Consider the following 57,671-nt stretch of genomic DNA (forward strand, 5'->3'; position numbering starts at 1 on the left):
CGAGGTCACCGACCTGCACCGGCCGTATGTCGACGAGCTGACCCGGCCCAACCCGGACGACCCGACCGGGCAGTCGACCATGCGCCGGGTGCCCGAGGTGCTCGACTGCTGGTTCGAGTCCGGGTCGATGCCGTTCGCCCAGGTGCACTACCCGTTCGAGAACAAGGACTGGTTCGAGCACCACTACCCGGGCGACTTCATCGTCGAATACATCGGGCAGACCCGCGGCTGGTTCTACACCATGCATGTGCTGGCCACCGCGCTGTTCGACCGGCCGGCGTTCCGCAACTGCCTGAGCCACGGCATCCTGCAGGGCGCCGACGGCCGCAAGATGTCCAAGAGCCTGCGCAACTACCCGGACGTCTACGAGGTCTTCGACTCCTACGGCTCCGACGCGATGCGCTGGATGCTGATGTCCTCGCCGGTGCTGCGCGGCGGCGACATGCCGGTCACCGAGGTGGCGATCCGCGACTCGGTGCGCCAGGTGCTGCTCCCGGCCTGGAACGTCTGGTACTTCTTCAGCCTGTACGCCAACGCCGCAGGTCACGAGGCCCGCCTCCGGACGGACTCGACGCATCTGCTGGACCGCTACATCCTGGCGAAGACCAGTGAGCTGGTCTCGGACACCACCCGCCAGCTCGACGAATATGACATCTCGGGCGCGGCGGCGTCGGTGCGGGCCTACCTGGACGCGCTGACCAACTGGTACGTGCGCCGCTCGCGGGACCGCTTCTGGGCCGGCGACGCCGACGCGTTCGACACCCTCGCCACCGTCCTGGAAACCCTGTGCCGGGTGATGGCGCCGCTCGCGCCGCTGACCGCCGAGGAGATCTGGCGGGGCCTGACCGGGGAGCGGTCGGTGCACCTGACCGACTGGCCGGACGCCGGCGCGTTCCCCGCCGACCACGAGCTGGTCGCCTCCATGGACGCGATCCGCGAGGTGGCCTCGGCGGCGCTGTCGCTGCGCAAGGCCAGGGCGCTGCGGGTGCGGCTGCCGCTGGCCAGGCTGACGGTGGCCACCCCGGCCGCCGACGCGCTGCGGCCGTTCGCTGACCTGCTCGCCGACGAGGTCAACGTCAAGGACGTGCGGCTCAGTGCCGATCTGGCCGCGTACTCCCAGCAGATCTTGACCGTGGTCCCGCGGGCCCTCGGCCCGCGCCTGGGCAAGCAGGTGCAGTTGGTCATCAAGGCCGTCAAGGCCGGCGACTGGCAGCTCGTCGACGGCGCGCCCGTCGCCGCCGGCGTCACCCTGCGGGAGGGCGAATACGAGCTGAAGCTGGTCGCCGCCGACGCGGAGAACTCGGCGCCGCTGCCGGCCGGCCGCGGCGTGGTGCTGCTCGACACCGAGGTCACCCCGGAACTGGCGGCCGAGGGCCTGGCCCGCGACCTGATCCGGGTGGTGCAGCAGGCCCGCCGGGACGCCGGGCTGGACGTCTCGGACCGGATCGCCCTGCGGGTCGCGGCGCCGCCCGCGGTCGCGGCGGCCGTCGAGGTGCACCGGGACTTCGTCGCCGCGGAGACCCTGGCGACCTCGCTGAGCCTGGATGAGGCGGCGATCGGCTTCAGCGGCGAGGTCGGCGACGGCGAGACCGTGACGGTGGCGGTCACCCGCGCGGTGTGAATCCCGCCTCTTGCTCGGCATTTGCCGCATTGCGCGGCAAATGCCGAGCCGGCCGGGAGTAACTCGACGGGAGTTTTCCGGGCTGTTTCCGTTAACCTCACATCGCCCCACACACTTTCTTGTAGTCCCGCCCGGAGGAACACGTTGCCGCTGCTCTACTCGATCGGCAAGATCACTGTCGGTCCCGTGATGACACTCGGCTGGCGGCCGCGCGTCGAAGGTCTCGAGCACATCCCCAAGACCGGCGGCGCGATCTTCGCCGGCAACCATCTGTCGGTCGCCGACGAGCTGTTCCTCGGCGCCGTCGTGCCGCGGCACATCGCGTTCTGGGCCAAGTCCGAGTATTTCCGCGGCGGCGGCCTCAGAGCCAACATCACCAAGTTCGTGCTGGAGGGCCTCGGCGCGATCAAGGTTGAGCGCGGCGGCGGCCGCGCCGCACTGGCCGCCTTCGACGGCGCGATCCCGGTGCTCAAGGCCGGTGACATGGTCGCGGTCTACCCCGAGGGCACGCGCTCCCCGGACGGCCGGCTCTACCGCGGGCGTACGGGCGTGGCACGGCTCGCCGTCGCGGCGGGCGTGCCGATCATCCCGGTGGGCATGCTCGGCACGGAGAAGGTGCAGCCGATCGGGCAGCGCCTGCCCCGGCCCGGCCAGGGCAAGGTCACGATCAAGTTCGGCACGCCGATCCCCACGGTGGGCCGCAGCGACGACCGCACCGCGCTGCGCGAGCTGACCGACGAGGTCATGGCCGAGATCCAGAAGCTCACCGGCCAGGAGTACGTGCCCAGATACGCCCCGCCGCGCGGCGCGCCGCCGGCCGCCTAGCCCGCTCGGACCGCTTTGGCAGATCTTGGTAGCTTTTGGTCCCCCTGGGGGCCACTGGTTACCAAGATCTCAACGTGGTCCCTGGTTGGCTGCGGTCCTCCGAGCGGGCCCGGTCCTGAGAGCGGGCCCGGTCCTGAGAGCGGGCCCGGTCCTGAGAGCGGGCCGGGTCCTGCGAGCGGGTCCGGTCCTATGAGCGGTCCGGTCCTATGAGCGGGTCAGCACCACGCTGCGTAGGACGCCGGTGAGTTCCGCGCTTTCCGTAATGGAACGCCTGGTCAGCAGCACCGTGGCGAGGCTGCCGTGATCCGCCCAGGCGCAGACGACGACGGCCTTGCCGCCGGAGCGGCCGACCCCGCAGCGCTCGTGCACGCCGGTCTCGCCCAGGTCGAAGGTCTCGATGCTCTTGATCTTGTATTCGCTGGTCAGGTGGGCGAGTTCGGCCTCGACGTCGGACTCGGGGGTGAACCGCAACCCGGTCGTGCCGAAGACGGTGACCCGCTTGCCGTTCCCGTCCGCGTAGACGCCGGCGAACACCTCCCCCTGGACCAGGCTGGTCCCGCTCAACTGCTCGGACAGCTGCTCGACAGCACGACGGCTCGCGCCGTCGTCGCGCAGATCAAGATCGGCCACGGTCGCCGGCAGGGCGGCCGAGACCGGATACTGCCGGGCGGCGGGCCAGGCGAGATAGGCGGGTACGCCGCAGCAGCAGACGAAGCTGGCCAGCGTGAACAGGAACAGGTTGCGCCGCCAGCGTCGCTTCCGGCGTGGTGCGGGCGGCGGGCGCTTCCCCTCCGGCTGGTTGGTCCGGCCGTGGGGTGGCTGTGCTTGCCCCGGCGGGCTGTTCCGGCCCTGGGATGGCCTTGCCTGCGCCGGCCGGCCCGATGGCGCCCAGGCCGGCGGGGTGGGCCGGCCGGCCGGTGCCCAGGTCGGTGGGGCGGGTCGGCCGGACGGTGCCGAGGTTGGTGCGGGCCGGGCCGCGGCGGTTCGGCCCGGTGCGGCCGGCGGTGGCGCTGGTGGCCTCGGCTGAATCGGGAGGCGGTTGACCGGGGGCTGGGGCGGTTGGTTCGCGCGGTTCTTGCGACCCCAACGGCGGCGGCGTGGCGGGCTTCCGGCGGCACCCGCCGGTGCGACCGGCGGGGACGCGATCGGGGGCGGCCCGGCAGCCGCACCCGTACCGGCCGGCGGCGCAGGGGGCGCCGATCGCCCGGCGGTGGGCCAGGTGAAGGGCTTCGCCGCCTGGCCCTCAGGCTGCTGCTGGCCGCGCGGTTGGGGCGCCTCGGCTCGGGCCGGCGGCAGCGGTGCCGCCGCACGCGTCGGCTGCCGGGGTGATTCCGCACGCGTCGGCGGCAGGGGCGCGTCCATCCGGGTCGGTGGTAGCGGCGCCTCCATCCGCGTCGGTGGTAGCGGTGCGTCCATCCGGGTCGGTGGCATCGCATCCTGGATCCGGGTTGGCGGCATCGCCTCCGGGAACGGTAGCTCTGCCTGCCAGGGGGTGTCCTGATCGGCCCACGGATCCACTGCGGGAGTGGCCGACCAGTCCTCGCTGTCCGCCCACGGGTCGACCGGTGCTGTTGCCCCCGCCGCCGAGCCCGCGCTTGCCGTGCCTGCTGGCCCCGCGCTCGGCGTGCCTACCGCGCCTGCTGGCCCCGCGCTTGCCGTGCCTGCCGCGCCTGCTGGCCCCGCGCTTGCCGTGCCTGCCGCGCCTGCTGGCCCCGCGCTCGGCGTGCCTGCCGCGCCTGCCGGTCGGCGGCGCGACCACCAGGGGCGCTTCGGGACATGGGGCGGTACGGCCGCCGAGCCGCTCCAGCGGGCCGGAGGCTCAAGCTCGCCGCTATCCCGTGTCCCATCGGCCGCTGGACCACCGGCACCGGCCTCGGCGTCGACCTTGGCTTCGGCGTCGACCTTGGCCTCGGCGGAGGGAGCGGAAGGGGCCGACCCCGAGGCCGGCGCAGGCGCGCCCTCCTGCCCGGCAGGACTGGGTGCGACCGGCCCGGCAGGAGCGGGCGTCGAAGGCGCACCGTCCCCGTCGGCCGGGGCGCTCTCGACGCGGGTGGGGTCCGGCGCCGTCACTCTGTCGATCCGGGTGGGGTCCGGCGCTGCCGGCACCCCGGGTCCGTGGCCAGGTCCGTCGATCCGGGTGGGTGTGGCGTGCTCCGGGGCCCGGGCGGCCGGATTCTCCGGCTGCTTGTCGGCCATCCGTCGATCTCCTTCCGCTGCTCGCCCCGTGTCCGCGTGCCGCCCGGCTGCCGGGCTTCTTCCGCCAGGTTAGAGGCGGTCCGCCACCCCATCGACCGGCACGACGGCTCCGGTGAGGTGAGTGTCACTCGTGAAAAACGGACACCGGGGGCGATGTGTCGGACCTTACGGAGTCGTATGGTGACCCGGTGGTGAGCGCGAGATGAGGACGGCGGAGCGAAACGCGGTGTCCGTGACCGGCCGGCCGGATGGCCAGCCGATGCTGTTCGCGCACGGTTACGGCTGCGACCAGAACATGTGGCGCTTCGTCGCGCCCGCGTTCCTGGAGACCCATCGGGTCGTGCTCTTCGACCATGTCGGTGCCGGCCGGTCCGATCTGGGCGCCTACGACGAGCAGCGATATTCCACTCTCGACGGGTATGCCGACGACATCCTGGAGATCGTGCACGAGCTGGACCTGCGGGATGTCGTCTTCGTCGGCCATTCGGTCAGCGCGATGATCGGGGTGCTCGCCGCGAACCGCGAGCCCGACCGCTTCGCCAAGCTGGTGCTGGTCGGCCCGTCGCCGCGATACCTCAACGACGGTGATTACGTCGGTGGCTTCGACGCGAGCGACATCGAGGCGATGCTGGAGTCGCTGGACAGCAATTATCTGGGCTGGTCGAGCGCGATGGCCCCGGTCATCATGGGCAACCCGGAGCGGCCCGAGCTGGGCGCCGAGCTGACCAACAGCTTCTGCGCCACCGATCCGGAGATCGCCAAGAAGTTCGCCCGCGTGACGTTCCTCTCCGACAACCGCGTCGACCTGGGCGGATCCCGTACGCCGGCATTGATCCTGCAATGCGCCGACGACATCATCGCGCCGGCGGTCGTCGGCGATTATGTGCATCACAACCTTCCCGGGAGCACACTGGTGGCCATGAATGCGACCGGGCACTGTCCCAATCTCAGCGCGCCGGCCGAGACCATCGCCGCCATCAAGGCCTTTCTGTAGAGCGATGAATCAGACCGGCGGCGGGGGCCCGACGTGACGCAGGACCTGCGGGTTCCCTGGGAGGAAGAGCCCGGGGATCTCTACGAGAACGCGCCCTGCGGCTATCTGACCACGCTGCCGGACGGCACGATCGTCAAGGTCAACGAGACGTTCCTGGCCTGGACCGGCTACGCCCGCGGTGAGCTGGTCGGGCGGCGGCGGTTCCGGGACCTGCTCGGCACGGGCGACCAGATCTACCACGAGACCCACTACGCACCCCTGCTGAACATGCAGAACGACGTGCACGAGATGGCCTTCGAGCTGCTGCGCGCCGACGGCGAGCGGCTGCCCGTCCTGGTCAACTCCACCCTCGGCCGCGACCCGGAGGGGCTGCCGCGGGTCATCCGGATCATGATCTTGAATGCCACCGAGCGGCGCGGCTACGAGAAGGAGCTGCTGGCCGCCCGGCTGGCGGCCGAGACGTCCGAGCGGCGGGTCCGGGTGCTGCAGCGCATCGTGGCCGATCTCGCCGCCGCGCCGACCGAGGCCGAGGTGTCCGATGCCGTCATCCGTGCGCCCGGCCCGGCCTTCGGCGCCGACTCGGCGACCGTCTGGCTCGCCGACCGCGACCGCGATCAACTCGCGGCGGTGACCAGCACCGACTCCGTGAGCATGGCCCGGGACGACATTCCGCGTGGCTCGTCGCGGGCGATCGCGGAGGTGGCGCGGCGCGGTGATCTGCACGTGATCGGTTCGCTCGACGAGGCCGAGGAGCACTTTCCGGAGCTGGCCGTCACGATGCGCCGCACCGCCCGCGGCACGGTCGTGCTGCTGCCGCTGACCGCGGCGCCCGCCGACGATCCGGCCGCCGTCGAGGTGCTCGGCGTGCTCGGGTTCGACTTCGCCGAGCCGCGCCAGCTCAGCGACAGCGAGCTGGGTATGGTCCGCCTCCTCGGTCACCAGGCCGGTCAGGCCCTGGACCGGGCCCGGCTCTACGACGACGCCCGCCGGCGGGAGAGCCGGGCGATCTTCCTGGCCGGGACGACCCGGGCGCTGGAGGTGCTGCCCCGGCTCCGGCCGCGGGCCCACAAGCTCGTGGAGCGGATGGTTCCCGAGATCGCCGAGTGGGCCGCCGTACGGCTGCGGGTCGGTGAGGCCGGCGTGCTCGCCGACGCCGGTGGGCCGGCGCCCGACCCCGAGCGGCTGGCCGACCGGGTCGCGCAGGTGCTGCTGGACGGCACGGCGCAGTTCACCGACGCCGACGGGCTCGACGCCGAGTGCGCCGTACTGCCGCTCGTGGCCAACGGCCGGGTCTTCGGCACGCTCGCGCTGCGGATGCCGCCGGACCGGCGGACGGCCGCGGCCGAGGCGGGCTTCCTCACCGACCTGGCCGACCGGGCCGGGCTCGCGCTGGAGAACGCCCGCCTCTACGAGCAGGAGCGGACGATCGCCCGGACCCTGCAGCGCAGCCTGCTCGCCGGTGAGCTGCCCACGGACCCCCGGTTCGCGATGGAGACGCACTACCAGGCCGCCGCGCACGACCTCGAGGTCGGCGGCGACTGGTTCGACGCGTTCCTGATCACACCGGACCGGCTGGCCGTCGTCGTCGGCGACGTGGTCGGCCGCGGCATCGACGCGGCCACCACGATGGGCCAGCTGCGCAGCGCCATCCGCGCCCTGGCCTCGGCCGAGGCGGGTCCGGCCCGGTTGCTGGAACGCCTTGACCTGTTCGTCGAGCGGGTCGAGTCGGCCCGGATGGCCACGGTCGCGTACGCGGAGATCGACCTGGCGGCCCACGAGATGGTCTACGCCTGCGCCGGTCACCTGCCGCCGTTGCTCGCCGAGCCGGGTGGAGCGCCGCGTTATCTGCTCGGGGCCCGGTCCGGGGCGCTCGGCTCCCGGGCCGGCCGCCAGGCCAGGATCGAGCAGCGCATGCCGCTGCCGCCCGGCAGCCGGCTGCTGCTCTACACCGACGGTCTCATCGAGCGGCGCAACCGCCGCATCGACGCCGGCTTCGAGGTGCTGGCCCGCACGTACGCGGGCAAGCGCGACTCCCCGCTGCCGGGGCTGACCGTCGCGCTCGCCGACATGCTCGTCGGTCAGGACCACGCCGACGACGTCTGCCTGCTCTGCCTGGCCCTGGGCACCGAGCGGCGGCTGGAACGCACGATTGGCGCGGACCCGGTGCAGATCGCCCTGCTGCGCAAGGATCTGCGCGGCTGGCTGGTCGCCCACGCGGTCGACGAGGAGAGCGCCGAGGCGGTGCTGCTGGCCTGCTCGGAGGCGGTGGCTAACGCGATCGAGCACGGCTACCGCGACGATCCGCTGGGCGAGGTCGACATCGTCGCCACGGTGTCGCCGGAGGCCGTCGACGTCCGGGTCGCCGACCAGGGTGTCTGGGCCGAGCCCGAGGCCGGTGGCTCGCGCGGGCGTGGTCTGCAGCTCATTCGCAAGGTGATGGACGAGGTCGCGTTCGAGCACGGCGCCGGGACGACGGTGACGATGCGGCGGAGCCGCGGGCAGGCGCAGCGGTGACCGACCGGTGGGTGACCTTCGCCAGGCTGGGCGAGGCCGATCTGGTCCGGCTCGCGGGCGAGATCGATCTGGCCAACGCGCCGGAGATCGGCCGCGAGATCGTGCGCCGGACCGGCCGGGCCGCCGCCGTGGTGATCGACCTCACGGCCGTATCGTTCCTGGACAGCGCCGGTGTGCGGCTGCTCGACGCGCTGGTCGGCGACCTCGACGCGCAGAGCACGCCGGTCCGGCTGGTGGTGGGTGCGACCGGCGCCGCGCGGATGACGCTGCAGCTGTGCGCGTTCCGGGATGATCTCCTGGCCACCGACCTGGACCGGGCCGCGGCGGAGTTAGGCGGCTGAGCTTTACCCGCGGCGGAGAACCCATGTGAGCCCGTTATCTGAGCCGCGTACCCTGGTGCCCCATGAGCGTTAGTTCCGTCTTCCCGCAGCTCGAGCAGCTGCTGCCCAGGGTCAGCAAGCCGATCCAGTACGTGGGCGGCGAGCTCGGCGCCGTCGTCAAGGACTGGGACGCCACCACGGTGCGGTGGGCTCTGATGTATCCCGATGCGTACGAGGTCGGGCTGCCGAACCAGGGTGTGCAAATCCTGTACGAGGTGCTCAACGAGCAGCCCGACGTGCTGGCCGAGCGGACGTACGCGGTCTGGCCGGACCTCGAGGCGCTGATGAAGGAAGCCGGCGTCCCGCAGTTCACGGTCGACGCGCATCGCCCGGTGCACGCCTTCGACGTGCTGGGCCTCTCCTTCGCCACCGAGCTGGGCTACACCAACATGCTGTCGGCGCTCGACCTGGCGGGCATCCCACTGGAGTCCAAGGACCGCACGGTGGACCACCCGATCGTGCTCGCCGGCGGCCACGCCAGCTTCAACCCGGAGCCGATCGCCGACTTCATCGACGCCGCCGTGCTCGGCGACGGCGAGGAGGCGGTTCTTGAGATCACCGGCATCATCCGGGAGTGGAAGGCCGAGGGCTGCCCCGGCGGCCGCGACGAGCTGCTGCTGCGCCTGGCGCGCACCGAGAGCATCTACGTGCCGCGCTTCTATGACGTCGACTACCTGCCCGACGGCCGGATCCAGCGTGTCGTGCCCAACCGTCCGGACGTGCCGTTCCGGGTGCACAAGCGCACGACCATGGATCTCGACGCCTGGCCGTACCCGAAGAAGCCGCTGGTCCCGCTCGCCGAGACCGTCCACGAGCGGTATGCCGTGGAGATCTTCCGGGGTTGCACCCGGGGCTGCCGGTTCTGCCAGGCCGGCATGATCACCCGCCCGGTGCGGGAGCGCTCGATCACCACGGTCGGCCAGATGGTCAAGGAGGGCCTGGAGTTCTCCGGTTTCTCCGAGGTCGGCCTGCTCTCGCTGAGCAGCGCGGACCACTCCGAGATCGGCGACATGTGCTCCGGCCTGGCCGAGCAGTATGCCGACACCAACGTGTCGCTGTCGCTGCCCTCGACCCGGGTGGACGCCTTCAACATCGACCTGGCCCAGGAGTTGTCCCGCAACGGGCGGCGCACCGGCCTGACCTTCGCCCCCGAGGGTGGCTCCGAGCGGATCCGCAAGGTCATCAACAAGATGGTGACCGAGGAGGATCTGATCCGGACGGTCGTCACGGCATATTCGAACGGCTGGCGCAGCGTGAAGCTGTACTTCATGTGCGGCCTGCCCACCGAGACCGACGACGACGTGCTGCAGATCGGCCGGATGGCGCACGAGGTCATCAAGGCCGGGCGCATCGCCACCGGCACCAAGGACATCAAGTGCACGGTCTCCATCGGCGCGTTCGTGCCCAAGCCGCACACCCCGTTCCAGTGGGCGGCCATGGAGCGCCCGGAGGTCATCGACAACCGGCTCCGGATGCTCAAGCAGGAGATCAACAGCGACCGGTCGCTGGGCCGGGCCATCGGTTACCGCTACCACGACGGCGAGCCTTCGCTGATCGAGGGCCTGCTCTCGCGCGGTGACCGCCGGGTCGGTGCGGTGATCCGGCGAGCCTGGGACAAAGGCCAACGTTTCGACGGCTGGAGCGAGCACTTCTCGTACAGCCGCTGGGTCGAGGCCGCCGCCGAGACGCTGCCCGCCTTCGGGGTGGACCTGGACTGGTTCACCACCCGCGAGCGCGAGCAGCTCGAGGTGCTGCCCTGGGACCACCTGGACTCGGGCCTGGACAAGGACTGGCTCTGGAAGGACTGGCAGGACTCGACGACCGAGTTCGAGCAGGACGACTGCCGCTGGACCCCGTGCTTCGACTGCGGCGTCTGCCCGTCGATGGACACCGAGATCCAGATCGGCCCCACCGGCAAGAAGCTGCTCCCGCTGACGCCGACGAACGGCCTCCGCTCGCCCGCGCACACGCATTAGAAGGGCAAGAAGATCGCCAAGAACCAGCCCGTGGGTGGGCAAGCCCCGGTCGTGCAGCGCATCCGCCTTCGCTACGCGAAGCGCGGACCGCTGCGTTTCACCTCGCACCGGGACTTCGCCCGGGCCTTCGAGCGCGCGCTGCGCCGGGCCGCCGTGCCGATCGCCTACTCCCAGGGCTTCACCCCGCACCCCAAGATCTCGTACGCGAGTGCGGCGCCCACCGGTGTGGGCAGCGAGGCGGAATATCTGGAGATCGGGCTGCAGGCCGAGGTCGACCCGGCCGAGCTGCGCGCCGCGCTGGACGCCGCGCTCTCGCCCGGCATCGACATCCTCGACGCGGTGGTGGCCACCGAGGGCAGCCTCGCCGACCGGATCAACGCGTCCCGCTGGCTGGTGGAGCTGCCACAGGTCGAGCCGCAGGTCGCGGCCGACGCCGTCGCGGCGTTCCTGGCGGCCGAGGAGGTGCTGGTCGAGCGCATGACGAAGCAGGGCCGGCGGTCGTTCGACGCGCGGTCCGCAGTGACCGTCTTCGCTGTGACCAAGGAGTCTGGCGCACCTTCCGGGGCCGCGGCCGCACCGTGTGCGATAATCGACCTTGTCGTGCGGCAGGTGACTCCCGCCGTGCGACCCGATGACGTCCTTTCCGGCCTGCGTGTGGTGGCTGGCCTGGAGCCGCCGGTGCCCGCACGGGTTACCCGGCTGGCGCAGGGCACTCTCACGCCGCAGGGGGAGATCGTCGATCCGTTGGAAGCGGATCGCGAGGGCGCCACCATCGGAGGGCTCTGACCGTTCGGTCGGCGTCCACGTTGGCAGACTTCGGCAGCCCGTCCGACACGGTCGGGGCCGAAATACTTGCGGCGACCCTGCGTGGCAGCGCTTACCCGCGCCCGGGGCCGCCAGAACTGGAGAGCGCCCCATGCTCGATAACGAGCCACAGGGCGGTGAACGGGACGGAGTCACGACTCCTTCCGTCGATGCCGCCGAGAGCACCACTCCCGCGCGCCGTACGCGTGCCCCGAGACGTAAGGCGACGCCCGCTGCCGCACCGGCAGTGGACGCACCCGGCGTAGAGCCGGGCGCCGCCGACGAGGCGGCCGGCGCCGTCGACGCGGCGGTGGAGCAGGCCCCCGCGGCCCCGGTCCGCCGGCGTCGCAAGGCAGCCGCGCCCGCTGCCGCACCTGCGGCGGTCGAACCGGTCGCCGAGGACCCCGCCGTGGTGGCGGAGAGCCTGCCCACCGACGGTGAGCCGGTCGCGCCGGTGAAGGCCGTCCGCAGCCGCCGCAAGAAAGCGGTGCCACCTGCCGCGCCGGTCGAGCCGGTGGTGGAAGAGCCTGCCGCCGAGGAAGAGCCGGTTGTCGAAGAGCCGGTCGTCGAGGCCGTCGCCGCCGAGCCGGTCGTGGAGCCGGTCGTGGAGCCGGCCGCGCCGCTGATCGGCGTGCTGCCACTCGACGACGACCTGGTGGAGGAGACGCCGGCACCCCGCAGCAGGAGTCGTAGGGCCGCCTCCCTGCCGCCGGCGGTGCTGTTCATGCCGCCGGAGCCCGAGGCCGAGCCCGCGCCCCGCCGGGCCCGTCGTGGTGCCGTGGCGCCCGTCGCCGCGCCCGCCGACGAGATCATCGCCGACGAGCCGCCCGCCGAGGAGCCCGTCGAGCAGGAGGCCGCCGAGGCGCCGCGCCGGGTGACCCGCAGCCGTCGTCGCCGTGGTGCGGCCGCCGAGGAGCAGGCGGAGGTCACCGACGTCGTCGAGCCCGCGCTCGAGGAGGTCGACGAGACCGCCGACGACGTCGAGGACGGCGCCGAGGACGAGTTGGACGAGGACGGCAACAGCCGCCGTCGTCGCCGTCGCGGCCGTCGTGGCCGGGGTCGCGGCAAGGGCCCGCTGGACGAGGGCGACGACGCCGAGGCCGAGGCCGAGGGTGACGTGGAGACCAGCACCGAGGGTTCCGCGGACGCCGAGGCCGAGACCGAGGACGAGGAGGACGCCGAGGACGGCGACGGGGTCACCCGCCGCCGGCGCCGCCGGCGTCGCAAGGGTGCCGGCGACAACGAGACCGGCGGCATCGAGGACGGCGTGCACACCGTCGTCCGGGTCCGCGAGCCGCGCACCCGCGAGCGCTCCGACGAGGTCCAGGGCGTGTCCGGCTCGACCCGGCTGGAGGCCAAGCGCCAGCGCCGGCGGGACGGCCGCGAGCAGCGCCGCACCCGGCCGCCGATCCTGAGCGAGTCCGAGTTCCTGGCCCGCCGCGAGGCGGTCGACCGGGTCATGGTCGTGCGGCAGAAGCCCGACCGCACCCAGATCGCGGTGCTCGAGGACGGCGTCCTCGTGGAGCACTACGTCTCGCGCTCCACGTCCGGGACGATGGTCGGCAACGTCTACCTCGGCAAGGTGCAGAACGTGCTGCCGAGCATGGAGGCGGCCTTCGTCGACGTCGGCCGCGGCCGCAACGCCGTGCTCTACGCCGGCGAGGTCAACTGGGACGCCACCGGGCTGGAGGGCCGGGCCCGCTCGATCGAGCAGGCGCTGCGCTCCGGCGACTCGGTGCTGGTGCAGGTCACCAAGGACCCGATTGGGCACAAGGGCGCCCGGCTGAGCAGCCACATCGCGCTCTCCGGCCGGCACCTGGTCTACGTGCCGAACGGCAACGCCTCCGGGATCAGCCGCAAGCTGCCCGACAACGAGCGCAAGCGCCTGCGGGACGTGCTGAAGAAGCTGGTGCCGGACGGCGCCGGGGTCATCGTGCGGACGGCTGCCGAGGGTGCCAGCGAGGACGAGCTGGCCCGCGACGTCAAGCGGCTGCAGGCGCAGTGGGACGACATCCAGGCCCGGGCGGCCGAGGGGCACGCGCCGGCGGCGCTCTCCGAGGAGCCCGACCTGGTCATCCGGGTGGTCCGGGACCTGTTCAACGAGGACTTCCGCGAGGTGGTCATCCAGGGTGAGCAGGCCTACGGCGAGGTGGAGAGCTACCTCGAATCGGTCTCTCCCGAGCTGCTGGACAGGCTGCACCGCTACGTCGGGACGGCCGACATCTTCGCCGACAAGCGGATCGACGAGCAGATCCTCAAGGGCCTGGACCGCAAGGTCTTCCTGCCCTCGGGCGGTCACCTGGTCATCGACCGCACCGAGGCGATGACGGTGGTCGACGTCAACACCGGCAAGTACACCGGTGCGGGCGGCAACCTCGAGGAGACGGTCACCCGCAACAACCTGGAAGCGGCCGAGGAGATCGTCCGTCAGCTCCGGTTGCGCGACATCGGCGGCATCGTGGTGATCGACTTCATCGACATGGTGCTGGAGAACAACCGTGAGCTGGTGCTGCGCCGGCTGACCGAGTGCCTGGGCCGCGACCGGACCAAGCACCAGGTCACCGAGATCACCTCGCTGGGCCTGGTGCAGATGACCCGCAAGCGGATCGGCGCGGGCCTGCTGGAGGCGTTCACCGAGACCTGCGACCACTGCAAGGGCCGCGGTCTGATCATCCACACCGAGCCGGTGCCCGAGAAGCGGGTGCCGGGCGCGGCGACCCAGGTGAAGGCGGTCGCCGCGGCGGCCCGCACCGAGGCGCCGGTGCAGCAGCCGAGCACCAAGTCGCGCCGTCGGCGTGGCGGCGGCGAGCAGTCCTCGGCCGAGGTCGAGGCCGAGCCGGCCGTGGTGGAGGCCGCGCCGGCGGAAGCGGCTTCGGTGGAGGCTGCTCCAGTGCGGACGGCTGCCGTCGAGCCGGCCGTCCGCGACCGGACGACCGAGGACCCGGCCGCGGAAGTGGCGGGTCTGCCGGCCGGTCCGAGCGCCGGGTCGGGCATCGCCGCGCCGGCGGCGGGCTCGGGGATCGTGGCGCGTTCGGCGCCGGCGGCCGCGGCGGCCTCCGACGACGAGTACGACATCAGCGGCTACGACCTGTCCCGGTACGACTCCGGCACCAACGGCGCGGGCTATCCGGCCGAGCCGATGCGGCTGACCGGCTCGGACGACCCGGACGCGGCGGAGGACCCGGACGAGGTCGACGAGGACGGCGACGGCGAGGGCGAGGACGACGAGCCGGTGGGTGCCGGCGCGGGCGCCCGGCGTCGTTCGCGGCGCGGTGGCACCCGGCGGCGAACCCGCCCCTGAGTGGTGGCCGGGCGGCCTCGGCGGGGATCTCCCCGCTGGGCCGCCCGGCGCAGCCGCACTGAGCTATCTCGGCTACCCTCGTGCTGCCGTCCGGGGCCGACCTGCGAGGAGTGCCGATCTCGATGCGACGCCTGCTGTGCGCCACCGCCGTGAGCGGCGCCCTGCTGCTGCTCGGCGCCGGCTGCTCGTCCGACGACCAGGCCGGCACCACCGCGGCGCCGGCTCCGCTCGCCTCCGGCGCGTCCGCCCCGGCTGTCGGCGGCGCCACCACCAGCTCGGCCCCGGCTGCCGGGCCGGGCCCGGGTGATGTGGCCCTGGCGGGCAACAGCGACGCGATCTGCCAGCAGGCAGCGAAGACCGGCGCCGACGCGGCCGGGACCTTCGCCGAGGACCTGAAGCTGCGCATCGACGCCGAGTCGGCGCAGGACGCCGACCAGGTGGCCAAGGCCAAGGCCAAGACCACCCGGGACGTCGAGAACTACGCGTACGCGCTGACGGACATGTCGAAGCTGGCCTCGGAGCCCGCGCTCAAGGCGGCGCTGGCGGACATGGGCAAGCAGGTCGCGACGCTCAGGGGCGACGTGCTGAAGATGGACGCGGCCCTGCTCACGAAGCTGCGGGGCACCCTCGACAAGGCCTGCGGCAAGGGCTGATCGATCCCCGGTTTGGGTCCGGGGCGTGCGATGAAGTAGTCTTTCTAGCGGCGCATTTTCGTGCGCCTGTTCCGTGCGCGCTCCGGTTTCCTAGACGGGCGCGAGGATCTCAACATCCGCCAGCAGCTCAGTTCGCTGCGTAAGTCTCAGGGAGTCCGCGTCGATGTACGCGATCGTCAAGACCGGCGGCAAGCAGTACAAGGTTGCCGAGGGCGACGTGATCGAGGTCGAGAAGCTCGCGGGTGTGCCCGGCGACGCCCTGACCCTCGCCGCGGTGCTCCTCGTCGACGGTGACAACCTGGTGACCGATGCGGCCAAGCTTGCCAGCGTGACGGTGTCCGGCGAGATCGCCGAGCACACCAAGGGTCCGAAGATCCGGATCCACAAGTTCAAGAACAAGACCGGCTACCACAAGCGCCAGGGGCACCGTCAGCCGCTGACCCGCGTCAAGGTGACCGGCATCACGAGCGGGAAGTAGGGGCAGCCATGGCTCACAAAAAGGGTGCGTCCAGCTCCCGCAACGGCCGCGACTCCGCCGCCCAGCGGCTGGGCGTCAAGCGGTTCGGCGGCCAGCTGGTCAACGCGGGCGAGATCATCATCCGCCAGCGTGGCACGAAGTTCCACCCGGGAGAGCTCGTCGGCCGTGGCGGCGACGACACGCTGTTCGCGCTGGCCAAGGGCAATGTGCTCTTCGGCCACACGCGGGGTCGCAAGACCATCAGCATCGTGCCGGTCGCGGCGGAGTAAGCACCACGTCACAGCGGGCCGCGGACCTCTCGGGTCCGCGGCCCGCTGTTGTTTTCAGGTTTTTGAGTTTTTGAGCTAGGAGACGCAGTGGCAACGTTCGTCGACCGGGTCGTGCTGCACCTGCAGGCAGGTGACGGCGGACATGGCTGTGCCTCCGTCCGCAGGGAGAAGTTCAAACCGCTCGGCGGCCCGGACGGTGGCAACGGCGGGCACGGCGGCGGGGTCATCCTGGTCGTCGATCCGCAGCTGCACACCCTGCTGGACTTCCACTTCCACCCGCACGTCAAGGGGCCGAACGGCACCGGGGGCGCGGGTGCCCACCGCGACGGCGCCAACGGCAAGGACCTGGTCCTGATGGTGCCGGACGGCACAGTCGTGCAGACCCCCGACGGCGAGGTGCTGGCCGACCTGATCGGCGGGGGGACCACCTTCGAGGTGGCCCGCGGCGGGCGCGGCGGGCGCGGCAACGCCTCGCTGGCGAACGCCCGGCGCAAGGTCCCCGGCTTCGCGGAGCTGGGCGAGCCGGGCGACCAGCTCGACGTCGTGCTCGAGCTCAAGAGCGTCGCCGACGTCGGCCTGGTGGGTTTCCCGTCGGCGGGCAAGTCCTCGCTGATCGCGGTGATGTCCGCCGCCAAGCCCAAGATCGCCGACTATCCCTTCACCACGCTGGTGCCGAACCTGGGCGTCGTGCAGGCCGGCGAACACACCTTCACCGTCGCGGACGTTCCGGGCCTGATCCCGGGCGCGGCCACGGGCAAGGGGCTGGGGCTGGAGTTCCTGCGGCACATCGAGCGGACCTCGGTGCTGGTGCACGTGCTCGACTCCGCCGCGCCCGAGATCGAGCGGGACCCGCTCGCCGACCTGGACGCGATCGAGGCGGAGCTGGCCGCGTACGGCGGGCTCGAGGAGCGACCGCGGCTGGTCGTGCTCAACAAGATCGACATCCCGGACGGGCGCGACCTGGCCGAGATGGTGCGCCCCGAGCTGGAAGCCCGCGGCATGCCGGTCTACGAGGTCAGCGCGGTGACCCGCGAGGGCCTCAAGGAGCTGATGTACGCCCTGGCCGAGACCGTGGCGGGGCACCGGCTGGCGGCGCCCGCCCCCGAGGCGACCCGGACCGTGGTGCGGCCCCGCGCGGTCGACGAGAAGGGCTTCACCATCGAGGTGGACGGCGACGGCGTCTACGTCGTCCGGGGCCTCCAGGTCGAGCGCTGGGTCCGGCAGACGAACTTCGACAACGACGAGGCCATCGGCTTCCTCGGCGACCGGCTCGACCGCCTCGGCGTCGAGGCGGCGCTGGCCAAGCAGGGCGCCCAGGCCGGCAGCCCGGTCCGGATCGGCGATCGAGAGTTCGACTGGCAGCCGAACACGGCCGAGTACGTCTCCGGCCCGCGCGGCACCGACATCCGCCTGGAGGAGACCAACACCCGGGCGAGCGCGGCGGCCCGGCTGGCGGCCCGCAAGGCACGCCGGGTCCGCGGCGACGACGAACTGCTGCACATGGCCGAGGACGGGACGATCTCGTCGGTCTCGATGGCGTCGAAGCCCGTCCTGGTCGACCACGACGACGACGAGTAGGCCGTTCGCCGGGTCGCGGCCAGATCCCCGCAACCCGGCGGAAACGGACCACGCCTAGGGTGACCAGCGTGTTGATCGAATCGCGTGCCCCCTCCGACGCCGAACTGGCCGCCCTGGTGATCGCGCAGCAGCAGGAGCTGAGCGAGGCCGACGGCGGGCTCGATGGCGTCAGCTACCTGCCGCACGACGACGCCTCGTATCTGGTCGTCGTGCTGCACGGGCGGGCGGTGGCGTGCGGTGCGTGGCAGCCGCTGGAGCCCGGCGTGGCAGAGCTCAAGCGGATGTACGTGCGGCCGGCGTTCCGCGGCCGGGGCATCGCCCGGCAGCTGATCGTGGCGCTGGAGGAGGAGGCGCTGGCCGACGGCCGGCCGGTGCTGCGCCTGGAGACCGGCACCTACCTGCCGGCGGCGATCGGCCTGTACCGCTCGGCGGGCTACGTCCCGATCCCGGTCTTCGGCGAGTACGTCGGCAACCCGTTCAGCGTGTGCTTTGAGAAATCGCCCCCGGCACGAGTTTCCCGCCTCGCCGGGAGTCGAACTGCGTCGTGACCACGGGACCGGCATGATGGGCGGATGCCGAGCCTGACCCGCGCCGAGGCCAACGCCCGGGCCGCCACCGTCACCGTCACCGGATACGACATCGATCTCGATGTGACGGCCGAGGGTGACACCTTCCGGTCCCGGACGGTCCTGCGCTTCACCGCCGAGCCGGGCGCCACGACCTTCGTCGAGCTGGAGCCCGCCGAGCTGGTCTCGGCCACGCTCAACGGCGCGCCGGTGGACCCGGCCGCGCTCGCCGCCGAGCGGCTGGCCCTGACCGGCCTGGCGGGGCGGAACGAGCTGGTCGTCGAGGCCCTGATGAGGTATTCGAACACCGGCGAGGGGTTGCACCGCTTCACCGACCCCGCCGACGGCCGCGGCTACCTGTACGCCCATATGTTCCTCGACGGCGCCCGGCGGATCTTCCCCTGTTTCGACCAGCCCGACCTCAAGGCGTCGTTCACGCTGGCGGTGACCGCTCCCGACGGCTGGCTCGTCGCCGCGAACGGGGAGCCGGCCGGCGCCGCCGAGGGCGGGCGGTTCCGGTTCGCCCCCACCAAGCCGCTGTCGACGTACTTCGTCTCGCTGATCGCGGGGCCGTACCACGTGCGCACCGAGGAGCACGACGGCATCCCGCTGGCCCTCTACTGCCGGCAGGCGCTCGCCGAGCACCTCGACGAGCAGGCCGGTGAGATCTTCACGATCACGAGGCAGTGCCTGGACCGCTATCACGAGATCTTCGAGGTCCGGTATCCGTTCGGCCACTACCAGCAGGCCTTCGTCCCCGAGTTCAACTTCGGCGCGATGGAGAACCCCGGCCTGGTCGTCTTCCGCGACGAGTTCATCCACCGGTCCGCGGTCACCGACGGCGAGCGCGAGCAGCGGGCCACGGTCATCGCGCACGAGATGGCGCACCAGTGGTTCGGCGACCTGGTCACCATGGCCTGGTGGGACGACCTGTGGCTGAACGAGTCGTTCGCCGAATACCTGGGCACCCGGATCACCGCCGAGGCGACCACGTTCACCGAGACCTGGACGACGTTCGCGATGCACCGCAAGGCCTGGGGCATGCGGGCCGACCAGCGCCCGTCCACCCATCCGGTGGCGCCCACCGACGTCGACGACACCGCGCTCGCCCTGCTCAACTTCGACGGCATCTCGTACGCCAAGGGCGCGGCGGTGCTGCGCCAGCTCGTCGCCTGGGTCGGCGACGAAGCGTTCCTGGCCGGGCTCAACGAGCACTTCGCGGCCCACGCGTACGGCAACGCCACCCTCGCCGACCTGCTCGCCGCCGTCTCGAAGGCCTCCGGCCGGGACCTGACCGGCTGGGCCGACGTCTGGCTGCGCCGCGCCCAGGCCAACACCCTGCGCGCCGAGGTCGAGCGGGACGCCCAGGGCCGGTATGCGGCGGTCAGCCTGGTGCAGACCGCCCCGGCGGGCTATCCGACGCTGCGGCCTCACAAGATCGGGATCGGCCTCTACGACCGGGGCGCCGACGGGGTGGTGCTGCGGCGCCGGCTGCTGGAGGCGGACGTCGACCCGGCCGTGGACGGCGGCCGTACCCCGCTGCCCGAGTTGACCGGGGAGCCGGCCGCGGACCTGTTGCTGATCAACGACGGCGATCTCACGTACGCCAAGATCCGGCTGGACGACGCGTCGGCTGAGGCCGTACCCCTGATGTTGCCCCTGCTGGACGACTCGCTGGCCCGCGCGCTGCTCTGGGGAGCGACCATCGATGCCGTCGTGGACGGCGAGCGGCCGGTCGCGGAGCTGGTCACGCTGGTCCTGGCCGCGCTGCCGGTCGAGAGCGAGGTGGCGCTGGTCGAGGACGTCCTGCGGATGACCCGCACGCTGGTGGACCGCTATCCGGCCCCGGAGCTGCGGCCCGCGGCCCTGGAGATGCTCGCGCAGGCCAGCGACCGGCTGCTGACGGCGGCCGAGCCGGGCGGTTCCCGCCAGCTCGCCGGGGTACGCGGCCTGATCGGCGCGAGCGTCGACGTGGCGCGGCTGAGCGGCTGGCTGACGGGGCAGGACGTGCCGGCGGGCATGACCGTCGACGACGACCTGCGCTGGCTGATCCTGTACCGGCTGGTCGTGCTCGGCGCGGCGGGCCCGGAGGAGATCGAGGCGGCGCTGGCGGCGGACCTCAGCGCCACCGGCGAGCAGCAGGCGGCGCTCTGCCGGGCCGCGCTGCCGGACGCCGAGGCCAAGGCCCGGGCCTGGAATCTGATCATCAACGACATGTCGGCCTCGAACCGGATCCTGGAGGCCACCGCGCACGGCTTCTGGCAGCCGGAACAGCTCGCGCTGACCGCCGCGTACGTGCCGCGTTACTTCGCCGACATGCCGGAGATGCTGCGCCGGCGTACCGGAATGAGCGGGGAACGGGTGGCCGTCGCGGCGTACCCGTCGGTGGTCGTCGGCCCGCGGACCCGGGAGCTGGCCGCCGAGCTGCTGGCGACGCCGGAGCTCTCCTCGATCCTGCGCCGGGTGGTCATGGACGGCGATGACGACGTGCGGCGTGCCCTGGTCGCCCGGGGATAGCGGATTTCGCCCTTTGTCCCCCGATCGAGCCGTTAGCCTCGGCCTAACGGGGGTGTGCAGGTGGAGTGGTCCGAGGAGCTGTCCAGTGGTCTGCTGCAGGCCGCGCCGGACGCGATCCTGGTGTTGGATGAGGGGCACATCGTCCTGGTCAATGACCGTGCCGAGGAGGTTCTCGGCTGGCCTCGGGTCGAGCTGCTCGGTCAGCGTGGCGACGCGTTGCTGCTGCACGGCGACGGGGTTGCCACCCTGGCCGATCTGCGGCGCGAAGCCGACGAGCGGGGACCGGGCACCGGCCTGATGGGCATCGTGGCCCTGCGGATACGCCGGCGCGACGGCACGTCCTTCCCGGCGGAGGCCTCGCTGTCGCGGGTGCAGACGCCGCAGGCGCGCGTCACGGTCGCGGTCATCCGGGACGTGACCGAGCGCCATCGGCTGCAGGCCGAGGCCGAACGCCAGCGCGGCGAGGTGCAGGAGCACCGCAACCAGCGGCTGGAGGCCCTGGGGCAGCTCGCGGGCGGCATCGCGCACGACTTCAACAACATGCTCGGCGTGATCGTGAACTACGCCAACTTCGTGATCGAGGAGGCCGAGGCGCCGGCGCCGGACCTCAAGGCGATCGCCGACGACGCGCGGCAGGTCATCCGGGCCGGCCAGCGCGGCACCGACCTGACCCACCAGCTGCTCAAATTCGCCCGCCGGGAGGTCGTACGCCCGCGGGTGCTGGACCTCAACGAGGTCATCGCGGACAGCGAGGCGATGCTGCGCGGCGCGATCGGCGAGCACATCACCCTGATCACCCGGCCGGGCGAGATGCTGCCGCCGGTCACCTGCGATCCCGGTCAGATCGAGCAGCTCCTGGTCAGCCTCGCGGTGAACGCCCGCGACGCGATGCCGGACGGCGGCAACCTGGTGATCGACACCGCCTGTTCCCACCTGGCGGTGGGCGATCACCCCGACCTCGCGCCCGGTGACTACGTCCGGCTGCGGGTCTCCGACTCGGGGCAGGGAATGGCCCCGGAGGTCGTCGAGCGGGCCTTCGAGCCGTTCTTCACCACCAAGGCCAGCGGCGAGGGCACCGGACTGGGCCTGGCGACCGTCTACGGCATCGTCACGCAGGCCGGCGGCAGCGTCAGCCTGACCTCGGAGCCGGGCCTGGGTACGACCGTGACGGTGCTGCTGCCCGCCGGCGCGACGGAGGAGCCGGTCGCTCCCGCGCCCGAGCAGGTGGTCACCGCCGGGCACGGCGAGACGCTGCTGGTGGTCGAGGACGAGGCCGCGCTGCGCGACGTCGCGGGCCGGATCCTGTCGGGTGCGGGATACCACGTGCTGACGGCCGACGGCGGCGCCCAGGCCCTGGAACTCGCCGCCGGGCACGAGGGCATCATCGACCTGCTGGTCAGCGACGTGGTGATGCCCGGGATGCTGGGCAAGGAACTGGCCGAGCGGCTCGTCGACGCCCGCCCCGACACCCGGGTGCTGTACATGTCCGGCTACGCGCAGCCCGTGCTCGCCTCGCAGGGCACCCTGGATCCCGGCGTCGCGCTGCTGGAAAAACCGTTCACCGCCGCCGCCCTGCTCAGCGCCGTTCGGCGGCGCCTCGACGGCTGAGCTAACCCGCGGCGGAAAACCCATGCAAGTTCGTCATATGATCTAGGATGCGCCGGTGCAGAAGCGGCGGCGGATCGGGATCATGGGCGGCACGTTCGACCCGATCCACCATGGTCACCTGGTGGCGGCGAGCGAGGTGCAGAGCCGCTTCGAACTCGACGAGGTGGTCTTCGTGCCGACCGGGCAGCCCTGGCAGAAGGGCGCGGTCAGCCCGGCCGAGGACCGCTACCTGATGACGGTGATCGCGACCGCCTCCAACCCGCACTTCCAGGTCAGCCGGGCCGACGTGGACCGCGACGGTCCGACGTACACCGTCGACACCCTGCGCGACCTGAACGCGATCTTCGGTGCCACGGCCGACCTGTTCTTCATCACCGGCGCGGACGCGCTCGCCAAGATCCTTTCGTGGAAGGACGCGATCGAGATGCTCTCGCTGGCGCACTTCATCGGGGTCACCCGGCCGGGCTTCGAGCTCTCCGACGCGCACCTGCCGGCCGACACGGTGACGCTCGTCGAGGTGCCGGCGATGGCCATCTCGTCCAGCGCCTGCCGCGCCCGGGTGGCCGGGGGCGAGCCGGTCTGGTATCTCGTACCCGATGGTGTGGTGCAGTACATCGCAAAGCGGGGGCTTTATCGGGCCGAAGGTCCCGTTTAGTGCCATTCATCCGGGTAGAGATGTCATACCCGTATGAGAGGCTAGTAACTCTGTAACCGAACGAGGGGAGACCGGTGCCCGTCACCGAACGCGCCCGCGAGCTCGCGCTGACCGCCGCGCAGGCCGCGGCCGACAAGAAGGCCCAGGACATCGTCCTGATCGACGTCGCCGACCAGCTCTACATCACCGACGCGTTCGTCATCGCCTCGGCTGCCAACGAGCGCCAGGTCGGCTCGATCGTCGACGCCATCGAGGAAGCCCTGCTCAACATGCCCGAGAAGGCCAAGCCGATCCGCCGCGAGGGCGAGCGGCAGGGTCGCTGGGTCCTGCTCGACTACATCGACATCGTGATCCACATCCAGCACGCCGAGGAGCGCGAGTTCTACGCCCTCGACAAGCTCTGGAAGGACTGCCCGACCATCGAGTTCGTCGACCGCGACCTGGCCGAGGCGGACGCCTCCTCCGGCGCGGCATGACCACTCGGCTCATCGTCTGGCGGCACGGCAACACGGACTGGAACGCGGGCGGCCGCGTCCAGGGCCAGACCGACGTGCCGCTCAACGAGCTCGGCCGCCAGCAGGCCGTCGACGCCGCCGACCTGCTGGTCCGGCTGCGGCCCGCGGCGCTGGTCTCCAGCGACCTGTGCCGCGCCGCCGACACCGCCGCGGCGCTGGCCGCGCTGACCGGCCTCTCGGTGACCTACGACGAGCGGCTCCGCGAGCGCTCGTTCGGTCAGTGGGAAGGCCACGCCATGAAGAAGATCGCCCTGACCCGGCCGGTGGAATACGCCCGCTGGGTGGCCGGCGCCGACGTCATCGGCGGCGACGTGGAGACCCTCGACGACCTGGGCAAACGCGTCGCCGACGCGTTCCAGGCCGCGGCCGAGCAGGTCACGCCCGGCAGCACGGTCGTGGTCGCGACGCACGGCGCGGCGGCGCGCTCGGGCATCGCGCAGCTGCTCGGCTGGCCCCGTGAGCAGCTACGCACCCTGCGTGCCCTGCAAAACTGCCACTGGGCCGAGCTCACCCACGACGAAGACCGCGGCTGGCAGCTGGGCGCCTACAACGTGGGCTCCTTCACCGACCGCCCCGTCCCGCCGCCAGTTTGATCCCGTGTTGCGGGAACGCGAGGGCTAGCGGGTAGCGTCCAACCCACCATGACTATCCGACGCATCTGCCTGCCTCTGCTCGTCGCCCTGGCCCTCGCGGGCTGCGCCAACGGCGGCACCGGCGATTCCGCCGGTGCGCCCGCGGAGCTGCCCTCGTCGGCGCCCGCCGCCACCCCCGCGGTGCCGCCCTCCGCGGCGCCGACAGAGGAATCCGGCGCCACCAAGCCCCCGGCCGGCGGCGTCCAGACCCTCACCGGCACGATCACCGCCGGGGTCGAGCCCAACTGTCTGCTCCTCGAGGACCACCTGCTGATCATCAGCGATGCCAAGCTGCAGTCGACGGCCAAGGCGGGCGCCACCGTCACCGTCACCGGCCAGGCCGCGCAGGGCATGATGACCACCTGCCAGCAAGGCACGCCGTTCCTCGTCGCCACGTTGCGCGCAAACTAGCCAACCATCAGCTACGGTGCCCGCATGCCCGTCGCGGTCGTCACCGACTCCACCGCGTATCTGCCGTCCGAGCTGAGCGGGACGTACGACCTCACCGTCGTCCCGCTCACCGTCGTCATCAACGGCGACGAAGGCCTGGAGGGCTCGGAGATATCCCCGGCGGACGTGGCCCATGCGCTGAGCCAGCGGCGGGTCACCGTCAGCACCTCCCGGCCGGCGCCGGAGCAGTTCGTCGCCGCCTACCGCAAGCTGCTCGACGCCGGCGCGGAGGGCATCGTGTCCGTGCACCTGTCCTCGCAACTCTCCGGCACCTACGACGCGGCCGTCCTGGCCGCGGGCGAGATCGGACCGCAGGTCCAGGTCGTGGACACCGGCACCACCGCGATGGGTCTGGGCTTCGTGGCCCTGGCAGCCAGCACCCAGGCCCGGATGGGCGGCACCCTCGAATCGGTACGGCAGGCGGCGGTCGACCACTCCGCCCAGGTAAGCACCCTGTTCTACGTGGACACCCTGGAATTCCTGCGCCGCGGCGGCCGGATCGGCGCGGCGTCGGCGCTGCTGGGCACGGCACTGTCGGTCAAACCGATCCTGCACGTCGTCGACGGGTCGATCGTGGTCCGCGACAAGGTCCGCACCGCGGGGCGCGCCCTCGCCCGGCTGGTGGACCTGACGGTGGAAGCCTCCGGAGACGGCGCGGTGGACATCGCGGTGCACCACCTCGGCGCGGCGGACCGGGCGGCGGCCCTGGCGGACGCGGTGACGATCCGCCTCGGCGACCGGCTGCGTGACTGCTACATCACCGAGATCGGCGCTGTCGTCGCGGCACACGTGGGCCCTGGCGTGGCCGGCGTCGTCATCCACCGGCGCGGCTGAGCGTCCTGCGTCCGTCCTATCCGGGCCGCGTCTCTTGGTCCGGTCGTGTTGCCTTGCTCGGTCGTGTTTCCTTGCTCGGCCGTGATTGCTGTCCGGCCGTGATTGCTGTCCGGTCGTTGTTCTGCATAGCCGTGTTCTGTTCGGGCCCGCGTTCTTTGGCCGCGTCCTGGTCGGGTCAGCCGCCGCTGCTGCCGGCCTTGGGCCAGGATTCGCCGCGCCAGCGTGGGGGCGTCAGGGTCTGCTCGGTCAGCAGCGGCACGACCTCACACCATGGCCGGATCGTCTCGCCGATCTGCACCTCATCGGCCACCGGCAGTAGCGCCGGCCCGTCTTGCGGCCACAGCGCCCGGGTGCGGCCGTTCTCCGCGATCAGCAACTCGGCGGCGAGCGGCAACTGCTCGGCCTGGCGGGCGTACTCCCGTGCGGCGAGCAGAGCCTGCGCCCGCCGCACGCAGAGCTCGTATGGCGAGCCCGGCGTCGCCTCATACGGCACCGTGCGGCCGTCGGCGTCACTCACGTACGCCATCGGGGTGATCGCCCGCGGCGACGCCAGATAGACGGCCTCGGCCTGCGCGAACAGCACCGGCAGATGATCGCTGTGATCGGCGGTGACCAGCAACGTGCCCCGATCGGGCGCGAAGGCGACCGGCACGCCGCCGACCTGCCCGGCCAGCCCGGCCAGCCACCCGTCGAGCAGCAGATGCGAGGCCCAGTAGGCGTCCCCGTCGTCGACGAACTGCACCACGACCGGCTCGGTGGCCTCGCCGAGCAGGGTCGCCCCGGTCAGATTGGCCCGCGCGGCGGCGAACACCTCCTCGGCGTCGACCCCCCACCCGTTGTCGACGGACACGTAGGTCATCGTCTCGGGATGGTCGACCACGACGAACTCGGCCAGGAAGGGAAGGGCGGGCCGGCTCAGCGGCGCGGTGACGTCGGCGGGCGTGGTGACCCCCCGCAACACGGGCCGCAGCAGCGGACGGGCCGCATGCCAGTCGACCGGCAGACCCGGATCGCGCAGGAAGCCGGCGATGAACCGGTCGACCCGCCGCCGGCGCCCGCGAGGCCGTTGCGCGAACAGAGCGTCGAGCTGAAGCACGCTCGGAACGTCGTCACCGGCAAGAGTGAAACTTACGGAGAAAGTAGCCGAGTGATATCGCGCGTCGGCGAACCCGGCCCGGCGCAGCCGTCTGATGACCAGACTGGCCAGCCGCGCCCGGGCGACCCTGCGGAACAAGCCCACGCGCAGCTCCTCCTCGTTCTACCGGCCGCCGACCTTATCGCTTCGGATGTTCCGGACGGCGGGCGGTAACCGCTCTCGCATCCAGATCCTCGTCCTCGACGATGCCCGCCCGCAGCCCCGCGTCGCGGACGGCCGCGACGGCTGCCTCGGCCTGTGCTGCGGTGATCTCGGAGAGCAGCAGCCCACCGGGGGCGAGCCAGTCGGCGGCACCGGCGACAACCGCACGGAAGACGTCGAGGCCGTCGGCGCCGCCGTCCAGGGCGGTGCGAGGCTCGTGCAGGCGGGCCTCGGCGGGCAGCAGGGCGATGTGGTCGGTGGCGACGTAGGGAACGTTGGCGAGCAGGACGTCGATGTGGCCGCGGAGGGCCTCGGGCAGGGCGGCGAAGAGGTCGCCCTGGAAGACGTCACGGCCCAGGTTGTCGAGAGCGCAGGCGACGGCCACGGGGTCGCTGTCGGCGGCGAACAGGCGGATGGCCGGGACCTCGTGGCGGACGGCGAGGCCGAGCGCTCCGGAGCCGCAGCAGAGGTCGACAACGGTCTTGCCACCCGTCAGCGGGTCGGCGGCCCTTTCTCCGGCCGCTTTCTCCCGCAGCGGGTCGGTGGGCGCCGTGCGCAGTTCGGTGGATGCCGTATGTACCAACAGCTCGCTTCGGATCCGGGGCACGAAGACGCCGGGGCGCAGGCGGACCCGGACGCCACAGAAGTCGGCGAATCCAACGACCTGCTCCAACGGCTCGCCGCGCGCCCGGCGGTCGACGAGCCCGCTGAGATGCGCGGCATCGGTGGCGACCCCGCCGAGCACCGCGGCCTCATCCTCGGCGAAGACACAACCGGCGGCGCGCAGTCGCACGATCGCCCCGGCCAGATCGGTAGCTGTCACGACGCCATGTTTTAGCACAGCCGGGGAGGCGGGCGACGGGTTATCCACAGTCTGTTTTTGTCCACAGGGGGTGGGGCGGCGGGAGAGCTCCGGGGCCTACTTTCGGCCGGTGCGTGAGGCGAGGAACCCCGACGACGTGAGCGCCAGGCTGCGGATGGTCCTGGCAGCCAAACCCGTTCCGGTACGCGCTGAGCCGGCGTCCACGTCGGTCGGAGCGGCCTGTTCGGCTCCCGCGCGTCCTGCTGGGTCGCCTTGGGCCACGCCGCCGGGCCGGCTCTCTTCGCTGCCTCCTGCCGTGCCTGCTCCGCCAGCCGAGCCGGCTTTTACCTCCGGTCCGGCTGCTTCGGCTGGTTTTGTGGGCTCGGCGGCATCTCTTGCGGCATCTCTTGCCGTGTCGGCCACGCCTGCTTCTGCTTCCGCTTCGCCCGCTGCTTTCACTCAGCCGACCGGCGCCCTGGCGGCCATTCCGGATCCGTTCACCGAGACGTCTGGTCAGCGTCCGATCGCTACCCGCGCCGCCTCAACATCTTCGGCTCCGAGTTCCAGGGCTTCGTCACCCCACGCTGTCCCGCCGCCGGTGCCCTGGGCCGCCGCATTGCCCGGCGGCACCGATGGCATCGATCATGCTGGTGCGGCTGGTGCGGCTGGTGCGGCTGGTGCGGCTGGTGCGGCTGGTGCGGCTGGTGCGGCTGGTGCGGCTGGTGCGGCTGGTGCGGCTGCTGCCGGTGCCGCTGGTGCTGGTGCCGCTGGTGCTGGTGCTGGTGCTGGCTGGCTGGCGTCGGGTGGGCCGCCGCTCACCTGGGATGACCTGCTGCCCGGCTGGCCGGACGACGTGACGCTGGAGCCCGACGAGTTTCGCGATGCCGTCACGGCCGCGCCGTCTCCGCCGCCTGCCCCGGCTCCTGAGGACCTGGCCACGCGGCCGCCCTGGGCGCCCGCGACTGCCGCACAACGCCCCCTACGCCCGCCGGCCCTGTTCGCGCCCGCATCACCCGAAGACGACGAGGAGGACCCCACGGAATACGACGACCAGCGGCTCAGCGGTGCCGGTGCGTTCGACAGCGCTCCACGCTCCCGTTTCGGCGCCTTCGATCCCGGTCGCCGGGGCGTGCGGGCGCTGGCCGTGGTGGCGATCATCGTGGTGGTGATCGCGGCCGTGCTGGCCTGGCGGGCGCGCCCGCGCGTGGACCCGGTCGCCCCGCCGGGCATCGATCCCGCCGCCGCGGAGGCGTCCCTCACCGACGACGCGGCGACCGGCACCCCGGCTCTGCCCGGAGCCAAGCCGTCCGCGCCGGCCGCAGTCGTCGTCGCGGTCGGCGGCAAGGTCCGCAAGCCCGGCCTGGTCGAGCTACCGCCCGGTGCCAGGGTCGCCGACGCCCTGCAGGCGGCTGGGGGAGCCAACCCGGGAGTGGACGTTGCCCCACTCAACCTGGCCCGCAAGGTCACCGACGGCGAGCTCATCATGGTCGGCGTCACGCTCCCGCCCGGCGCCGCGCCGACAGCTCCCGCCGGCACCGCGGCACCCGGCCAGCCGGGCGCCGGCCCGATGAACCTCAACACGGCAACCCTCGCTGACCTGGACACCCTTCCCGGCGTGGGCCCGGTCCTGGCCCAGCGAATCCTGGAGGCCCGAGAGGCCCAGGGCGGCTTCAAGGCAGTCAGCGACCTCCGCAACGTGGAAGGCATCGGCACCTCCCGCTACGAACAACTCAAAGACCTGGTGACCGTGTGAATCCTCATCGGAAAGACGGCCCAACCAGACCCCGGCCCGCCGGCCCACCCGCATCGGCCTCAGGCCCTCCCGAGCCGTGCCCCGCGGCTCCAGGACCTGCGGTCTCCCGCCCTGGGAGATCCCGTGCGGCCGCCTCCGACGCTGTGGACTTCGGTCACGCGCACCGAGACCCGGTCCGCCCGAGGACTGTGGAGGAGCGGGCGCCCGACCTCCGGCTGGCCGGCTTCGCGGTCGCCCTGTGGCTCGCGGCGCTCGCATCGCTCTATCTGTCCGTGGGCTCCGGCCTGATCCTCGGTGGCACGGCGCTGGTCGCAGCGGCAGGTGCAGCTCTGATCCGCCGCGCACCGCGTGCCGCGACGCAGCCACACCCGCGACGCGGACGCTTGGGTTCCTCCGCTGCCGGAGCTGCCGGAGCTGCCGGCCCCGCCGGCCCCGCCGGGGTCGCCGGGGTCGCCGGGGCTGCCGGGGCTGCCGGGGCTGCCAGGGCCGCTGGCGGGGGTGCCGCTGGCGGTGCTGCCGTTGGGGCTGCCGGGGACGCCGGAGCTGCCGCTGGGGCCGTGCGATGGCTGGTGGCCGCGGCTTTGCTCGGCGCCGGCTGCGGCGCGACGGCCACGGCGGCACGGGTCAGCGTTCGGGATGCCGGGCCGCTTGTCGCCCTTGTCGGCGCCGGCGCCACTGTACGAGTCGATCTTGTGGTTCGGGATGATCCGCGAGCCCTGCGGGGGTCGCCGGGCTTGCCGCCCACCTACCTCGTCGCTGTCGATCTGACCGCTGTCTATGCCGAGGGCGAGCCTCGGTTGCGGCTCTCCGCGCGGGCGCTCGTCCTCGGCTCGGATCCGGCCTGGCGTTCGCTGCTGCCCGGTCAGCGCGCCTCGGCGACCGGCCGCCTGCTCGCCCCGCGCGGTGGAGACCTGCGGGCCGCCGTCGTCTCGGTGCGGGACCCACCCCGGTTGCACGGGCGGTCCTCGTGGGCTCAGCGTGCCGCCGGTGCGCTGCGTGCCGGCCTGCAACGCGCCTGCGCGCCGCTGCCCGACGATGTCGGTGGGTTGCTGCCCGGGCTGGTCGTCGGTGACACCAGCCGGCTTGACGAGGCGGTCGAGGAGGACTTCCGGACCACCGGCATGACGCACTTGAACGCCGTCAGCGGGGCCAACGTGGCGATCATCCTGGGCGTTGTGCTGTTCGCGGTGCGGTGGACCCGGGCCGGGCCGCTGCTCACCGCCGCTGTCTGCACGGTCGCCCTGGCCGGTTTCGTCATCCTCGCACGGCCGTCGCCGAGCGTCGTGCGGGCTGCCGCGATGGGGGCGATCGGGCTGATCGGGCTCGCTGCGGGGCGGCACCGTGCCGCGCTGCCAGCCCTGGCCGCAGGGGTCGCGGTGCTGATCGTCGTCGATCCGGAACTCGCCGGTGACCTCGGCTTCGCGCTGTCTGTGCTGGCCACCGGGGGACTGTTGCTGCTCGCGCCGAAGTGGCGTGACGCTTTGCGGCGCAAGGGGTGGCCCGTCGTAGCCGCCGAGGCGCTGGCAGTGCCCGCCGCCGCTCAGGTCGCGTGTGGTCCCGTCGTCGCCGGGATCTCGGGCTCGGTCAGCCTGGTCGCCGTGCCCGCGAACTTGCTGGTCGTGCCCGCGATCGCGCCCGCCACTCTGTTCGGTGTCTCCGCCGCTGTGCTGTCGCCTGTCTGGCCGGTCGGGGCGGAGTTCGCCGCCTGGCTGGGGCAGTGGCCGGCCCGGTGGCTGGTGCTGGTCGCGACGTACGGTGCCCGGGTGCCCGCCGGCGCGCTGCCGTGGCCGGGCGGGGTGTCGGGCGCGTTGTTGCTCGCCGTCGTCACGGTCGCGCTGCTCATCGCCGTTCGACGGCCGCTGGTACGGCGACTCGTGGCGGTCGTCTCGCTTGGCGCCATGCTGGGCACTCTGCCTGTACGGCTGGTCGCTTCCGGGTGGCCGCCGTCGCACTGGCTGATCGTCACGTGCGCCGTCGGGCAGGGCGATGCGGTGGTGCTGCCGGCCGGGGCAGGGCGTGCGGTGGTCGTCGACGCCGGTCCGGAGCCGGCCTCGGTCGACCACTGCCTGCGCCGGCTCGGGATTCGGCAGGTTGTGCTCTTCGTCGTCAGCCACTTCCACGTCGATCACATCGGTGGGGTCGCCGGTGTCTTCCGCGACCGGTCCGTGCTGGGCGTGATCACGCCGAACTGGCCCGAGCCGCCGGGTGGGCGCGCCGCCGTCGCCGCTCAGGCGGCCAGGGCCGGGGTGCCGATGGTCGCGGTGGGGCCGGGGTGGTCCTACGCGGTCGGCGGGCTGGCGCTGACCGTGCTCGGGCCGTACGAGCCGATGCGCGGGACCAACTCCGATCCGAACAACAACTCGCTCGTCCTGCGCGCCCGGGTGGACGGCCGCACCCTGTTGCTGCCCGGTGATGCCGAGACCGAGGAACAGCAGGAACTGCTCAACCACCTCGGACCTCCGGCGGTGCGCGCGGACGTGCTCAAGGTGGCGCACCACGGTTCGGCGTACCAGTTGCCGGAGTTTCTCGATGCCGTCGATCCCGCCGTGGCGCTTGTGTCGGTCGGGGCCGGCAACGACTACGGGCACCCGAACGCCGCCCTGCTCGCGCGGCTGAGCCGGGGCGGGTCGCGGGTGCTGCGTACCGATCAGGGCGGGGATCTCGCGGCGGTCAGCACCGGCTCTGGCCTCGCGGTCGTGGCCCGCGGCGACCCACCGCCGTGAGCTGTCACGTCCGGCGGCGCTGGTTCGTGGCTGTCACGTCCGGCGACGCCGGCTCGTCCTGACGATGACGACAGGCGCTCGTCCTGATGACGACGGGCGCTCGTCCTCATGACGACAAGGCAAGGAGAACGAGCATGAAGGTCGCAGTGGCCGGGGGTACGGGTCTGACCGGCCGTCACGTCATCGAGGCGCTGTCCGCGGCGGGTCACGAGTCGGTGGTGCTGGCCCGGTCCGCCGGTGTCGACCTGGTGACCGGCGCCGGGCTCGACGCGGCGCTCTCCGGGGTTGACGCCACGATCGATGTGAGCAACGTGACGACGGTGAGGCGGGCAGCGGCGGTCGGCTTCTTCGAACGGGCCGGACGACAGTTGCTCGGCGCCGCCGCCCGGGCCGGGGTGCGCCATCACGTCGCGCTGTCCATCGTGGGCATCGATCGGGTGAGCACCGGCTACTACGAGGGCAAGCTGCGCCAGGAGGAGATTGTCCGGGACGGCGCTGTGCCGTGGACGGTGCTGCGGGCGACCCAGTTCCACGAGTTCGCCGAGCAGATCCTGGAGCGGCTGCCCGGGCCGGTCGCGGTGGTGCCCCGCCTGAAGGTACAGCCTGTCGCCGTACGGGAGGTTGCCGAGACGCTCGTGGCGATCGCCGCCGGTGAACCGCTGAAGGCCGCGCCCGATCTCGCCGGGCCGCGGGTCGAGTCGCTGGCGGACATGGCCCGCCGGCTCGTCCGCACCGGCACGGTCCGCAGGCGTCCCGTCCTGCCGCTCTGGCTGCCCGGACCCATGGCGCACGGCGGACTGCTGCCCACCGGACCGGGTCCGCGGGGCACGCAGACCTTCGAGCAGTGGCTGCAAGGGCGGCGCCGATGATGGTTCGCGCCGCGTTCACTCCTCGGCGCCGCGCCGGACAAGACCCGCGACACGCCCGGATTAGGTCGACTGTGTGGTTCGACCCTGGGCGATCGGTTCGGATGTGGGTCGGATCACCTTCACCGGGCAAGTCAGACATTCAGCCTGATCGAGAACCTTTACGACTGCGATGGCATGGCGGTTCACCGATATGTCTGCTTTCGCGTTCAGTGGTCAGTGGCCTGTGCGCAGGAGTGAGTGGTGCGGATGCGTCAGACCTTCATGCGAAGATTTCGGTCGTGACCATCGCGCCTCCCACACCGTTGCTGCTCGTCCAAGGCGACGAGGAGTTGCTCGCTGCCCGGGCGATCAGCGCAGCGGTCGCCGCGGCGCGGGCCGACGAGCCGGGCGCCGACGTGCGCGAATACGAGGCCGGTGCGCTCAGTGCCGGCGAGGTCGCCGAGATGCTCAGCCCGTCGCTGTTCGGCGGGCGCCGCGTGCTGGTGGTCCGCAGCGGCCAGGACGCGCGCAAAGACCTGGTCACGGCGTTGCTGTCCTATGCGAAGAATCCCGATCCCGACGTCTCGCTGATCGTCGCCCACGTGGGTGGCGCCAAGGGCAAGGCGTTCGCCGACGGGCTGCGGGCCGCCGGCGCGACCGTCGTGCCGGTCGCCAAGCTCAAGGGTGACCGTGAGCGGACCGCGTTCGTGCGGGACGAGTTCCGGCGCAACGGCGGTCGCTGCGACGAGGCGGCGGCGGCTGCGCTGCTCGCGGCCGTGGGCAACGACCTGCGGGAGATCGCCGCGGCCTGTTCGCAACTGCTCGCCGACACCGACGGCAAGATCAGCGCGGCTGTCGTGGCCCGCTATTACAAGGGCCGGGCCGAGGTCAGCGGCTTCGCGGTCGCTGACGCGGCCATGGTCGGCGATGTCCCGGCCGCGCTCGAGGCGCTGCGCTGGGCGCTGCACGTGGGCGTCGACCCGGTGCCGATCGCGGACGCGATCGCCGACGGCGTGCGCATGGTCGCCCGGGTCGCGTCGGCCGGCCGTGGCAATCCGTACCAGATGGCCAGCTCGCTCGGCATGCCGGCGTGGAAGATCCAGAAGGCTCAGGAGCGCAGCCGGGGCTGGACCCCGGAGGGTCTGGTCGACGCGATGCGCGCGGCGGCCGACTGCAATGCCGCGGTCAAGGGCGGCGCGGAGGACCGGGGGTATGCCCTGGAGCGGGCCGTCTTCGCCGTCGCGGCCGCCCGCAACTCGGGCGGCGCCCGGTGACCAGGTCGCGCCGGGCCGGTCTGTCCCGCGACGAGGCCCGCCAGCAGCCGCTGTACGCCCGCATGCTCGGCCTGCAATATCTCGCGCCGGGCGGCTTCCTCTGCTTCGTGTTCCTGGAGGGCGCGGTCGCGCTGGGCATCTTGCTGGCGCTCGCCGAGCTGGTCAGCTGGTGGGGCGTGCTGGTGCTGCCGGCGATGGTCGCGGTCATGGTCAAGCTCAACGATGTGGTCGCCGGGTCGCTGATCCGTCCTGCGGCCGCCGCCCGGCCGCCGTCGGCTGTCACGGTTCGCGCGGCCCCGCCCGGGTCGCCGGGGGCCGAGACGGTGCGCCTGTCGGCCGTGACGATCGCGCAGGTCAATGCGGCGGGCGCGGCGGGCGCGGCGGGCGCGGCGGGCGCGGCGTCCCCGGCGTCCCCGGCGTCCCCGGCGTCTCCGGTGGGCGCGGCTCCGGCGCTGCGTCCGGCGGCGCTTCGGCGTGCCGTGGCCGGCACGGCTCCGGGCGCCCGCGACGAGGAACGCTGGTACCCGCCGGCGATGGACGCGAGCGCGCTGAACGGCCCGCCGGTGACCCGGCAGTGGACCGAGGATCTGGACGACAGCCAGCAGCGGGCGCGGCAGTCGGCGGCCCGCCGCTACGACTAGCCCTGTCGATCAGGGGCGGCGGGCCGCTGGGCCCGTCACTGTGGGCAGGCCTGGGCTGCGCATTGGATCCGGACGAACGCCGTGGCTCGGATCCGAACGAACGCCGCACCCCGGATCCGGAGAAACACCGCGGCCCTCCGAGAACGCCGCGGCCCTCCGAGAACGCCGCGACCCGGTTCCGGAGACAACTCAGGCACCGCAGAACCCGGAGGTTCGGCGGTGCCTGGAGGTGCGTTCTGAACCAGCCTGCGGTCAGGCAGACAGCGAGGCGATCCGCTTGGCGATGGCCGACTTGCGGTTCGCCGCCTGGTTCTTGTGGATGACACCCTTGCTCGCGGCCTTGTCGAGCTGGCGCGAGGCGTCACGAAGCAGGGCGGTCGCCGTGTCACTGTTGCCGGCGGCGCTCGCCTCGTTCAGCTTGCGGATCACCGTCTTCAGTGACGACTTGACCGACTTGTTGCGCAGCCGGGCCTTCTCGTTCTGCCGGTTGCGCTTGATCTGGGACTTGATGTTCGCCACGCGACAGCCTTGTCCTGACTAGTTCGGATGATGTACTCGGACGGTGGCGACACAGCAGGAAGCAACGTCACCACACGCGACGAACTAATGTATCAGGCCCGGTTCGCGCCACCCAAATCGCTCGACCGATCGGCCTGCGGGAACCCGGGCTGCGGCTCACTCCGATGGCGTCCAGCCGCGGCGCTCGGCCAGCCATGCGAGCGCCTGCTCGCCGCTGAACCGCTGATGCTGCCGGCTGTGCGGCGAGGCGCTGCTGGGTCCCCGGGCCGCCGAGGCCAGCCAGTATCCGCCGATTGCGGCCAGCGCCCCGTCCACCCCGTCGTCCGGCGCCTGCCACGGTTGCAGCGCGGCATCCGCGTCCAGCCCGCTGGCATACGCCGTGACCAGCAATGTCACCGTGTCGAACCACGGCTCGCCCAGGCACGGCCAGGCCCAGTCGCAGAGCCACGCTCCGCCGTACCCGTCCAGCAGAACGTTGTCCACCCGCAGATCGCCGTGCAGCATGCCGGGCCCGGTCACCAGCTCCGGCAGCCCGCGCTCCAGCGCGGCCAGCTCGCCCAGCCGGCCCGGCACCCAGGCCGGCGCCGGCGGCAGCGCCGCGCGTCCCGCCGCGATCTCGGACCACCACGACAGTTCGTCACGCACGATGTCGCCGAGCCGCGGCAGGCCCAGCGCGAGCAGTTCGGCGCCCGGCCTGCTCAGTGCCACCGCCGACGTCCGCCAAGCCGTCAGCGCCGCGCTCAGGTGGCCGGGCGCCCATGGCAGCGCGGGCACGTGCCCCGGAATCGCCTCCAGGCACAGCACGAAGTGCCCCTCCGCCACGAGGGTCCACCGCGGCCGGGCGGCCGGAACCGCCGCCGGCAGGGCCGCTGTGATGGCCGCCTCACGGGCGTACCAGTCGGCGATCGGTTCGGTGAGCGCCGCGGCCTTGACGAAGGCGCGCTCCCCGGTCGCCGTCGTGAGCACGGCCGCGAAAGCCCTGGTGAAACCGCCGCCCGCGCTGGCCGCGGCCAGCACCGGCGCGCCGAGGCGCGAGCTGATCGCATCCCGCAAGGCGGCGGGCAGATCACCCCAATCCGGGCGTACGGCCGTAGCGCCGTAGGCGACCTCAGGCAAAGTGACGGCGCGCATGCCTCCCATCCTGCCTCCCGTTTTTTGTCGTACCCGGCTGGCACGCTGTGCCCATGAGAACGGACGACTTCTGGGCGGTCATCGACCGGGCTACCGCCGACCGGCCGGGCTCGCCCGCCGAGGTGGCGAGGCGGGCCACCGCCGAGCTGGTCGGGCAGGCCCCCGACGAGATCGTGGCGTGGGGCCGCCACCTCGACAAGGTGCTGGCCGCCTCCGGTAAGGAAGACCTCTGGGCCGCGGCCTATCTGATAAACGGCGGCTGCGCCGAGGACGGCTTCGACAACTTCCGCGGCTGGCTGATCGCCAACGGCCGAGACGTCGTGGCCCGTGCGGTCCGCGATCCGGATTCGCTGGTCGATCTGCCGTCGGTGCGGGCCGCGGCGTCGACGGGCGCGGTGTTCGAGGCCGAGGAGGTGCTGACCATCGCGGAGGAGGCCCATCGGCAGGCCACCGGCGATGAGCTGCCGCCGAGGGAAATACCGAGGACCCGCCCGGACCCGGCGATGCTGTGGGATTTCGACGACGAGGACGAGATGCGTAAGCGGCTGCCTCGGCTGTCCGCCCTGTTCCTCGAGCCGCCGGACTGAGCTGCGGTTTCCGCCGTGCTGAGCTGCGGTTTCCGCCGTGCTGAGCCGTGGTTTCCGGCGGGCTGAGCTGCGGTATCCGCCGGGCTGAGCCGTGGTTCCCGCCGGGCTGAGCTGCGGTTTCCGGCCGGCGGGCGCGCTGCCCAGGGGACGGGAAACGGGTGGAGAAGGGTGGGTTCGGCATGCGCAGACTCGGGCCTATGAGCGTTCATCAGCAGGAGACGGTTCCGGTCGGCCAGCCGGGGCAGCGACTATCGGTGCGCGGCACGGTCGCTGCGGTGAGCTGCAACGATGTGTACTCGTTCACCAAGCCGGTCCGCGACGAGATCGTGCTGATCGCCGGGCTCGGCGTGGCCGGAGACGTGCACGCCGGGGTCACGGTCAGGCACCGCAGCCGGGTGGCCGCGGACCCGGACCAGCCCAACCTCCGCCAGGTGCACCTGATCCGCAGCGAGCTGCACGACGAGCTGAGCGAGGCCGGCTACGAGGTCCCGCCCGGCGGGCTGGGGGAGAACGTCACGACGAGCGGCATCGACCTGCTCGCCCTGCCGGTGGGCACGGTTCTGCGCTTCGGTCCGGCTCCGGCGGCCGCAGGTGCTGCCTGTTCTGCGCCCGGGCGGGCCGCGGGTCCCTCGCCGGCCGGATCCGTGACGGCAGGGTCCGTGACGGCAGGGTCCGTGACGGCAGGTCCGGCTGACGGCGCCGCCGCTGTCGTCGCCGTCGCCGCGCATGCCACCCTCGACCACTCCACCGCCACCGCCGTCGCCGCGCTCGCCGCGCGCCTGGCGTCCGAGCAGTCCGCCGGCGCGCCGACGGGGGAGTCCCGCGACTTTCGTCCGGCGATTGTCGTCACCGGGCTGCGCAATCCCTGTCAGCAGATCAACCGCTACCGTCCGGGCCTGCTCAAACGTGTCCTGGTCCGGGAAGACGACGGCTCGGTCAGCCGCCGGGCGGGCGTCATGGCGGTGGTCCTGCGGGGTGGTCCGATCCGGCCCGGTACCGAGATCCATGTCGAGCTTCCGGGCCTGCCACATCTGCCGCTGGACCGGGTGTGATCCGGGCTCCCCGTGCGGCGTGGGACGATAGACGCTGCCGGTGCTTCCATCGGCAGCCAGCCCGCTTGTAGAGAACGGACGATCGTGCCTGGACCGCTCGACCCCGGCGTGAACATCATCGGAGCGACCGATCCTGGTCGTATCCGCAACTTCTGCATCATCGCGCACATCGACCACGGGAAGTCGACCCTGGCCGACCGGATGCTGCAGATCACCGGCGTGGTCGACCCGCGGCAGATGCGCGCCCAGTATCTCGACCGGATGGACATCGAGCGCGAGCGCGGCATCACGATCAAGAGCCAGGCCGTGCGCATGCCCTGGGTCGTCCGCGAGGGCGACCGCGTGGGCGACACCGCTGTCCTCAACATGATCGACACGCCGGGTCACGTCGACTTCACCTATGAGGTCTCCCGCAGTCTCGCCGCCTGTGAGGGCGCGGTTCTTCTCGTCGACGCGGCGCAGGGCATCGAGGCGCAGACCCTCGCCAACCTGTACCTGGCGATGGAGAACGACCTGCACATCATCCCGGTGCTCAACAAGATCGACCTGCCGGCCGCGCAGCCGGAGAAGTACGCCGAGGAGCTGGCCAAGCTCATCGGCTGCGAGCCCGAGGACGTCCTGCGGGTCTCCGGCAAGACCGGTGTCGGCGTCGCGCATCTGCTCGACGAGGTCGTCCGCCAGTTCCAGCCCCCGGTCGGCCAGGCCGATGACCCGGCCCGCGCGATGATCTTCGACTCGGTGTACGACGCCTACCGGGGTGTCGTCACGTACGTCCGGGTCATCGACGGCCGGATCCAGGCTCGTGACCGGATCAAGATGATGTCCACCGGCACCGTGCACGAGCTGCTGGAGATCGGTGTCGTCTCGCCCGAGATGGAGAAGGCCGGCGCGCTCGGCGTGGGCGAGGTCGGCTACCTGATCACCGGCGTGAAGGACGTCCGCCAGTCCCGGGTCGGTGACACCGTCACCAACAACAACCGGCCGGCCTCGAAGGCGCTCGGCGGTTACTCCGACCCGAAGCCGATGGTCTACTCCGGCCTGTATCCGATCGACGGCTCGGACTACCCGGCGCTGCGCGACGCCCTCGACAAGTTGCAGCTCAACGACGCCTCGCTCACCTACGAGCCGGAGACGAGCACCGCGCTCGGGTTCGGCTTCCGGTGTGGCTTCCTCGGGCTGCTGCACCTCGAGATCATCGGCGAGCGGCTCGAGCGCGAGTTCAACCTCGATCTGATCTCCACCGCCCCGAACGTCGTCTACCGGGTCTTCACCGAGGACGCGGCCGAGTTCGTCGTCACCAACCCGAGCGAGTTCCCGGACGGCAAGATCGCCGAGATCCACGAGCCCGTGGTCAAGGCGACGGTCCTGGTTCCCAACGAATACGTCGGCGCGGTCATGGAGCTCTGCCAGAGCCGGCGCGGCCAGCTTCTGGGCATGGAATACCTGTCCACCGAACGGGTGGAGTTGCGCTACACCCTGCCGCTGGGCGAGATCATCTTCGATTTCTTCGACCAGCTGAAGTCGAAGACCAAGGGCTACGCGTCGCTGGACTACGAGCCCTCGGGCGAGCAGGCGGCCGAGTTGGTCAAGGTCGACATCCTGCTGCACGGCGAGCCGGTGGACGCGTTCAGCGCGATCGTGCACAAGGACAAGGCCTACAACTACGGCGTCACCATCGCCGCCAAGCTGCAGAAACTCATCCCGCGGCAGCAGTTCGAGGTGCCCATCCAGGCCGCCATCGGCAGCCGGATCATCGCCCGCGAGACGATTCGCGCGATCCGCAAGGACGTGCTGGCCAAGTGCTACGGCGGTGACATCAGCCGCAAGCGCAAGCTGCTCGAGAAGCAGAAGGAAGGCAAGAAGCGGATGAAGATGGTCGGCCGCGTGGAGGTGCCTCAGGAGGCCTTCATCGCCGCACTGTCGACATCAGACTCGGTCGACGTCAAGTCTTCCAAGAAATAGGGCGGTTTGGTTTTCGGATCAGTCGGGAACTCTGGGGTCCAGACGAACGCAACAATTGTTCTACCCCCGAGGAGACTCCCCATGACTGTCACCGGCATCATCACCGCGCTCATCGTCGGCCTGATCATCGGCGCCCTGGGCCGCCTGGTCGTACCCGGCAAGCAGAACATCCCGATCTGGCTGACCATGGTCATCGGTGTCGTGGCCGCCCTGCTCGGCACGGTCATCGCCCAGGCCTTCGGCGTGGCCTCGACCGGCGGCATCGACTGGATCGAGCTGCTGTTCCAGGTCCTGCTCGCCGCCGTGGGCGTGGCGCTGGTCGTCGGCATCGGCGGCCGTCGAGGCGTCACCCGCTGAACCGGGGTCGGCTAACGGCCGATCCGATCTGATCCACCGAAACGCCGGTCCTCAGGGACCGGCGTTTCTGCTTGTCAGCCGGGCGGTGGCGGAGGGTTTGCCGGCGCAGGCGGGTGGCGGGGAGGCTTGTCAGCCGGGCGGTTGGCGGAGGGCTTGTCGGCGCAGGCGGGTGGCGGGGAGGCTTGTCAGCCGGGCGGTGGCGGAAGGGGCCAGGTGGGTGGGCGCTCCCGTGAAACCAGCCCGACCGAGCGGCTCAGTATCGGAACTTGTGCTGGGCGCTCCGGCGGTTTACCCACGCCGGGAGTTCGTCCACGTGCTCCAGGTGTGGCACCTGCTCCACCGAATCCTGGGACTGTGGCACGTGGCGCATCGTCACCACATACCCCTGGACCAGTCTGTCCTCGCGCAGGTCGCGGTAGGTGGCCTCGACCATCACCTGGCTCTCGTCAGCCCGCTGCAGCGAGCAATAGACCACCCCGTCGCCCTCGTCGCGCAGGGCGCGGCGGATCTGGCTGCGGTCGTCCGGGTGGACCAGGTCGTGCAGGGTTGCGAACGGCGGGAGCTCCTTCGCGCCGATCAGTTCGTGCAGGGCCGGACTCGCGTACCGGATCTGCTGGTCGTCGTCGATGACCAGCATGATGTCCGCGGTGTTGCGGATCACCGCGCGCAGGTACAGGTCGCTGTCGCGGCGGCCGACCGCCTCCACCAGCGAGATCCGGTCCAGGGCCAGCGCCGCCTGGCCGGCCAGCACTTCCAGGGCGTCGCGGCTCGCCGTGAGCATGTCCTTGCGGCCCGCCAGCACCAGGGCGCCGCCGTTCGGGCGGGCCACCGCCAGCGGTTCCAGCCACAGTGGGCAGACCAGCGTGCCGTCGCCGGTGCCCGCGTCGTTCTTCTTGTCGTTTTTCACCTTGTCGTCCAGCCACCAGCTGCGGGGGCGCGGGCTCGTCGCCGCGGCCGGGAGGGCCTGCAGGGTGAGCTGGCGGTCGTCGGTGGCGAAGACGATGCGCTGCACGTCGTGCGGTGGCAGCAGTTGGGTCACCGCCGACCGCACAGCCTCGTCCACCGCCGCCTCGTCGGCCGCCGCGACCAGCGCCGCGCTGGCCTCGCGGAGCACCCGCTCGCGGGTGAGCGCCTGGCCGTTCTGGGCGACGGAGTCGGTGAGCCTGGTGCAGGCCAGTACGACCGTCAGCAGGCCCGCGGTCCCGATCACCACCCCGTCCTGGACGGGGCCCTGAGCCGCCTCGATGAGCAGCACCAGCGGGGGTGTGGCCACGGAGAGCCCGAGCAGCGTCGCCCAGCGGCCCTGCCACGGCATCGGGCGGGTCGGCATCGGGGCGGTCAGCCGGGCCATCGACGGGTGCAGGCCCGCCGCGCCCCAGGCCAGGTAGAGAACGACGAAGCCGGACTCGGCCCAGGCGCCCGGCGCCAGCGGGTAGGCGATGCTGCTCGCCAGCAGGCCCAGCGCGCCGACGCCCAGCAGCATCGCGGACCAGTTGAACCAGGCGGCCAGGATCAGCCGGACCGCCACTCCCACGAGCAGCAGGTCGCCGATCACGTCCGCGGCCGAGATCTTGCCGAGCTGGCCGTGCCCGCCGATGACGAAGACCCAGATCACCAGCAGCGCCGCGCAGCCGCACGCCACCAGGTCGATCAGCCGGGCCCGGTCGATCAGCAGCGCGCCGCCGCGGGTCAGCCGGATCAGCGCCAGCACCACGAGCGCGAACATCGCGACGTAGCAGATGTCCGCGGCCGACATGTTGTCGAGCGCGTAGAAGACATCCCCGACGGCCAATGCCGCGACGGAGGCGGCGAGCAGGAGCCAGGGTCCGATCCGGGCGGGCTTGTGCCGACATATTCCGACGATGATGGCGGCGACGCTGACGGCTCCCAGATGGATCCATTCGATGGCTTGGAGCACGACTAACTAGTACCAGCCTCGTCGCTGTCTGTCCATGTGAAGATATACGCAGCGCTATGACCAGGCAACATCGTGATCGTGACACCGAGACCCGTGAAAAAAACGTGAATGTGAAGGTCGGCGGGTGCCTCGATCGATCAGCTGAAGACCTCGGCGACCACGGTGCTGGTGCTCGCGCCCTGGGCGCCGGTTACCGGCTGCCACTTACCGTCGGGCGCGTTCCATTCCCGGTCGGCGAACCGGACCCGTTCCACCCCGGTGCTGCTGGCGTGCGAGACGAGCCAGTGTGCGTATCGCCAGCCGGCGTTGACGTCCTTGACCGCGACGGTCAGGCCGCCGGCCTGCGTCGCCTCGATGGTGGTGAGGCCCTTGCCCCAGTCGAGCCGCATGCCCTCGGCCAGCGCCGCGGCGGCGGTGGCGCCGCGCAGGGCGGGCTCGCCGCTGACCGTGCACTCGACCGCTCCGGTGGCCCGGCCGGTCAGCGCCTTGGCGAGCACCGCGGACTCGTCGGCCCACTTCTCGTACGCGTTCGGGTAGGCCGACCGCTGCACCTTCTGCGCCGCGTCGGTGACCCGCATCTTCTGCCAGCCCTTGACCTTCTTGAGGGCCGAATAGAACTTGCCCGCCGCATATCTCGGGTCCTGGATCTTTTCCGGCGTGCCCCAGCCCTGGCTGGGGCGCTGCTGGAAGAGCCCGACCGAGTCGCGGTCGCCGGTGTCGAGATTTTCCAGCTTGGACTCCTGGAACGCGGTCGCCAGCGCGATCACCACGGCCTGTTCGGGCATCTTGCGCCGCAGGCCGACCGCGGTGATCGTGGCGGCGTTCGCCATCTGGACCAGGTCGAGGGCGACCTCGCCGTCGGCCCGCACGATGCACTCGGGGCCGAGCTGCGGGAGCTGGATCTTGCCCTCGATGGAGTTGACGGCCACGACCACCCCGAGGGCGCCGAGGAGCGAGAGCAGAGCCGTCACCACCAAAATCGGCTTTTTCCCCACACACACTCCCTCCGTCAGGTGACAAGCGTAGTCAACGAGCGCCCGTCTGCTGTGCGACCGGCACCCAGGAGGCCGGGCGCTTCTCGCGGAACGCATCGACACCCTCGCTGCCCTCGGCCGACCGGAAGTAGCCGGCCGAGCGCTCCGACAGCTCGGCCAGGTCGGCCCGCACGGTTTCGGCCGGCCTGCGGCGCAGCAACTGCTTGGTGCCGGCCAGGGCCTGCGGACCACCCAGGACCAGAGACCTCGTGTACGCGGCGACGGCCGCGTCCAGCCCGTCCGCCTCGACGGCCGCCGTGACCAGCCCGATCTCGGCCGCGCGCGCCCCGTCGAACACGTCGCCGGTGAGGTAGAGCGCCGCCGCCGCCCGGGGCGCGAGCCGGGGCAGCACGGTGGCGCTTATCACTGCCGGGATCACGCCGAGCCGCACCTCCGAGAACGCGAACGTGGCCTCCCGGGCGCAGACCGCGATGTCGGCGGCCGCGATCAGGCCGAGCCCACCCGCGCGGGCCGGGCCGGCGATCCGGGCGAGCACCGGCTTCGGGAATTCCCAGATGGCGGCGAGCACGTCGGCCAGCAACTCGGCGGGGATCCGGCCGGACTGCCGGGCCTCGGCGGTCTCCTTCAGGTCGGCCCCGGAGCAGAAGACCGGCCCGGTGTGCGAGATCACCACCGCCCGGACGGCCGGGTCGGTGACGGCGGCGCCCAGCCCTTCCAGCAGCTCACGCATGAGCTGGGCGGAGAGCGCATTGCGGTTCGCCGGGCTGTCCAGTGTGATGGTGGTCACTCCGGCGGCGGTGGCGGTACGGACCAACTCCATGCCGGAACCCTAACGGGGTACGTGCACACTTGACGGATGCCTGGTCCCCTCCCCGACGGTGAGCCCGTGCCGAGTGACGGCTCGCTGCCCGACAGCGCCCTGCGCGACGTCGGCGGGCGCGGTTTCGGGGTCTACGTCCACGTGCCGTTCTGCGCGAGCCGCTGCGGATACTGCGACTTCAACACGTACACCGCCAGTGAGCTGGGCGGCGGTGCCAGCCGCGAGGGTTACGCGGACGCGGTCCTGGCCGAGCTGAAGCTGGCCGCCTCGGTCACCGGCGCGCGCGTCGACACCGTCTTCGTCGGCGGCGGCACGCCGACCCTGCTCGACCCCGGTGACCTGGGCCGGATCCTCGACGGCATCGACCAGACCTGGGGCCTGGCGGCCGGCGCCGAGATCACCACCGAGGCCAACCCGGAGTCGGTCGACCCGGCCTCGCTGCGGGCGCTGCGCCGGGCCGGCTACACCCGCATCTCGCTGGGCATGCAGTCCGCCGCCCCGGCCGTGCTGAGGATCCTGGACCGCAAGCACACCGCGGGCCGGGCGCCGCAGGCCGCGATCGAGGCGCGGGAGGCCGGCTTCGAGCACATCAACCTGGACCTGATCTACGGGACGCCGGGCGAGCGCCCCGAGGACTTCGCCGCCTCGCTGCGCACCGTGATCGACGCGGGAGTCGACCACGTCAGCGCGTACTCGCTGATCGTCGAGGACGGGACCCGGATGGCCGCCCGGATGCGCCGCGGCGAGCTGCCGTACCCGGAGGACGACGTCGCCGCCGACCGCTACCTGGCCGCGGAGCAGGCCCTCGGCGCGGCGGGTTTCTCCTGGTACGAGGTGTCGAACTGGGCGACGACGCCGGCGGCCCGCTGCCGGCACAACCTGCTGTACTGGACCGGCGGCGACTGGTGGGGCCTCGGGCCGGGCGCGCACAGCCACGTGGGCGGCGTGCGCTGGTGGAACGTCAAGCACCCCGCGGCGTACGCGAAAAGGGTCGAAGCGGGACTCTCTCCCGGCCTGGGCCGGGAGCTGCTCACCGACGCCGACCGGCACGTCGAGGACGTGATGTTGCGGGTCCGCCTGCGCGACGGCCTGCCGTTGACCGCGCTCGACGCGCCCGGGCTGACCGGCGCGGCCCAGGCCCTGGCCGACGGCCTGCTGGACCGGGCGGCCTACGAGGCCGGCCGGGTGGTCCTCACCCTGCGCGGCCGGCTGCTGGCCGACGCCGTGATCCGCGACCTGCTGCCGTGACGCGGTGGCGCCGGGCCGGAGCCCGGCGCCATCGAGGGAGCGCTACTTCACGATCGAGACCGTCATCGGGTAGTTGTACGGCTCGTTGTTGTTCGCCTTGACCCCGGCGATGATGCCGAAGATCGTGCCGATGGCCCACGCCGCCGGCCCGATGATGAAGCCGACCAGGGCGCAGGTGAGCACCCAGCCGACGAGCGCGATGATCGACCAGAGGATCTGGAAGTTCAGCGCCTTGACCGCCTCGGCCCGCACGACCGGCGACTGGTTGCCCTTGGCCAGCAGGGCTACGAGCGGCGCGATCCAGCCGGAGCAGCCGCCGCCGAGGAACGCGCCGGCCGCGCCACCGAAGTGGGCCACCAGGATCCAGGTCTTGTCGTCGCTGCCCGGCCCGTAGCTCGACGGCGGGTAGCCACCGGGCGGGTAACCACCCGGCTGCTGGCCGTAGGCGCCGGGAGCGCCGTACGGGGGGTCGTTGGGCGGCGGGCCGTAGCCGCCCGGGGCACCCGACGACGGCGGCGGGCCGTAACCACCGGCACCGGAGGTGGGCGGGGGAGCATAGCCCCCGGCGCCCGAGGTGGGCGGCGGCGAGCCGTAGGGCGGCGGCGAGCCGTAAGGCGGCGGCTGCGGGGAGCCGTACGGCGGGGGCGATCCGGCGGCCGGATCGTTACCCGACTGTGGGTTGAACGGTCTGGTGGGGTCCGAGGGGCTTCCCTCACCGGGAGGACGCGGCGGTTCAGTCATGCGCACACGGTAGGACCGCAGGTCGAACGTGGCGAGGGCAACACCCTGGTGACGTCGGAGAATAGACACTCGGCTAAGTGACACAGGCCCTGTCGGCTGATCATCGCGCGGCGGGCGCCGGCGACGTAGACTGGCACTCGACTTTGAGGAGTGCCAAGAGCGCCAAGGGGGAGGAGCCGACGTGAGTCTTGACGACCGCAAGCTCGAAGTGCTCCGCGCCATAGTCGAGGACTACGTGGCGACCCAGGAGCCGGTGGGCAGCAAATCCCTGGTCGAGCGCCACCAGTTGGGCGTCTCCCCGGCCACGGTCCGCAACGACATGGCGGTGCTGGAGGAGGAGGGCTACATCCGGCAGCCGCACACCAGCGCCGGCCGGGTCCCGACCGACGCCGGCTACCGGCTCTTCGTCGACCGCCTCTCCCGGGTCAAGCCGCTGAGCCCGGCCGAGCGCCGCGCCATCGAGCGCTTCCTGGTCGGCGCGGTCGACCTCGACGACGTCGTGCACCGCACGGTGCGGCTGCTCGCCCAGCTGACCCGGCAGGTCGCCGTCGTGCAATATCCGAGCCTCGCCCGCTCCTCGGTGCGCCACCTCGAGTTGGTGCCGATCTCCACCACCCGGCTCATGCTGGTGATGATCGCCGACACCGGCCGGGTCGAGCAGCGCCTGGTGGAGCTGCCGGGGCCGACGGCCAGCGACGACGTGCTCGACATGCGTCGCAAGATCAACTCTAAGCTCACCGGCGAGAAGCTCGCCGACACCCCGCCGCTGGTGCAGGTTCTGGTCGACGAGTGCGCCCCGGAGAAGCGCACGACGATGGCCTGCGTCGCCTCGGTGCTGCTCGAGACACTGGTCGAGCGCAGTGAGGAACGCCTCGCCCTGGCGGGTACGGCAAACCTGACCCGCGGCGGCGTGCTGGACTTCCAGGGCACGCTGCGGCCGGTCCTCGAAGCGCTGGAGGAGGAGGTCATCCTTCTCAAGCTCATCGGTGAGGTGGAACCGAGCACCACCCGGGTCCGCATCGGCGACGAGAACGAGATCGACAACCTGCGGGCGGCATCCGTGGTCAGCACGGGTTACGGACCAGGCACGACGATCGTTGGTGGGCTCGGCGTGCTGGGGCCGACCCGGATGGACTACCCCGGCACGATCGCGACTGTGCGTGCCGTGGCACGCTACGTTGGCGATCTGCTGGCACAAAACTGACGCAACCGCGACGAAGGTCTCCAGCGCGCAGCGCGGGGCAGACATGAGGACTCGAAACCCTGTGGCCAAGGACTACTACGGAATTCTCGGCATCAGCCGCGAAGCCACCGACGACGAGATCAAGCGCGCCTATCGCAAGCTGGCCCGTCAATACCACCCGGACGTCAATCCCGACCCCGAGGCGCACGAGAAGTTCAAGGACATCAACGCCGCGTACGAGGTCCTCTCGGACGACCAGAAGCGGCAGATCGTCGACCTCGGTGGCGATCCGCTGGCGCCGGGCGGCGGCGGTGCGGGCGGCCCGGGCGGTCCCGGCGGCGCCGGCCCGTTCGTGGGCTTCCAGGACATCATGGACGCGTTCTTCGGCACGGCGGCTGGTGGCGGCGGCTCCCGCGGGCCCCGTCCCCGCACCCGGCCCGGCGCCGACGCGATCCTGCGCCTGGAGCTCGACCTGGTGGAGACCGCCTTCGGCGTCGAAGCCCCGATCACGGTCGACACCGCGGTGCTGTGCACCCAGTGCTCCGGCGCGGGCACCGCACCCGGCACCCACCTGGCCACCTGTGAGACCTGCGGCGGCCGCGGCGAGGTCCAGTCGGTGCAGCGCACGTTCCTCGGCCAGGTCGTCTCGTCCCGCCCGTGCCAGGCCTGCCAGGGCCACGGCACGGTCATCCCGCAGCCCTGCCCGACCTGCGCCGGCGACGGCCGGATCCGCACCCGCCGCTCGCTGACCGTGAAGATCCCGGCCGGCGTCGAGGACGGCATGCGCATCCGCCTGGCCCAGCAGGGCGAGGTGGGCCCGGGCGGCGGCACGGCCGGCGACCTGTACGTGGAGATCCACGAACGCCCCCACGACGTCTACTCGCGCAAGGGCGATGACCTGCACTGCCGGGTCACCCTGCCGATGACGGCGGCGGCGCTCGGCACCCGGCTGACCATCAAGACGCTGGACAGCGAGGAGAACATCGAGGTCAAGCCGGGCACCCAGCCGGCCTCGACGCTGCGCATCCGCGGCAAGGGCGTGCCACACCTGCGCGGCCAGGGCCGGGGCGAGCTGTTCGTGCACCTGGACGTGAAGACGCCGACGAAGCTGACGGCCGACCAGGAGCGGATGCTGCGCGACTTCGCCAAGACCCGCGGCGAGGACATCGCGGAGCTGAGCAAGCAGGGTGGATTCTTCTCCCGCATGCGAGACGCCTTCAACGGCCACTAGGGCGCCGGCGGGGATTGGGCGGGTTCTTTGATCAGGAACGGCGTGGTTGTTGGGTAGCCTCGCCTGGTGTCTGCGCCTCTTTTCTTGGTTGACGACCTGCCCAGTGGCAGGCGGTTCACGCTCGCCGGTGCGGAGGGGCATCATGCCGCCACCGTGCAGCGGCTCAAGGTCGGTGAGGATCTGTTGCTCTCCGACGGGCGGGGCGGGACCGCGGTCGCCGAGGTGACCGGGGTCGGCCGGGGCAGTGTCGACGTGAACGTGCTCGGGCGGGAGTTCGCCGAGGTGCCGGATCCCCGGCTTGTCGTGGTGCAGGGGATCGCCAAGGGCGACCGGGGCGAGCTCGCCGTCCAGGCCATGACCGAGATCGGGGTCGACGAGATCGTGCCCTGGGCCGCCTCCCGTTCCGTGGCCCAGTGGCGCGGCGACCGCGGCGTACGCGCCCGGGAGAAGTGGGTGAGCACCGCGCGGGAGGCCGCCAAGCAGGCCCGTCGTTCGTGGCTTCCGGTCGTCGCCGGCAATCCCGACGTCTCCACCAAGAAGGTCGGCGGTCTGCTCTCCGGGGCCGCGGCCGCGTTCGTGCTGCACGAGGAGGCCACCGACCGGCTCAGCCAAGCCAAGCTGCCCGGTAGCGGGGACATCGTGCTGGTCGTCGGGCCCGAGGGCGGGATCAGCGACCAGGAGCTCGGCTCCTTCGTCGCGGCCGGGGCGCAGCCGGTGCGGCTCGGCGACTCCGTGCTGCGGACGTCCACCGCCGGGATGGCCGCCCTCGCCGTGCTCTCCGCGCGGCTGGAGCGCTGGTAACGCGGCTGATAGTGACGGCGTAGGAAGGTTAGCCTAAGCTTCGCCGCATGGTGCTGACGCGGACCCGAGCCCCCTCGCCGGTGCGCGCCTCGGCGCCGGGCGCCGGCGTCGCCGTCTCGCAGGCCCGCCGCAGCGTCGGCCTGCTGATCTGCCTCGGCGTGCTCGCGCTGGTCTGTCTGCTCAGCATCGCGCTCGGCACCCGGACCATCTCGCCGGGCACCGTGTGGGACGCGTTCTTCCACTTCACCAACACCGACGACCAGTCGATCGTGCGGGACCTGCGGGTGCCGCGCACCGTGCTCGGGCTGCTGGCCGGGGTCGCCTTCGGACTGTCCGGCGCGGTCATCCAGGCCGTCACCCGCAACCCGCTCGCCGACACCCAGATCCTGGGCATCAACGCCGGCGCCGGGCTGTTCGTGGTCTTCGCGGTCGGCGTGCTCGGCCTGGCCAGCCTGTCGCAGTACATGTGGTTCGGCTTCGCCGGCGTCGCGTTCGCCCTCACCCTGGTCTATCTGCTCGGCTCGACCGGGCGCGGCGGTGCCACCCCGATCCGGCTGACCCTCGCCGGCGTCGCGCTCGGCGCCGTCATGGACGGCATCTCCGGCGGCATCCGGCTGGTCCGGCCGCGCGCCTTCGACTACCTGCGGTTCTGGGACGTGGGTTCGCTGGCCGGGCGGCCCCTGGAGGTGGCGACCACGATCCTGCCGTTCGTGCTCGCCGGGACGGTGCTCGCGCTGGTCGTGGCGCGGTCGCTGAACGCCGTGGCGCTCGGCGACGATCTCGCCCGTACCCTCGGCGCCCGGATCGGTCGCACCCGGGTCCTGGCCACCGTCTCGGTGATGTTGCTGGCCGGCGCGGCGACCGCCGCGGTCGGGCCGATCGGGTTCGTCGGCCTGATGGTGCCGCACGTCGTGCGCTGGATCGTCGGCCCGGACCAGCGCTGGATCTTCGTCTACACCGTGGTGTGCGGTCCGGTCCTGCTGCTGCTCGCCGACATCGTCGGCCGGCTCGTGGTGCGGCCGGGTGAGTTGCGGGTCGGCGTGGTCACCGCCTTCATCGGGGCTCCCGTGCTGATCTGGTGGGTCCGCCGCGCCCGGGTGAGCGGCCTGTGAGCGTCGACTTCGGCCGCCGGGTCCTGGTGGTCCGTCCGCATCGGAACGTGTCCGCGCGGCTGTCGGCCCGCCCGGCGCTGGTCTGCGTCGTGCTCGTGCTGGCCACGCTCGCCGTCGGGGTGCTGACCCTGGGCACCGGCGAGTTCACCCTCACCCCGGCCGAGGTGCTGCGGGCGCTGGCCGGGGAGGGCACCCGGGCCGCCCGGCTGGTGGTCGTCGAGTGGCGGCTGCCGCGGGTGCTGCTCGCCCTGATCATCGGCGCCGCGCTGGGGCTGGCCGGTGCCCTCTTCCAGGCGCTGACCCGCAACCCGCTGGGCAGCCCGGATGTGATCGGTTTCAGCACGGGCGCCTACACCGGTGTGCTGATCGTGACCGTGTTCGTCGGCAACGGCTACTACCTGGTCGCGGCCGGGGCGCTGGCGGGCGGGATGGCCACCGCGGTCGCCGTCTACCTGCTCGCCTTCAAGCGGGGCGTGCAGGGTTTCCGGCTGATCATCGTCGGCATCGCGATCAGTGCCATGCTGGCCTCGGTCAACCAGTGGTTCATCATCAAGGTCGACCTGCAGGCGGCCTTCGCCGCCATGCTCTGGGGGCAGGGCAGTCTCAACGGCCTCGGCTGGGCGCAGGTCACCCCGGTGGCGGTCACCGTGAGCGTGCTCTGCCTGCTCCTGATCGGGTACGGCCCCCGCCTGTCACTGCTGGAGATGGGCGAGGACGCGGCGGCGGCTCTGGGCGTACGGGTGGAACCGACCCGGCTCGCGTACCTGATCATCGGGGTTGCCCTCACCGCGATCGCGACAGCGGTCGCCGGTCCGATCTCCTTCGTCGCGCTGGCCGCACCGCAGCTCGCCCAGCGTCTTACCCGCACGCCCGGCATCGCGCTGATCCCGTCGGCCGCGATGGGCGCGTTCCTGCTCATGATCAGCGACTTTCTCGCCCAGCGGGCGTTCGCGCCGACCCAGCTGCCGGTCGGGATCGTGACCGTGTCGGTGGGCGGCATCTACTTCGTCTGGCTGTTGGTCCGCCAGGCGCGACGTTGAGCAGGGGAGTCCGATGAGCCTGGCCGCCCGTGACATCACCATCGGGTACGACAAGAAGACGATCAGCGAGCACCTCGACCTGGTGGTGCCCGAGAGCCGGTTCACCGCGATCATCGGCCCCAACGCCTGCGGCAAGTCGACCCTGCTGCGCGCGCTGTCCCGGCTGCTCAAGCCCAGCGCCGGCGAGGTGCTGCTGGACGGGCGGGACATCCACTCGCGGCCAGCCAAGGAGGTCGCCCGCCGGCTCGGGCTGCTGCCGCAGTCGTCGATCGCGCCGGACGGGATCACGGTGGCGGAACTGGTCGCCCGCGGCCGGTTCCCGCATCAGAAGCTCATCCGCCAGTGGTCGGTCGAGGACGAGGCGGCCGTGGTCGCGGCCATGGCCGCCACCGGTGTGACGGATCTCTCCGGTGAGCTGGTCGACACGCTCTCCGGCGGGCAGCGGCAGCGGGTCTGGGTGGCCATGGTGCTGGCCCAGGAGACGCCGATCGTGCTGCTGGACGAGCCGACCACGTTCCTCGACATCGCACACCAGATCGAGCTGCTGGAGCTGTGCGTGCGGCTCAACCGGGAACAGGGCACGACGATGGTCGCGGTGCTGCACGACCTCAACCAGGCCGCCCGGTACGCCGATCACCTGGTGGTGATGAAGGCGGGTGCGATCGTGGCGCAGGGCGATCCGCGCGAGGTCATGACGGCCGAACTGGTCGCGGACGTCTTCGCGCTGGGCTGCCGGATCATCGACGACCCGGAGACGCACACCCCGCTGGTCATCCCGCGCTCCGCCGTGGGTCAGCGCGTAGGTTAGGCTGTCCTTACTTTTGGCAGATCTGTGGGGAGACCGCGTGTCCAGCAACCCGTTCGACGACGAGAACGGCACCTTCCACGTCCTCGTGAACGACGAGGAGCAGCACTCGCTCTGGCCGTCCTTCAAGGAGGTCCCGGCGGGCTGGCGCAGCGTGTTCGGGCCGGCGCCGCGGCAGCAGGCCATCGACTACGTGGACGCCAACTGGACCGACCTGCGTCCGAGGTCGCTGCGCGACAGCATGGCCCCGTGAGCAAGTCCGGCGCTCGGATTCTGCTCCGCACCGCCACGCGCAACGCCAAGCGGCTGTGGACCGGCACCGCGCTGATCGCGGTGCACCAGGTCTGCGAGACGTTCGTGCCGATCCTGATCGGCGTCGTCATCGACCGCGCGGTCACCCCCGGCGACCTGGGCCAGCTGCTGCTCTGGGTGGGCGTGCTGGCCGTGCAGTTCACGCTGCTGACCACGGCGTACCGGTTCGGCGCGCGGCAGCTCATGAAGGCCATCGCCGAGGAGGGACACCAGCTGCGCCTCGAGGTGTCGGCGAAGATCCTGCACCCGCGCGGCGCGCGTACCGACCTGCGGGCCGGTGATCTGCTGACGGTGTCCACCAGCGATGCCGACAACACCTCCTACCTGCTGGACTACATCCCGCGGATCGCCGGTGCGATCGTCGCCACGGTCATCAGTGCGGTGGCGCTGCTGCTGATCTCCGTACCCCTGGGCCTGGTGGTGTTGATCGCCACCCCGCTGGTGCTGGTGCTGCTGCAGGTCAGCTCGCCGCTGATCACCAAGCGGGTCGCCGACCAGCAGGAACAGGCCGGCCGGGCCACCTCGCTCGCCACCGACCTGGTCACCGGCCTGCGGCCGCTGCGCGGCATCGGCGCGCAGGACGCCGCCGCCGGGAACTACCGCGTGGTCAGCCGCCGCTCGCTGGCGGCCACCCTGCGCGCGTCGCGCACCCAGGGCGGCTACCTGGCCGCCTCCACCGTGCTGAGCACCCTGCTGGCCTGCGGCATCGCGATCATGGCCGGCTGGTTCGCGCTGACCGGCCGGATCACCGTCGGGCAGTTCATCACCGTGATCGGGCTGGCCCAGTTCCTCATCGAGCCGTTCGGCACCCTCGCCGTGGTGCCGAGCTGGATCGCCGAGGCACGGGCGTCCGCGGACCGGGTCGCCCTGGTCACCGACGCCGGGCTGGTGCTGCCCGAGGGCATCGAGCGGCCCGCCGAACACCCGTGCGACCTGCGTCTGTCCGGCGTCCGGCACGGCCCGCTCGACGGCCTCGACCTGCACGTGCGGCCCGGCGAGTTCGTCGGCGTGGTCGCCCGCCGCCCGGGCGACGCCGAGGCGCTGGTGAAGCTGCTGAGCATCCCCGCCGACTACCAGGGCAGCGTGCTGCTCGGCGGCTCGCCGCTGGAGCAGGTGGACCGCGCGCACGCGCGCCGGCTGCTGCTGGTCGAGCCGCACCACACCGACCTGTTCACCGGCACGATCGCCGCCAACGTCGCCGTGCACGGTGCTGTCGGGCATGGTTCTGATGGTCTTGTCGGGCATGGTTCTGATGGTCTTGTCGGGCAGGGCTCCGACGGTCTTGTCGGGCACGGTTCCGACGGTCTTGTCGGGCACGGTGGGATCCCGGCCGACGTGCTCAGCGCCGCAGCCGCCGACGAGGTGCTCGCCAGCCAGCCCGACGGGCTCGCCGCGCTCGTCGCCGAGCGTGGCGCCAGCCTCTCCGGCGGTCAGCGCCAGCGGATCGCCCTGGCCCGTGCGCTGCTCGCCAGGCCGCCCGTGCTGGTGCTGCACGACCCGACCACCGCCGTCGACGCGGTCACCGAACACGCCATCGCGCAGGGCATCCGCGCGCTGCGGCACGGCCCGGAGGCCGGCTTCGCCACCGTCGTGATCACGAGCAGTCCCGCCCTGCTGGCCGCCACCGACCGGATCGTCGTGCTCGGCGACGGCGTGGTCACGGCCGAGGGGGCGCACGAGACGCTGGGCGCCAGCGACGAGACCTACCGACAGTTGGTGCTGCGTTGACGACGGAGATCCTGCCCATCGCCACTGCGAAGCAGACCCGCGGCTGGCTGTGGGCCGAGCTGCGCGGCCGCCGGGCCGAGACCGCCGGGACGCTGCTGGTCGGCGTGCTCGCGGCCGCGGCCTCGATCGTTCCCGTGTACGCCCTCGGCATGCTGGTCGACCGGGTCCGCGCGGGCGCCGGCACGAGTGCGATCGTGTCGATCTCCGTGGTCATCATCGCCGCCGCGCTGATCGGCGGGGGCGCTATCGGGCTGTCCTCGTACCTGGTCGGCCGGCTCGGCGCCCGGATGCTCGCCGACCTGCGGGAGAGCACCGTCGCGACCGCGTTGCGGCTGCCGGCGCTGGTGCTGGACCGGGCCGGGCGCGGTGACCTGCTGTCCCGGGTCGGCGCGGACATCGCCGCGATCGGCAAGGCCGTGTCCGACGTGCTGCCGAACATGATCTCGGCACTGCTGCTGGGCGTGCTGAGCCTGGTGGCGATGGCCGGCATCGACTGGCGGCTCGGGCTGGCCGGCGCCGTGGCCGTGCCGTTCTACGTGGTCGCGCTGCGCTGGTATCTGCCCCGCTCGGCACCCCGGTACGCCGCCGAGCGCAAGGCTGTCGCCGAGCGCACGCAACTGCTCGTGGAGAGCATGCAGGGGCTGCGGACCGTGCACGCGTACCGGCTGGAGCAGCGGCACCTCGCGGACATCGACGCGGCGTCGGCCAAGGCGCGCGACATCGACGTCGGCGTCTTCACGCTCTTCACCCGCTTCGTCGGCCGGGTCAACCGGGCCGAGTTCTTCGGGCTGGCGGCCCTGCTGGTGGTCGGCTTCTGGCTGGTCCGCGACGGCTCGGTGAGCGTCGGACAGGCCTCCGCCGCCGCGCTGCTGTTCCACCGGCTGTTCAACCCGGTGTCGACGCTGCTGTTCACTTTCGACGAGATCCAGGCCGCCGGCGCGAGCCTCGCCCGGTTGGTCGGGGTCGAGACGATGCCCGTGGAGCAGCGCGGCGCGGGCCGGCCACCGGCGGATGCGGCGCTGACCCTGGACGACGTCAGCTTCAGCTACGACGGCCGCACGCCGGTGCTCCGCGGGGTCAGCCTGCGGCTGGCGCCGGGGGAACGGGTGGCGCTGGTCGGCTCCACCGGGGCGGGCAAGACCACGGTGGCCTCCATCGCCGCCGGGGTGCTGCGTGCCGACGGGGGCGAGGCGCGGGTCGGTGGCGTACCCGTACCGGAACTGCCGCGCGACACCGTGGCGATCGTCAGCCAGGAGACGCACGTCTTCGCCGGGCCGTTGATCGAGGACCTGCGCCTGGCCCGCCCCGGCGCGAGCGTCGACGAGGTCTCGGCCGCGCTGGAAACCGTGGGTGCGCTGCGGTGGGCGCGGGCGCTGCCCGAGGGCCTGGACACGCTCGTCGGTGACGGCAGCCACGAACTGACCGCCGCGCAGGCACAGCAGCTGGCACTGGCCCGGCTGGTGCTGCTGGACCCGGCGGTCGCCGTGCTGGACGAGGCCACCGCCGAAGCCGGCAGCGCGGGCGCCCGAGAGCTGGAGGAGGCCGCCGCGGCGGCGACGCGGGGCCGGACGGTGCTGATCGTGGCGCACCGGCTGACCCAGGCGGCGTCGGCCGACCGGATCATCGTGCTGGAGCACGGCGAGATCGTCGAGTCCGGGCCGCACGCGGAACTGGTGGCGGCGCGGGGCCGCTACGCGCAGCTCTGGTCGGCCTGGGAGACCCGAAGCTCGGCGCCGGCGCAGCCGTAGGGCGGGTATCCGTACCGGGGGAGTGGAGACAGCCCGGTAGGCCGGGCGGGAGATCCGGACGAGCCTGGACGGGTGACCACTTCACTCGAAACCCGTCCGCGGCCCCGTCTCGGCCGGAGCCTGCTCTATTGTGCAGCTCTGCTTCCCTTGACAGCCGCGTCGTTGTTTGCTGTGCCGGTCGGCCGGGCTCGTGTTGCCGCCGGGTGGTGGCTGCGGTTGCGTGCCCGGTTGCTCGGGGCGGCGGAAGCTCCTGGGCGGCCTGGCGCCTTTGCGGTTGGCGGGCGGCCGGGCGTCTTCGTGGTCGCCGGCCACGCGGTATTGAGCCTGGTGCTTGGCGCTGTCGCGCTGATTCCGTTCGGAGTGCTGCTGGCGTTCGTGTTCCGCGGGGTGTTCTACGGCCTGGTGGACCACGGGCCCTACGACAACTCATGGGGCGGGCCGAGCCGCGCAGGTGCCTGGCTCGCGCACTTCCTCATCGGTTTACCGATGGCCGTGGCGGCGTTGCTGCTCCTGGCCGGGATCGCCGCCCTGCACGCCAGGCTGACCACGATGCTCACCGGGCGTCGGCCCGCGCCGTGGGTGCTCGCGGTGGCGCTGGTGCTGCCCGTACCGGCGGTTGCGCTCTTCATCGCCTGGCTACATCAGATTTAGGACGCCGGCGCCGGGCTTTGCTTCTTCGACGTCCCGCTTCGCCCCTGGTACGGCAGCCGTCGCAGTGGGTCCGGGTGGGCGTGTCCGGCGGGTGGCGTCGCGTACCGAGGAGGCCGGGGCTGGGTTATCCACAGGGCACCCGTTCTGTCGTACGTTTGTTCTAGGTTGGTCGGGTGTTGGAGTTGGTGTGCGAGACCCGCCGGGCGGCTGCCGCGTGTGCCGCGGCTCCTGCCTGGGCGGTTCCCGATCGGGATCTGGTCGAGTGTCTGCGGCAGGCCTGGGCCGTGGTGCAGCAGCTCACCGCGGTGACCGCGCATCTGATCTCGCAGGCGCAGTCGCGGGGTGTGCCGCGGGCGTGCGCGGCGACCAGCACCGTGGTGTGGCTACGCCAGCAGTTGCGGGTCAGTCCTCAGACGGCGGCGCGGCTGGTCGCCCTGGCCGATGCCCTGCGAGCGCGGCCGGTGCTCGACACCGCGGTCTGCGCGGGCGTGGTGTCGGCTGAGCAGGCCGCGATGATCGCGGCGACGCTCGCGGATCTACCGGGCGATCTGGGGTGGGAGGTCACTGACGAGGCTGAGAGCGTGTTGGTGGATCAGGCCGGCGTGTTCGACCCGGTGACCTTGGGCAAACTCGGTGCGCGGATCTTGGAGCATGTCGCTCCCGAGGTCGCCGAGCAGCGGGAGGCTGAGCTTTTGGCCCTGCAGGAGGCCCGAGCCCACGACAAGCGGGCGTTCACCCTCAGCCCACTCGGTAACGGTCAGGTCCGGCTGACCGGTTGCCTCGACGCTACCGGCGCTGCCACCGTCAACGCCGCTCTCGACCCGCTCTGCCACCCCCGGCGTGACCCGGCGGAGGCCCGCACACCGGCGCAGCGTCGCGCTGACGCGCTGGTGGATGTGTGTACTGGTGCGTTACGGGACGGGACGGATCTGCCGGGACACGGCGGCGACCCGGCCCAGGTCGTCGTCACCATCCCGCTCGCCACATTGACCGGGCAGCCCTCGCCAGCCGGGCAGCCCTCAGCCG

General features: G+C 72.0%; 51 protein-coding genes (1 of these 51 running past the window's edge). 42 read left to right on the forward strand and 9 right to left on the reverse strand.

Annotation, left to right across the window (positions count from 1 at the left end; translation table 11 throughout):
• Both DMB66_RS42530 and DMB66_RS42535 read left to right on the forward strand, forming a co-directional pair.
• Nucleotides 1–1,621: class I tRNA ligase family protein (locus DMB66_RS42530; protein WP_148112815.1), on the forward strand; the 1,621-nt coding region annotated here is incomplete at its 5' end.
• Nucleotides 1,622–1,765: 144 nt separating this feature from the next.
• A complete protein-coding gene (locus DMB66_RS42535) occupies nt 1,766–2,446 on the forward strand; it encodes a 1-acyl-sn-glycerol-3-phosphate acyltransferase (RefSeq protein WP_125809797.1) in 681 nt (226 codons plus the stop codon).
• 204 nt (nt 2,447–2,650) lie between these two features.
• On the opposite strand, the gene DMB66_RS42540 is transcribed toward DMB66_RS42535, so the two are convergent.
• On the reverse strand, nt 2,651–3,076 hold the full coding sequence (locus tag DMB66_RS42540; RefSeq protein WP_125809798.1) for a hypothetical protein: 426 nt from the start codon (nt 3,074–3,076) through the stop codon (nt 2,651–2,653).
• A 1,768-nt stretch (nt 3,077–4,844) separates the two neighbouring features.
• Between DMB66_RS42540 and DMB66_RS42545 the strand changes: the two genes are divergently transcribed.
• The 18 genes from DMB66_RS42545 (at nt 4,845) to DMB66_RS42630 (ending at nt 25,366) form a co-directional block, all read left to right on the forward strand.
• On the forward strand, nt 4,845–5,636 hold the full coding sequence (locus tag DMB66_RS42545; RefSeq protein WP_125809799.1) for an alpha/beta fold hydrolase: 792 nt from the start codon (nt 4,845–4,847) through the stop codon (nt 5,634–5,636).
• A 33-nt stretch (nt 5,637–5,669) separates the two neighbouring features.
• On the forward strand, nt 5,670–8,150 hold the full coding sequence (locus DMB66_RS42550; RefSeq protein WP_125809800.1) for a SpoIIE family protein phosphatase: 2,481 nt from the start codon (nt 5,670–5,672) through the stop codon (nt 8,148–8,150).
• Entirely contained in the window at nt 8,147–8,491 is a 345-nt protein-coding gene (locus tag DMB66_RS42555; RefSeq protein ID WP_125809801.1) for an STAS domain-containing protein, read from the forward strand. The genes DMB66_RS42550 and DMB66_RS42555 overlap by 4 nt, the downstream gene beginning before the upstream one ends.
• A gap of 62 nt (nt 8,492–8,553) precedes the next feature.
• Nucleotides 8,554–10,506, forward strand: coding sequence for a TIGR03960 family B12-binding radical SAM protein (locus tag DMB66_RS42560; protein WP_125809802.1), 1,953 nt, complete (start codon nt 8,554–8,556; stop codon nt 10,504–10,506).
• 51 nt (nt 10,507–10,557) lie between these two features.
• Nucleotides 10,558–11,292, forward strand: a complete 735-nt coding sequence (locus DMB66_RS42565) for a TIGR03936 family radical SAM-associated protein (protein ID WP_125809840.1) — start codon at nt 10,558–10,560, stop codon at nt 11,290–11,292.
• Between the two features lie 130 nt (nt 11,293–11,422).
• Nucleotides 11,423–14,611: an Rne/Rng family ribonuclease gene (locus DMB66_RS42570; protein WP_125809803.1), complete on the forward strand. Its 3,189-nt coding sequence runs from the start codon at nt 11,423–11,425 to the stop codon at nt 14,609–14,611.
• A 122-nt stretch (nt 14,612–14,733) separates the two neighbouring features.
• Nucleotides 14,734–15,264 (forward strand): hypothetical protein, encoded by a 531-nt coding sequence (locus tag DMB66_RS42575; RefSeq protein ID WP_125809804.1) that lies wholly within the window; start codon nt 14,734–14,736, stop codon nt 15,262–15,264.
• 163 nt (nt 15,265–15,427) lie between these two features.
• Nucleotides 15,428–15,742, forward strand: a complete 315-nt coding sequence (gene rplU, locus DMB66_RS42580; RefSeq protein ID WP_125809805.1) for a 50S ribosomal protein L21 — start codon at nt 15,428–15,430, stop codon at nt 15,740–15,742.
• Nucleotides 15,743–15,750: 8 nt separating this feature from the next.
• Nucleotides 15,751–16,011, forward strand: coding sequence for a 50S ribosomal protein L27 (rpmA, locus tag DMB66_RS42585; protein ID WP_125809806.1), 261 nt, complete (start codon nt 15,751–15,753; stop codon nt 16,009–16,011).
• 87 nt (nt 16,012–16,098) lie between these two features.
• Nucleotides 16,099–17,589, forward strand: coding sequence for a GTPase ObgE (obgE, locus tag DMB66_RS42590; RefSeq protein ID WP_125809807.1), 1,491 nt, complete (start codon nt 16,099–16,101; stop codon nt 17,587–17,589).
• Between the two features lie 68 nt (nt 17,590–17,657).
• Nucleotides 17,658–18,137, forward strand: coding sequence for a GNAT family N-acetyltransferase (locus DMB66_RS42595; RefSeq protein WP_125809808.1), 480 nt, complete (start codon nt 17,658–17,660; stop codon nt 18,135–18,137).
• 24 nt (nt 18,138–18,161) lie between these two features.
• Nucleotides 18,162–20,672, forward strand: a complete 2,511-nt coding sequence (gene pepN / locus DMB66_RS42600; RefSeq protein WP_125809809.1) for an aminopeptidase N — start codon at nt 18,162–18,164, stop codon at nt 20,670–20,672.
• Nucleotides 20,673–20,732: 60 nt separating this feature from the next.
• The gene (locus DMB66_RS42605) at nt 20,733–22,280 is read left to right on the forward strand and encodes an ATP-binding protein (protein WP_125809810.1); all 1,548 of its coding nucleotides are present in this window, start codon (nt 20,733–20,735) and stop codon (nt 22,278–22,280) included.
• Nucleotides 22,281–22,335: 55 nt separating this feature from the next.
• Nucleotides 22,336–22,935: a nicotinate-nucleotide adenylyltransferase gene (nadD, locus tag DMB66_RS42610; RefSeq protein WP_305026787.1), complete on the forward strand. Its 600-nt coding sequence runs from the start codon at nt 22,336–22,338 to the stop codon at nt 22,933–22,935.
• 74 nt (nt 22,936–23,009) lie between these two features.
• Nucleotides 23,010–23,411 (forward strand): ribosome silencing factor, encoded by a 402-nt coding sequence (gene rsfS, locus DMB66_RS42615; protein ID WP_125809811.1) that lies wholly within the window; start codon nt 23,010–23,012, stop codon nt 23,409–23,411.
• A complete protein-coding gene (locus tag DMB66_RS42620; protein ID WP_125809812.1) occupies nt 23,408–24,043 on the forward strand; it encodes a histidine phosphatase family protein in 636 nt (211 codons plus the stop codon). The genes rsfS and DMB66_RS42620 overlap by 4 nt, the downstream gene beginning before the upstream one ends.
• A 48-nt stretch (nt 24,044–24,091) precedes the next feature.
• Nucleotides 24,092–24,493 (forward strand): hypothetical protein, encoded by a 402-nt coding sequence (locus DMB66_RS42625; protein ID WP_125809813.1) that lies wholly within the window; start codon nt 24,092–24,094, stop codon nt 24,491–24,493.
• Between the two features lie 24 nt (nt 24,494–24,517).
• Nucleotides 24,518–25,366 carry a DegV family protein gene (locus tag DMB66_RS42630; protein ID WP_125809814.1) on the forward strand — a complete coding sequence of 283 codons (849 nt, stop codon included), beginning with the start codon at nt 24,518–24,520 and terminating at the stop codon, nt 25,364–25,366.
• Between the two features lie 175 nt (nt 25,367–25,541).
• Here the strand turns inward: DMB66_RS42630 and DMB66_RS42635 are convergent, their stop codons facing one another.
• Entirely contained in the window at nt 25,542–26,606 is a 1,065-nt protein-coding gene (locus DMB66_RS42635; protein WP_125809815.1) for a hypothetical protein, read from the reverse strand.
• Nucleotides 26,607–26,640: 34 nt separating this feature from the next.
• Nucleotides 26,641–27,486, reverse strand: coding sequence for a putative protein N(5)-glutamine methyltransferase (locus DMB66_RS42640; RefSeq protein WP_125809816.1), 846 nt, complete (start codon nt 27,484–27,486; stop codon nt 26,641–26,643).
• 611 nt (nt 27,487–28,097) lie between these two features.
• On the opposite strand from DMB66_RS42640, the gene DMB66_RS64540 reads away from it, so the two are divergent.
• The 6 genes from DMB66_RS64540 to DMB66_RS66205 all read left to right on the forward strand — a co-directional run bounded on the left by DMB66_RS64540 (nt 28,098) and on the right by DMB66_RS66205 (nt 34,704).
• Nucleotides 28,098–28,322: a hypothetical protein gene (locus DMB66_RS64540; protein WP_158647550.1), complete on the forward strand. Its 225-nt coding sequence runs from the start codon at nt 28,098–28,100 to the stop codon at nt 28,320–28,322.
• Nucleotides 28,323–28,324: 2 nt separating this feature from the next.
• Nucleotides 28,325–29,218: a helix-hairpin-helix domain-containing protein gene (locus DMB66_RS64545; RefSeq protein ID WP_125809842.1), complete on the forward strand. Its 894-nt coding sequence runs from the start codon at nt 28,325–28,327 to the stop codon at nt 29,216–29,218.
• A 383-nt stretch (nt 29,219–29,601) separates the two neighbouring features.
• Complete coding sequence (locus DMB66_RS42650) at nt 29,602–31,941, forward strand: ComEC/Rec2 family competence protein (RefSeq protein WP_233625240.1); 2,340 nt, start codon at nt 29,602–29,604, stop codon at nt 31,939–31,941.
• A 134-nt stretch (nt 31,942–32,075) separates the two neighbouring features.
• A complete protein-coding gene (locus tag DMB66_RS42655; RefSeq protein ID WP_125809817.1) occupies nt 32,076–32,810 on the forward strand; it encodes an SDR family oxidoreductase in 735 nt (244 codons plus the stop codon).
• A gap of 269 nt (nt 32,811–33,079) precedes the next feature.
• Entirely contained in the window at nt 33,080–34,063 is a 984-nt protein-coding gene (holA, locus tag DMB66_RS42660) for a DNA polymerase III subunit delta (protein ID WP_370320327.1), read from the forward strand.
• Nucleotides 34,060–34,704 carry a hypothetical protein gene (locus DMB66_RS66205; protein WP_370320317.1) on the forward strand — a complete coding sequence of 215 codons (645 nt, stop codon included), beginning with the start codon at nt 34,060–34,062 and terminating at the stop codon, nt 34,702–34,704. The genes holA and DMB66_RS66205 overlap by 4 nt, the downstream gene beginning before the upstream one ends.
• Before the next feature lie 252 nt (nt 34,705–34,956).
• Here DMB66_RS66205 and rpsT read toward each other — a convergent pair whose 3' ends face one another.
• Both rpsT and DMB66_RS42680 read right to left on the reverse strand, forming a co-directional pair.
• Nucleotides 34,957–35,223, reverse strand: coding sequence for a 30S ribosomal protein S20 (rpsT, locus tag DMB66_RS42675; RefSeq protein WP_125809819.1), 267 nt, complete (start codon nt 35,221–35,223; stop codon nt 34,957–34,959).
• 156 nt (nt 35,224–35,379) lie between these two features.
• A complete protein-coding gene (locus DMB66_RS42680; protein ID WP_125809820.1) occupies nt 35,380–36,354 on the reverse strand; it encodes a phosphotransferase in 975 nt (324 codons plus the stop codon).
• A 53-nt stretch (nt 36,355–36,407) separates the two neighbouring features.
• Between DMB66_RS42680 and DMB66_RS42685 the strand changes: the two genes are divergently transcribed.
• The 4 genes from DMB66_RS42685 (at nt 36,408) to DMB66_RS42700 (ending at nt 40,312) form a co-directional block, all read left to right on the forward strand.
• The gene (locus tag DMB66_RS42685; protein ID WP_125809821.1) at nt 36,408–36,941 is read left to right on the forward strand and encodes a DUF4240 domain-containing protein; all 534 of its coding nucleotides are present in this window, start codon (nt 36,408–36,410) and stop codon (nt 36,939–36,941) included.
• Between the two features lie 197 nt (nt 36,942–37,138).
• A complete protein-coding gene (locus DMB66_RS42690) occupies nt 37,139–37,993 on the forward strand; it encodes an MOSC domain-containing protein (protein WP_199752947.1) in 855 nt (284 codons plus the stop codon).
• 84 nt (nt 37,994–38,077) lie between these two features.
• Complete coding sequence (lepA, locus tag DMB66_RS42695) at nt 38,078–39,955, forward strand: translation elongation factor 4 (protein ID WP_125809822.1); 1,878 nt, start codon at nt 38,078–38,080, stop codon at nt 39,953–39,955.
• A gap of 81 nt (nt 39,956–40,036) precedes the next feature.
• Nucleotides 40,037–40,312, forward strand: coding sequence for a GlsB/YeaQ/YmgE family stress response membrane protein (locus DMB66_RS42700; protein ID WP_125809823.1), 276 nt, complete (start codon nt 40,037–40,039; stop codon nt 40,310–40,312).
• A gap of 253 nt (nt 40,313–40,565) precedes the next feature.
• Here the strand turns inward: DMB66_RS42700 and DMB66_RS42705 are convergent, their stop codons facing one another.
• From DMB66_RS42705 to DMB66_RS42715, 3 genes are all read right to left on the reverse strand, one after another.
• Nucleotides 40,566–42,230, reverse strand: coding sequence for a PAS domain-containing protein (locus DMB66_RS42705; RefSeq protein ID WP_125809824.1), 1,665 nt, complete (start codon nt 42,228–42,230; stop codon nt 40,566–40,568).
• Nucleotides 42,231–42,367: 137 nt separating this feature from the next.
• On the reverse strand, nt 42,368–43,231 hold the full coding sequence (locus tag DMB66_RS42710) for a hypothetical protein (protein WP_125809825.1): 864 nt from the start codon (nt 43,229–43,231) through the stop codon (nt 42,368–42,370).
• A gap of 25 nt (nt 43,232–43,256) precedes the next feature.
• Complete coding sequence (locus DMB66_RS42715; RefSeq protein WP_125809826.1) at nt 43,257–44,045, reverse strand: enoyl-CoA hydratase-related protein; 789 nt, start codon at nt 44,043–44,045, stop codon at nt 43,257–43,259.
• 36 nt (nt 44,046–44,081) lie between these two features.
• Between DMB66_RS42715 and hemW the strand changes: the two genes are divergently transcribed.
• Entirely contained in the window at nt 44,082–45,293 is a 1,212-nt protein-coding gene (gene hemW / locus DMB66_RS42720) for a radical SAM family heme chaperone HemW (RefSeq protein WP_125809827.1), read from the forward strand.
• A 42-nt stretch (nt 45,294–45,335) separates the two neighbouring features.
• Here hemW and DMB66_RS42725 read toward each other — a convergent pair whose 3' ends face one another.
• Nucleotides 45,336–46,034 (reverse strand): DUF4870 domain-containing protein, encoded by a 699-nt coding sequence (locus tag DMB66_RS42725; RefSeq protein ID WP_125809828.1) that lies wholly within the window; start codon nt 46,032–46,034, stop codon nt 45,336–45,338.
• Between the two features lie 181 nt (nt 46,035–46,215).
• Here DMB66_RS42725 and hrcA point away from each other — a divergent pair, with 181 nt between their 5' ends.
• From hrcA to DMB66_RS64550, 11 genes are all read left to right on the forward strand, one after another.
• Entirely contained in the window at nt 46,216–47,238 is a 1,023-nt protein-coding gene (gene hrcA / locus DMB66_RS42730; protein WP_125809829.1) for a heat-inducible transcriptional repressor HrcA, read from the forward strand.
• 61 nt (nt 47,239–47,299) lie between these two features.
• Nucleotides 47,300–48,448: a molecular chaperone DnaJ gene (gene dnaJ, locus DMB66_RS42735; protein ID WP_199752950.1), complete on the forward strand. Its 1,149-nt coding sequence runs from the start codon at nt 47,300–47,302 to the stop codon at nt 48,446–48,448.
• A gap of 66 nt (nt 48,449–48,514) precedes the next feature.
• Nucleotides 48,515–49,249, forward strand: coding sequence for a 16S rRNA (uracil(1498)-N(3))-methyltransferase (locus tag DMB66_RS42740; protein WP_125809831.1), 735 nt, complete (start codon nt 48,515–48,517; stop codon nt 49,247–49,249).
• Nucleotides 49,250–49,296: 47 nt separating this feature from the next.
• Nucleotides 49,297–50,361: an iron chelate uptake ABC transporter family permease subunit gene (locus DMB66_RS42745; protein WP_125809832.1), complete on the forward strand. Its 1,065-nt coding sequence runs from the start codon at nt 49,297–49,299 to the stop codon at nt 50,359–50,361.
• Nucleotides 50,358–51,401: an iron chelate uptake ABC transporter family permease subunit gene (locus tag DMB66_RS42750; RefSeq protein ID WP_125809833.1), complete on the forward strand. Its 1,044-nt coding sequence runs from the start codon at nt 50,358–50,360 to the stop codon at nt 51,399–51,401. Before DMB66_RS42745 ends, DMB66_RS42750 begins: the two co-directional genes overlap by 4 nt.
• Nucleotides 51,402–51,414: 13 nt before the next feature.
• Nucleotides 51,415–52,209 carry an ABC transporter ATP-binding protein gene (locus DMB66_RS42755; RefSeq protein WP_125809834.1) on the forward strand — a complete coding sequence of 265 codons (795 nt, stop codon included), beginning with the start codon at nt 51,415–51,417 and terminating at the stop codon, nt 52,207–52,209.
• A gap of 37 nt (nt 52,210–52,246) precedes the next feature.
• Nucleotides 52,247–52,459, forward strand: coding sequence for an MbtH family protein (locus DMB66_RS42760; protein WP_125809835.1), 213 nt, complete (start codon nt 52,247–52,249; stop codon nt 52,457–52,459).
• Nucleotides 52,456–54,246, forward strand: a complete 1,791-nt coding sequence (locus DMB66_RS42765; protein WP_199752948.1) for an ABC transporter ATP-binding protein — start codon at nt 52,456–52,458, stop codon at nt 54,244–54,246. The genes DMB66_RS42760 and DMB66_RS42765 overlap by 4 nt, the downstream gene beginning before the upstream one ends.
• Complete coding sequence (locus DMB66_RS42770) at nt 54,243–55,994, forward strand: ABC transporter ATP-binding protein (RefSeq protein ID WP_125809836.1); 1,752 nt, start codon at nt 54,243–54,245, stop codon at nt 55,992–55,994. Before DMB66_RS42765 ends, DMB66_RS42770 begins: the two co-directional genes overlap by 4 nt.
• Nucleotides 55,995–56,066: 72 nt before the next feature.
• The gene (locus DMB66_RS42775) at nt 56,067–56,645 is read left to right on the forward strand and encodes a hypothetical protein (RefSeq protein ID WP_125809837.1); all 579 of its coding nucleotides are present in this window, start codon (nt 56,067–56,069) and stop codon (nt 56,643–56,645) included.
• 173 nt (nt 56,646–56,818) lie between these two features.
• Nucleotides 56,819–57,671, forward strand: partial view of an HNH endonuclease signature motif containing protein gene (locus DMB66_RS64550; RefSeq protein ID WP_125809838.1) — the 5' portion only. The gene runs 869 nt beyond the window's last position; 853 of the gene's 1,722 nt are visible here — the first part of the coding sequence; the start codon lies at nt 56,819–56,821; the stop codon falls past the right edge of the window.

This window comes from Actinoplanes sp. ATCC 53533 (genome assembly GCF_003947245.1).

Excerpts from the sequence above, each read along its gene's own strand:
- DMB66_RS42655 (WP_125809817.1), top strand. The coding sequence starts at position 32,076 with ATGAAGGTCGCAGTGGCCGGGGGTACGGGTCTGACCGGCCGTCACGTC.
- DMB66_RS42715 (WP_125809826.1), bottom strand. The coding sequence starts at position 44,045 with ATGGAGTTGGTCCGTACCGCCACCGCCGCCGGAGTGACCACCATCACA.
- DMB66_RS42570 (WP_125809803.1), top strand. The coding sequence starts at position 11,423 with ATGCTCGATAACGAGCCACAGGGCGGTGAACGGGACGGAGTCACGACT.
- DMB66_RS64540 (WP_158647550.1), top strand. The coding sequence starts at position 28,098 with ATGGCATCGATCATGCTGGTGCGGCTGGTGCGGCTGGTGCGGCTGGTG.
- hemW (WP_125809827.1), top strand. The coding sequence starts at position 44,082 with ATGCCTGGTCCCCTCCCCGACGGTGAGCCCGTGCCGAGTGACGGCTCG.
- DMB66_RS42690 (WP_199752947.1), top strand. The coding sequence starts at position 37,139 with ATGAGCGTTCATCAGCAGGAGACGGTTCCGGTCGGCCAGCCGGGGCAG.
- DMB66_RS42755 (WP_125809834.1), top strand. The coding sequence starts at position 51,415 with ATGAGCCTGGCCGCCCGTGACATCACCATCGGGTACGACAAGAAGACG.
- DMB66_RS42685 (WP_125809821.1), top strand. The coding sequence starts at position 36,408 with ATGAGAACGGACGACTTCTGGGCGGTCATCGACCGGGCTACCGCCGAC.
- DMB66_RS42725 (WP_125809828.1), bottom strand. The coding sequence starts at position 46,034 with ATGACTGAACCGCCGCGTCCTCCCGGTGAGGGAAGCCCCTCGGACCCC.
- DMB66_RS42630 (WP_125809814.1), top strand. The coding sequence starts at position 24,518 with ATGCCCGTCGCGGTCGTCACCGACTCCACCGCGTATCTGCCGTCCGAG.
- DMB66_RS42625 (WP_125809813.1), top strand. The coding sequence starts at position 24,092 with ATGACTATCCGACGCATCTGCCTGCCTCTGCTCGTCGCCCTGGCCCTC.
- DMB66_RS42620 (WP_125809812.1), top strand. The coding sequence starts at position 23,408 with ATGACCACTCGGCTCATCGTCTGGCGGCACGGCAACACGGACTGGAAC.
- DMB66_RS42745 (WP_125809832.1), top strand. The coding sequence starts at position 49,297 with ATGGTGCTGACGCGGACCCGAGCCCCCTCGCCGGTGCGCGCCTCGGCG.
- pepN (WP_125809809.1), top strand. The coding sequence starts at position 18,162 with ATGCCGAGCCTGACCCGCGCCGAGGCCAACGCCCGGGCCGCCACCGTC.
- rplU (WP_125809805.1), top strand. The coding sequence starts at position 15,428 with ATGTACGCGATCGTCAAGACCGGCGGCAAGCAGTACAAGGTTGCCGAG.
- DMB66_RS42680 (WP_125809820.1), bottom strand. The coding sequence starts at position 36,354 with ATGCGCGCCGTCACTTTGCCTGAGGTCGCCTACGGCGCTACGGCCGTA.
- rpmA (WP_125809806.1), top strand. The coding sequence starts at position 15,751 with ATGGCTCACAAAAAGGGTGCGTCCAGCTCCCGCAACGGCCGCGACTCC.
- DMB66_RS42560 (WP_125809802.1), top strand. The coding sequence starts at position 8,554 with ATGAGCGTTAGTTCCGTCTTCCCGCAGCTCGAGCAGCTGCTGCCCAGG.
- DMB66_RS42575 (WP_125809804.1), top strand. The coding sequence starts at position 14,734 with ATGCGACGCCTGCTGTGCGCCACCGCCGTGAGCGGCGCCCTGCTGCTG.
- DMB66_RS42700 (WP_125809823.1), top strand. The coding sequence starts at position 40,037 with ATGACTGTCACCGGCATCATCACCGCGCTCATCGTCGGCCTGATCATC.
- DMB66_RS42545 (WP_125809799.1), top strand. The coding sequence starts at position 4,845 with ATGAGGACGGCGGAGCGAAACGCGGTGTCCGTGACCGGCCGGCCGGAT.